This is a genomic window from Streptomyces sp. SP18CS02 (assembly GCF_036322365.1).
Classification (GTDB): domain Bacteria; phylum Actinomycetota; class Actinomycetes; order Streptomycetales; family Streptomycetaceae; genus Streptomyces.
Genome location: NZ_JAQYXC010000295.1, coordinates 1 through 54,080 on the forward strand (window position 1 = coordinate 1; position 54,080 = coordinate 54,080).

The 54,080-nt window shown below is 70.1% G+C and carries 65 protein-coding genes (1 of these 65 running past the window's edge); 50 read left to right on the forward strand and 15 right to left on the reverse strand.

What is annotated here, in order from left to right; translation table 11 throughout:
- Positions 1-847, reverse strand: an 847-nt coding sequence (locus PUR26_RS26690) for a hypothetical protein (RefSeq protein ID WP_329875921.1), incomplete at its 3' end; no start/stop codon positions are given.
- Between the two features lie 611 nt (positions 848-1,458).
- Between PUR26_RS26690 and rpsJ the strand changes: the two genes are divergently transcribed.
- The 31 genes from rpsJ (at position 1,459) to truA (ending at position 18,810) form a co-directional block, all read left to right on the forward strand.
- A complete protein-coding gene (rpsJ, locus tag PUR26_RS26695) occupies positions 1,459-1,767 on the forward strand; it encodes a 30S ribosomal protein S10 (RefSeq protein ID WP_003948644.1) in 309 nt (102 codons plus the stop codon).
- A gap of 13 nt (positions 1,768-1,780) precedes the next feature.
- On the forward strand, positions 1,781-2,425 hold the full coding sequence (gene rplC / locus PUR26_RS26700; RefSeq protein WP_329875924.1) for a 50S ribosomal protein L3: 645 nt from the start codon (positions 1,781-1,783) through the stop codon (positions 2,423-2,425).
- An 8-nt stretch (positions 2,426-2,433) separates the two neighbouring features.
- Positions 2,434-3,084, forward strand: a complete 651-nt coding sequence (rplD, locus tag PUR26_RS26705; protein ID WP_329875926.1) for a 50S ribosomal protein L4 — start codon at positions 2,434-2,436, stop codon at positions 3,082-3,084.
- Positions 3,084-3,407, forward strand: coding sequence for a 50S ribosomal protein L23 (gene rplW, locus PUR26_RS26710; protein ID WP_329875928.1), 324 nt, complete (start codon positions 3,084-3,086; stop codon positions 3,405-3,407). Before rplD ends, rplW begins: the two co-directional genes overlap by 1 nt.
- 39 nt (positions 3,408-3,446) lie before the next feature.
- Positions 3,447-4,283 (forward strand): 50S ribosomal protein L2, encoded by an 837-nt coding sequence (gene rplB / locus PUR26_RS26715; protein WP_329875930.1) that lies wholly within the window; start codon positions 3,447-3,449, stop codon positions 4,281-4,283.
- Between the two features lie 12 nt (positions 4,284-4,295).
- Positions 4,296-4,577, forward strand: coding sequence for a 30S ribosomal protein S19 (gene rpsS, locus PUR26_RS26720; RefSeq protein WP_019888752.1), 282 nt, complete (start codon positions 4,296-4,298; stop codon positions 4,575-4,577).
- A gap of 41 nt (positions 4,578-4,618) precedes the next feature.
- Positions 4,619-4,966 (forward strand): 50S ribosomal protein L22, encoded by a 348-nt coding sequence (gene rplV, locus PUR26_RS26725; protein WP_004571827.1) that lies wholly within the window; start codon positions 4,619-4,621, stop codon positions 4,964-4,966.
- Positions 4,966-5,808 carry a 30S ribosomal protein S3 gene (rpsC, locus tag PUR26_RS26730; RefSeq protein ID WP_329875932.1) on the forward strand — a complete coding sequence of 281 codons (843 nt, stop codon included), beginning with the start codon at positions 4,966-4,968 and terminating at the stop codon, positions 5,806-5,808. Before rplV ends, rpsC begins: the two co-directional genes overlap by 1 nt.
- 5 nt (positions 5,809-5,813) lie before the next feature.
- Positions 5,814-6,233, forward strand: a complete 420-nt coding sequence (gene rplP / locus PUR26_RS26735) for a 50S ribosomal protein L16 (RefSeq protein ID WP_329875934.1) — start codon at positions 5,814-5,816, stop codon at positions 6,231-6,233.
- Complete coding sequence (gene rpmC, locus PUR26_RS26740) at positions 6,233-6,457, forward strand: 50S ribosomal protein L29 (protein WP_329875936.1); 225 nt, start codon at positions 6,233-6,235, stop codon at positions 6,455-6,457. Before rplP ends, rpmC begins: the two co-directional genes overlap by 1 nt.
- Positions 6,457-6,741 carry a 30S ribosomal protein S17 gene (rpsQ, locus tag PUR26_RS26745; protein WP_329875938.1) on the forward strand — a complete coding sequence of 95 codons (285 nt, stop codon included), beginning with the start codon at positions 6,457-6,459 and terminating at the stop codon, positions 6,739-6,741. Before rpmC ends, rpsQ begins: the two co-directional genes overlap by 1 nt.
- A gap of 135 nt (positions 6,742-6,876) precedes the next feature.
- Positions 6,877-7,245 carry a 50S ribosomal protein L14 gene (gene rplN, locus PUR26_RS26750; RefSeq protein ID WP_003956455.1) on the forward strand — a complete coding sequence of 123 codons (369 nt, stop codon included), beginning with the start codon at positions 6,877-6,879 and terminating at the stop codon, positions 7,243-7,245.
- Between the two features lie 2 nt (positions 7,246-7,247).
- Positions 7,248-7,571, forward strand: a complete 324-nt coding sequence (gene rplX / locus PUR26_RS26755) for a 50S ribosomal protein L24 (RefSeq protein ID WP_329875940.1) — start codon at positions 7,248-7,250, stop codon at positions 7,569-7,571.
- Positions 7,571-8,128, forward strand: a complete 558-nt coding sequence (rplE, locus tag PUR26_RS26760) for a 50S ribosomal protein L5 (RefSeq protein ID WP_019888759.1) — start codon at positions 7,571-7,573, stop codon at positions 8,126-8,128. The genes rplX and rplE overlap by 1 nt, the downstream gene beginning before the upstream one ends.
- Before the next feature lie 3 nt (positions 8,129-8,131).
- On the forward strand, positions 8,132-8,317 hold the full coding sequence (locus tag PUR26_RS26765) for a type Z 30S ribosomal protein S14 (RefSeq protein WP_003956452.1): 186 nt from the start codon (positions 8,132-8,134) through the stop codon (positions 8,315-8,317).
- Between the two features lie 209 nt (positions 8,318-8,526).
- Positions 8,527-8,925: a 30S ribosomal protein S8 gene (gene rpsH / locus PUR26_RS26770; RefSeq protein ID WP_329875973.1), complete on the forward strand. Its 399-nt coding sequence runs from the start codon at positions 8,527-8,529 to the stop codon at positions 8,923-8,925.
- 21 nt (positions 8,926-8,946) lie between these two features.
- Positions 8,947-9,486 carry a 50S ribosomal protein L6 gene (gene rplF, locus PUR26_RS26775; RefSeq protein WP_329875975.1) on the forward strand — a complete coding sequence of 180 codons (540 nt, stop codon included), beginning with the start codon at positions 8,947-8,949 and terminating at the stop codon, positions 9,484-9,486.
- 3 nt (positions 9,487-9,489) lie between these two features.
- The gene (rplR, locus tag PUR26_RS26780) at positions 9,490-9,873 is read left to right on the forward strand and encodes a 50S ribosomal protein L18 (RefSeq protein WP_329875977.1); all 384 of its coding nucleotides are present in this window, start codon (positions 9,490-9,492) and stop codon (positions 9,871-9,873) included.
- A gap of 43 nt (positions 9,874-9,916) precedes the next feature.
- Positions 9,917-10,522 (forward strand): 30S ribosomal protein S5, encoded by a 606-nt coding sequence (gene rpsE / locus PUR26_RS26785; RefSeq protein ID WP_005313527.1) that lies wholly within the window; start codon positions 9,917-9,919, stop codon positions 10,520-10,522.
- The gene (gene rpmD / locus PUR26_RS26790) at positions 10,522-10,704 is read left to right on the forward strand and encodes a 50S ribosomal protein L30 (protein ID WP_005481207.1); all 183 of its coding nucleotides are present in this window, start codon (positions 10,522-10,524) and stop codon (positions 10,702-10,704) included. The genes rpsE and rpmD overlap by 1 nt, the downstream gene beginning before the upstream one ends.
- A 1-nt stretch (position 10,705) precedes the next feature.
- The gene (rplO, locus tag PUR26_RS26795; RefSeq protein ID WP_329875980.1) at positions 10,706-11,161 is read left to right on the forward strand and encodes a 50S ribosomal protein L15; all 456 of its coding nucleotides are present in this window, start codon (positions 10,706-10,708) and stop codon (positions 11,159-11,161) included.
- A 234-nt stretch (positions 11,162-11,395) separates the two neighbouring features.
- On the forward strand, positions 11,396-12,715 hold the full coding sequence (gene secY / locus PUR26_RS26800) for a preprotein translocase subunit SecY (RefSeq protein WP_329875982.1): 1,320 nt from the start codon (positions 11,396-11,398) through the stop codon (positions 12,713-12,715).
- On the forward strand, positions 12,715-13,365 hold the full coding sequence (locus tag PUR26_RS26805; RefSeq protein WP_329875984.1) for an adenylate kinase: 651 nt from the start codon (positions 12,715-12,717) through the stop codon (positions 13,363-13,365). The genes secY and PUR26_RS26805 overlap by 1 nt, the downstream gene beginning before the upstream one ends.
- Positions 13,366-13,515: 150 nt before the next feature.
- On the forward strand, positions 13,516-14,352 hold the full coding sequence (map, locus tag PUR26_RS26810; protein ID WP_329875986.1) for a type I methionyl aminopeptidase: 837 nt from the start codon (positions 13,516-13,518) through the stop codon (positions 14,350-14,352).
- A 164-nt stretch (positions 14,353-14,516) separates the two neighbouring features.
- Positions 14,517-14,738, forward strand: coding sequence for a translation initiation factor IF-1 (gene infA, locus PUR26_RS26815; RefSeq protein ID WP_003956442.1), 222 nt, complete (start codon positions 14,517-14,519; stop codon positions 14,736-14,738).
- 61 nt (positions 14,739-14,799) lie between these two features.
- Entirely contained in the window at positions 14,800-14,913 is a 114-nt protein-coding gene (gene rpmJ / locus PUR26_RS26820; protein ID WP_003956441.1) for a 50S ribosomal protein L36, read from the forward strand.
- Between the two features lie 193 nt (positions 14,914-15,106).
- The gene (gene rpsM / locus PUR26_RS26825; protein WP_004946638.1) at positions 15,107-15,487 is read left to right on the forward strand and encodes a 30S ribosomal protein S13; all 381 of its coding nucleotides are present in this window, start codon (positions 15,107-15,109) and stop codon (positions 15,485-15,487) included.
- 98 nt (positions 15,488-15,585) lie between these two features.
- Complete coding sequence (gene rpsK, locus PUR26_RS26830; RefSeq protein ID WP_003956432.1) at positions 15,586-15,990, forward strand: 30S ribosomal protein S11; 405 nt, start codon at positions 15,586-15,588, stop codon at positions 15,988-15,990.
- 190 nt (positions 15,991-16,180) lie between these two features.
- On the forward strand, positions 16,181-17,203 hold the full coding sequence (locus PUR26_RS26835; protein WP_003956430.1) for a DNA-directed RNA polymerase subunit alpha: 1,023 nt from the start codon (positions 16,181-16,183) through the stop codon (positions 17,201-17,203).
- 161 nt (positions 17,204-17,364) lie between these two features.
- Entirely contained in the window at positions 17,365-17,865 is a 501-nt protein-coding gene (gene rplQ / locus PUR26_RS26840; protein ID WP_329875990.1) for a 50S ribosomal protein L17, read from the forward strand.
- Positions 17,866-17,946: 81 nt separating this feature from the next.
- Positions 17,947-18,810 carry a tRNA pseudouridine(38-40) synthase TruA gene (gene truA / locus PUR26_RS26845; RefSeq protein ID WP_329875992.1) on the forward strand — a complete coding sequence of 288 codons (864 nt, stop codon included), beginning with the start codon at positions 17,947-17,949 and terminating at the stop codon, positions 18,808-18,810.
- Here the strand turns inward: truA and PUR26_RS26850 are convergent.
- Entirely contained in the window at positions 18,775-19,680 is a 906-nt protein-coding gene (locus PUR26_RS26850; RefSeq protein WP_329875994.1) for a hypothetical protein, read from the reverse strand. The genes truA and PUR26_RS26850 overlap by 36 nt on opposite strands.
- Before the next feature lie 56 nt (positions 19,681-19,736).
- On the opposite strand from PUR26_RS26850, the gene PUR26_RS26855 reads away from it, so the two are divergent.
- Positions 19,737-21,359 carry an ABC-F family ATP-binding cassette domain-containing protein gene (locus PUR26_RS26855; RefSeq protein WP_329875995.1) on the forward strand — a complete coding sequence of 541 codons (1,623 nt, stop codon included), beginning with the start codon at positions 19,737-19,739 and terminating at the stop codon, positions 21,357-21,359.
- 45 nt (positions 21,360-21,404) lie between these two features.
- Here PUR26_RS26855 and PUR26_RS26860 read toward each other — a convergent pair whose 3' ends face one another.
- From PUR26_RS26860 to PUR26_RS26905, 10 genes are all read right to left on the reverse strand, one after another.
- Positions 21,405-22,259: a fumarylacetoacetate hydrolase family protein gene (locus PUR26_RS26860; RefSeq protein ID WP_329875997.1), complete on the reverse strand. Its 855-nt coding sequence runs from the start codon at positions 22,257-22,259 to the stop codon at positions 21,405-21,407.
- Positions 22,256-23,500 carry a mandelate racemase/muconate lactonizing enzyme family protein gene (locus PUR26_RS26865; protein ID WP_329876000.1) on the reverse strand — a complete coding sequence of 415 codons (1,245 nt, stop codon included), beginning with the start codon at positions 23,498-23,500 and terminating at the stop codon, positions 22,256-22,258. Before PUR26_RS26865 ends, PUR26_RS26860 begins: the two co-directional genes overlap by 4 nt.
- Positions 23,493-24,389 (reverse strand): alpha/beta fold hydrolase, encoded by an 897-nt coding sequence (locus PUR26_RS26870; RefSeq protein WP_329876002.1) that lies wholly within the window; start codon positions 24,387-24,389, stop codon positions 23,493-23,495. The genes PUR26_RS26865 and PUR26_RS26870 overlap by 8 nt, the downstream gene beginning before the upstream one ends.
- Entirely contained in the window at positions 24,386-26,074 is a 1,689-nt protein-coding gene (locus tag PUR26_RS26875) for a GH3 family domain-containing protein (protein WP_329876004.1), read from the reverse strand. Before PUR26_RS26875 ends, PUR26_RS26870 begins: the two co-directional genes overlap by 4 nt.
- Positions 26,075-26,156: 82 nt before the next feature.
- Complete coding sequence (locus tag PUR26_RS26880) at positions 26,157-26,660, reverse strand: flavin reductase family protein (protein ID WP_329876005.1); 504 nt, start codon at positions 26,658-26,660, stop codon at positions 26,157-26,159.
- A 194-nt stretch (positions 26,661-26,854) separates the two neighbouring features.
- A complete protein-coding gene (locus PUR26_RS26885; RefSeq protein ID WP_329876007.1) occupies positions 26,855-27,967 on the reverse strand; it encodes an LLM class flavin-dependent oxidoreductase in 1,113 nt (370 codons plus the stop codon).
- Positions 27,968-28,016: 49 nt separating this feature from the next.
- On the reverse strand, positions 28,017-29,309 hold the full coding sequence (locus PUR26_RS26890) for an ATP-grasp domain-containing protein (protein WP_329876009.1): 1,293 nt from the start codon (positions 29,307-29,309) through the stop codon (positions 28,017-28,019).
- Positions 29,306-30,616, reverse strand: coding sequence for an aminotransferase-like domain-containing protein (locus PUR26_RS26895; protein WP_329876011.1), 1,311 nt, complete (start codon positions 30,614-30,616; stop codon positions 29,306-29,308). Before PUR26_RS26895 ends, PUR26_RS26890 begins: the two co-directional genes overlap by 4 nt.
- Before the next feature lies 1 nt (position 30,617).
- Positions 30,618-30,944 carry a YciI family protein gene (locus PUR26_RS26900; RefSeq protein ID WP_329876013.1) on the reverse strand — a complete coding sequence of 109 codons (327 nt, stop codon included), beginning with the start codon at positions 30,942-30,944 and terminating at the stop codon, positions 30,618-30,620.
- Between the two features lie 46 nt (positions 30,945-30,990).
- On the reverse strand, positions 30,991-31,737 hold the full coding sequence (locus PUR26_RS26905) for an SDR family NAD(P)-dependent oxidoreductase (RefSeq protein ID WP_329876015.1): 747 nt from the start codon (positions 31,735-31,737) through the stop codon (positions 30,991-30,993).
- Positions 31,738-32,286: 549 nt separating this feature from the next.
- On the opposite strand from PUR26_RS26905, the gene PUR26_RS26910 reads away from it, so the two are divergent.
- The 9 genes from PUR26_RS26910 to glmM all read left to right on the forward strand — a co-directional run bounded on the left by PUR26_RS26910 (position 32,287) and on the right by glmM (position 42,137).
- Entirely contained in the window at positions 32,287-33,552 is a 1,266-nt protein-coding gene (locus PUR26_RS26910; protein ID WP_329876017.1) for an MFS transporter, read from the forward strand.
- Positions 33,553-33,816: 264 nt separating this feature from the next.
- Positions 33,817-34,965 carry a fatty acid desaturase gene (locus PUR26_RS26915; RefSeq protein ID WP_329876019.1) on the forward strand — a complete coding sequence of 383 codons (1,149 nt, stop codon included), beginning with the start codon at positions 33,817-33,819 and terminating at the stop codon, positions 34,963-34,965.
- Positions 34,966-35,024: 59 nt separating this feature from the next.
- Positions 35,025-35,462, forward strand: coding sequence for a cobalamin-dependent protein (locus PUR26_RS26920; protein ID WP_329876021.1), 438 nt, complete (start codon positions 35,025-35,027; stop codon positions 35,460-35,462).
- Positions 35,459-36,835 (forward strand): methylaspartate mutase, encoded by a 1,377-nt coding sequence (locus tag PUR26_RS26925; RefSeq protein WP_329876023.1) that lies wholly within the window; start codon positions 35,459-35,461, stop codon positions 36,833-36,835. The genes PUR26_RS26920 and PUR26_RS26925 overlap by 4 nt, the downstream gene beginning before the upstream one ends.
- Before the next feature lie 53 nt (positions 36,836-36,888).
- Positions 36,889-37,851 (forward strand): quinone oxidoreductase family protein, encoded by a 963-nt coding sequence (locus PUR26_RS26930; protein WP_329876025.1) that lies wholly within the window; start codon positions 36,889-36,891, stop codon positions 37,849-37,851.
- A gap of 22 nt (positions 37,852-37,873) precedes the next feature.
- Positions 37,874-39,169: an ATP-grasp domain-containing protein gene (locus tag PUR26_RS26935; RefSeq protein ID WP_329876028.1), complete on the forward strand. Its 1,296-nt coding sequence runs from the start codon at positions 37,874-37,876 to the stop codon at positions 39,167-39,169.
- A gap of 459 nt (positions 39,170-39,628) precedes the next feature.
- Positions 39,629-40,072: a 50S ribosomal protein L13 gene (rplM, locus tag PUR26_RS26940; protein ID WP_329876030.1), complete on the forward strand. Its 444-nt coding sequence runs from the start codon at positions 39,629-39,631 to the stop codon at positions 40,070-40,072.
- Positions 40,073-40,114: 42 nt separating this feature from the next.
- Positions 40,115-40,633, forward strand: a complete 519-nt coding sequence (rpsI, locus tag PUR26_RS26945) for a 30S ribosomal protein S9 (RefSeq protein WP_329876032.1) — start codon at positions 40,115-40,117, stop codon at positions 40,631-40,633.
- 145 nt (positions 40,634-40,778) lie between these two features.
- Positions 40,779-42,137, forward strand: coding sequence for a phosphoglucosamine mutase (gene glmM / locus PUR26_RS26950; protein WP_329876034.1), 1,359 nt, complete (start codon positions 40,779-40,781; stop codon positions 42,135-42,137).
- A 143-nt stretch (positions 42,138-42,280) separates the two neighbouring features.
- Here the strand turns inward: glmM and PUR26_RS26955 are convergent, their stop codons facing one another.
- Together PUR26_RS26955 and coaA are read right to left on the reverse strand one after the other, a co-directional pair.
- Positions 42,281-43,213, reverse strand: coding sequence for a DUF389 domain-containing protein (locus PUR26_RS26955; protein WP_329876036.1), 933 nt, complete (start codon positions 43,211-43,213; stop codon positions 42,281-42,283).
- Between the two features lie 10 nt (positions 43,214-43,223).
- Entirely contained in the window at positions 43,224-44,207 is a 984-nt protein-coding gene (coaA, locus tag PUR26_RS26960; RefSeq protein WP_329876038.1) for a type I pantothenate kinase, read from the reverse strand.
- A gap of 305 nt (positions 44,208-44,512) precedes the next feature.
- Here coaA and PUR26_RS26965 point away from each other — a divergent pair, with 305 nt between their 5' ends.
- From PUR26_RS26965 to PUR26_RS27005, 9 genes are all read left to right on the forward strand, one after another.
- On the forward strand, positions 44,513-45,523 hold the full coding sequence (locus tag PUR26_RS26965; RefSeq protein WP_329876040.1) for an ATP-binding cassette domain-containing protein: 1,011 nt from the start codon (positions 44,513-44,515) through the stop codon (positions 45,521-45,523).
- Entirely contained in the window at positions 45,520-46,332 is an 813-nt protein-coding gene (locus PUR26_RS26970) for an ABC transporter permease (RefSeq protein ID WP_329876042.1), read from the forward strand. The genes PUR26_RS26965 and PUR26_RS26970 overlap by 4 nt, the downstream gene beginning before the upstream one ends.
- A gap of 205 nt (positions 46,333-46,537) precedes the next feature.
- Positions 46,538-48,385, forward strand: a complete 1,848-nt coding sequence (gene glmS, locus PUR26_RS26975; protein WP_329876044.1) for a glutamine--fructose-6-phosphate transaminase (isomerizing) — start codon at positions 46,538-46,540, stop codon at positions 48,383-48,385.
- Between the two features lie 4 nt (positions 48,386-48,389).
- On the forward strand, positions 48,390-48,758 hold the full coding sequence (locus PUR26_RS26980; protein WP_329876046.1) for a holo-ACP synthase: 369 nt from the start codon (positions 48,390-48,392) through the stop codon (positions 48,756-48,758).
- A gap of 4 nt (positions 48,759-48,762) precedes the next feature.
- Positions 48,763-50,190 (forward strand): NAD(P)H-hydrate dehydratase, encoded by a 1,428-nt coding sequence (locus PUR26_RS26985; protein ID WP_329876048.1) that lies wholly within the window; start codon positions 48,763-48,765, stop codon positions 50,188-50,190.
- A 160-nt stretch (positions 50,191-50,350) separates the two neighbouring features.
- Positions 50,351-51,598: an alanine racemase gene (gene alr, locus PUR26_RS26990; RefSeq protein ID WP_329876049.1), complete on the forward strand. Its 1,248-nt coding sequence runs from the start codon at positions 50,351-50,353 to the stop codon at positions 51,596-51,598.
- Positions 51,599-51,696: 98 nt separating this feature from the next.
- Positions 51,697-52,935, forward strand: a complete 1,239-nt coding sequence (locus PUR26_RS26995) for an alpha/beta fold hydrolase (RefSeq protein ID WP_329876051.1) — start codon at positions 51,697-51,699, stop codon at positions 52,933-52,935.
- Positions 52,895-53,458 (forward strand): tRNA (adenosine(37)-N6)-threonylcarbamoyltransferase complex ATPase subunit type 1 TsaE, encoded by a 564-nt coding sequence (gene tsaE / locus PUR26_RS27000; protein ID WP_329876053.1) that lies wholly within the window; start codon positions 52,895-52,897, stop codon positions 53,456-53,458. Before PUR26_RS26995 ends, tsaE begins: the two co-directional genes overlap by 41 nt.
- A gap of 145 nt (positions 53,459-53,603) precedes the next feature.
- Entirely contained in the window at positions 53,604-53,810 is a 207-nt protein-coding gene (locus PUR26_RS27005) for a hypothetical protein (RefSeq protein WP_329876055.1), read from the forward strand.
- 133 nt (positions 53,811-53,943) lie between these two features.
- On the opposite strand, the gene PUR26_RS27010 is transcribed toward PUR26_RS27005, so the two are convergent.
- Positions 53,944-54,080, reverse strand: the end of a protein-coding gene (locus PUR26_RS27010) for a hypothetical protein (RefSeq protein WP_329876057.1). Its footprint extends 427 nt past the window's final position; the window shows 137 of its 564 coding nt (coding positions 428-564); the start codon falls outside the window, past its right edge; its stop codon occupies positions 53,944-53,946.

Genomic DNA, 54,080 nt, shown 5'->3' on the forward strand with positions numbered 1-54,080 from the left:
CGGCGGACGTGGCGCTGACCGCGCGGGTGAGCCAGCGGAGCAGGAGCTCGGGTTCTGTGCTGCCGACGATCCGCTCACGGACCTCGTCACTGACGTAGATGCCGCGCTGCTCCAGGATGATCAGGATGTCCTCGGCCCGGCCCTTGGCCCGGACCTCCTCCGTGTAGTCCCGCATGATCGGCGACTTGAAGAACGACATGTCCACGGCCATCAGGGTCCTCCACTGTTCTGCGGCCGGGCGCTTGCCCAGGCCCTGTGCGGTGAGTTCGGTGAGAACGATCGAGAGGTCTTCGGGGGCCTCACGCAGTGCGCTGGAGAGCGTTTTGAGTATGGCACCGACGTCCGGGTCGGCAGCGTGAGTGATCGCCGCCAGTGTCGCGAAGGCCAGGTCCTTGCCGGCCTCGGCCACGTCCTTGATCACTGGCATGTTGTGCGGGCCTGCCACCAGGGGTTTCAGGGTGAGCGAGGCCCACTGCCGGGGGCCGATGCGGACGGGTCGTGCCGCCCATTCGGCGGTGGCCCGGTCCTGGCAGACCACCAGCAGGACGGGCGGCTGCCGGTACTTCGTGTACAGGTACGAGAGGTAGTAGGCCCAGCTGGCCGGCTTGGAGGGGTCCTTCTTGCCCTGGGCCTCGACGGCGAGGAGGAAGGGCCCCTCCCGCGTGTCGAAGCGCAGGAGCGTGTCGACACGCCGTTCGACGGGCTGGGCCTCGGTGAGGTCCGTCGGCAGGACGGTCACCGCCAGGGGCGGGTCGAACGGGACGCCCAGCAGCTCGGAGACCCGGGAGAAGAGCTCCGGGCACTCCTGGAAGATGCGGTGCATCGCCTCGTGGGGCGAGCTGACCATGGAGGTTCCTGAGGGGTTGCGGCAGTACCGGAACATGCCCACGGCACATGCCTGAGGGTCATTGCGGCGCGACCCTATGCACACGGGAAAGCGTGAAAGTAGGATTCCCGGACGCATTCACCCGCAAGGGTGGAGGAGTGGCGAATACCGGACACTGGGCATCGCGCGCGAGGGGCGGCGCGGGCGCGGCTCGCGGCCGGAGCGGTTTGACCGTGATCCAACGAGGGGTAAGCTCATCGGCTCGATTGGCGCCGGCTGGGTCCCGTGTGGCAGACTGTCCGGGTTGCTCGGTTGAGTGCCGATGCTGCGCGCCTCCCGCCGGGAGGACCGGAAGCGAGTCCCACAGTACTCGTCGCCTCTGATCAGGGGCGGACGTACGGGAATCTTCCGGGAAGTGTCAGCGGGGCGCCTACCAGGCACCCGGTGGGTGTTCCGCCCCCGGCCGGCGGTCCCAGGGCCCGCAACCCCTTGGTTGGGAAATCCTTCGGGAGATCTTCGTAGAGGGAATGCGACACGCCCGACCGCGTGGGTCGGAGACGGAGCGGTACTTCGCAAGAGGTGCAGCCCATCAGGTTCCAGAGCGTTACGAGAGACAGGACTACTGAGTAGCCATGGCGGGACAGAAGATCCGCATCCGGCTCAAGGCCTACGACCACGAGGTCATCGACTCCTCGGCGAAGAAGATCGTCGAGACGGTGACGCGCACTGGTGCGTCGGTCGCGGGCCCGGTGCCGCTGCCCACTGAGAAGAACGTGTACTGCGTCATCAAGTCGCCGCACAAGTACAAGGACTCGCGCGAGCACTTCGAGATGCGCACGCACAAGCGCCTCATCGACATCCTCGACCCCACGCCGAAGACGGTTGACTCGCTCATGCGCCTCGACCTGCCGGCCGGCGTCGACATCGAGATCAAGCTCTGAGGTGACGCGCGAGATGGCTAAGAACATTAAGGGCGTCCTGGGCGAGAAGCTCGGCATGACCCAGGTCTGGGACGAGAACAACCGGGTTGTCCCGGTGACCGTCGTCAAGGCCGGGCCCTGCGTCGTCACCCAGGTCCGCACCAACGACAACGACGGCTACGAGTCGGTCCAGATCGCCTTCGGCGAGATCGACCCGCGCAAGGTGAACAAGCCCCTCAAGGGTCACTTCGCCAAGGCCGACGTCACCCCGCGCCGCCACCTGGTGGAGCTGCGTACCGCTGACGCCAGCGAGTACACGCTCGGCCAGGAGATCACCGCTGCCGTGTTCGAGTCGGGCGTCAAGGTCGACGTCACCGGCAAGAGCAAGGGCAAGGGCTTCGCCGGTGTCATGAAGCGTCACAACTTCAAGGGCCTCGGCGCCGGTCACGGCACGCAGCGCAAGCACCGCTCGCCCGGTTCCATCGGTGGCTGCGCCACCCCGGGCCGTGTGTTCAAGGGCCTCCGCATGGCGGGCCGTATGGGCAACGAGCGGGTCACCACCCAGAACCTGACCGTCCACGCCGTTGACGCGGAGAAGGGTCTGCTGCTCATCAAGGGCGCGGTTCCTGGTCCGAACGGCGGCCTCGTCCTGGTCCGTACCGCGGCCAAGGGGGCCTGAGGTAACCGATGAGCACCATTGACATCCTTTCGCCGGCAGGCGACAAGGCCGGGACCGTCGAGCTCCCCGCGGAGATCTTCGACGCGAAGACCAGCGTTCCGCTGATCCACCAGGTCGTCGTCGCACAGCTGGCCGCTGCCCGTCAGGGCACGCACAAGACCAAGACCCGTGGCGAAGTCCGCGGCGGTGGCAAGAAGCCGTACCGCCAGAAGGGCACCGGCCGCGCCCGTCAGGGTTCGACCCGTGCTCCGCAGTTCGCCGGCGGTGGCGTCGTCCACGGCCCCGTGCCGCGTGACTACTCGCAGCGCACCCCGAAGAAGATGAAGGCCGCCGCCCTGCGCGGTGCCCTCTCGGACCGGGCGCGCCACTCCCGCATCCACGTCGTCACCGGCGTGGTCGAGGGTGAGGTCTCCACCAAGGCCGCGAAGACGCTGTTCGGCAAGATCTCGGAGCGCAAGAACCTGCTCCTGGTCGTCGAGCGCGCCGACGAGGCCGCGTGGCTGTCCGCCCGCAACCTGCCCCAGGTTCACATCCTGGAGCCGGGCCAGCTGAACACGTACGACGTGATCGTCTCTGACGACGTGGTCTTCACCAAGGCCGCCCTCGAGTCCTTCGTGTCTGGCCCCCAGACCGCTGAGACCGAAGGGAGCGACGCCTGATGACTGAGGCCGTCGTCACCAGCAAGACCTTCTCGGACCCGCGCGACATTCTCGTCAAGCCGGTTGTCTCGGAGAAGAGCTACGCCCTGCTGGACGAGAACAAGTACACGTTCATCGTCGCGCCTGGCTCCAACAAGACCCAGATCAAGCAGGCCGTCGAGGCGGTCTTCTCGGTCAAGGTCACCGGGGTGAACACGATCAACCGCCAGGGCAAGCGCAAGCGCACCCGCACCGGTTTCGGCAAGCGCGCCAACACCAAGCGCGCCATCGTGACCCTTGCCGAGGGCGACCGTATCGACATCTTCGGCGGCCCGACCTCCTGACGGAGGTCGTGTCGTCCGGAATCGGACGAGGACTGAGAAATGGGTATCCGCAAGTACAAGCCGACGACCCCGGGCCGTCGTGGCTCCAGCGTCGCCGACTTTGTCGAGATCACGCGGTCCACGCCGGAGAAGTCGCTGGTCCGCCCCCTGCACAGCAAGGGCGGCCGTAACAACACCGGTCGTGTGACCGTCCGTCACCAGGGCGGTGGCCACAAGCGCGCCTACCGTGTGATCGACTTCCGTCGTCACGACAAGGACGGCGTGCCGGCCAAGGTCGCTCACATCGAGTACGACCCGAACCGCACCGCGCGCATCGCGCTGCTCCACTACGTGGACGGCGAGAAGCGCTACATCATCGCCCCGCGCGGCCTCTCGCAGGGCGACCGGGTCGAGAACGGCCCCGGCGCCGACATCAAGCCCGGCAACAACCTGGCCCTCCGCAACATCCCGGTCGGTACCACGATCCACGCGATCGAGCTCCGTCCCGGTGGCGGCGCCAAGTTCGCGCGCTCCGCTGGTGCCTCCGTGCAGCTGCTGGCGAAGGAGGGCACGATGGCCCACCTTCGTATGCCGTCCGGTGAGATCCGTCTCGTCGACGCCCGTTGCCGCGCCACCATCGGCGAGGTCGGCAACGCCGAGCAGTCGAACATCAACTGGGGCAAGGCCGGCCGTAAGCGCTGGCTGGGTGTCCGCCCGACCGTCCGCGGTGTGGCGATGAACCCGGTTGACCACCCGCACGGTGGTGGTGAGGGCAAGACCTCCGGTGGTCGCCACCCGGTCTCCCCGTGGGGTCAGAAGGAGGGTCGTACTCGTTCTCCCAAGAAGGCGAGCAACAAGTACATCGTCCGCCGCCGCAAGACGAACAAGAAGCGCTAGGAGCGGGTTTAGATGCCGCGCAGTCTCAAGAAGGGGCCCTTCGTCGACGACCACCTCGTAAAGAAGGTGGACGCCCAGAACGAAGCCGGCACCAAGAACGTCATCAAGACCTGGTCCCGTCGCTCGATGATCATCCCGGCCATGCTCGGCCACACGATCGCGGTGCACAACGGCAAGACCCACATCCCGGTGTTCGTCACCGAGTCGATGGTCGGCCACAAGCTCGGCGAGTTCTCGCCGACTCGCACCTTCCGCGGCCACGTCAAGGACGACCGGAAGTCGAAGCGCCGCTAACGCGGGGTGGAACGACTATGACTTACACCGAAGGGACAACCATGGAAGCCAGGGCCCAGGCGCGGTACATCCGCGTCACGCCCATGAAGGCCCGCCGCGTGGTGGACCTCATCCGTGGCATGGATGCCACGGAGGCTCAGGCGGTCCTGCGTTTCGCCCCGCAGGCCGCGAGCGTGCCGGTTGGCAAGGTGCTGGACAGCGCCATCGCCAACGCTGCACACAACTACGACCACACCGACGCCTCTTCGCTGGTCATCAGCGAGGCGTACGTGGATGAGGGCCCGACCCTGAAGCGGTTCCGTCCGCGTGCCCAGGGCCGTGCCTACCGGATCCGTAAGCGGACCAGCCACATCACCGTGGTCGTCAGCAGCAAGGAAGGAACCCGGTAATGGGCCAGAAGGTAAACCCGCACGGGTTCCGGCTCGGTATCACCACCGACTTCAAGTCGCGCTGGTACGCCGACAAGCTGTACAAGGACTACGTCAAGGAAGACGTCGCCATCCGTCGGATGATGACGTCCGGCATGGAGCGCGCCGGCATCTCGAAGGTTGAGATCGAGCGCACCCGTGACCGTGTGCGTGTGGACATCCACACCGCGCGTCCCGGCATCGTCATCGGCCGCCGTGGCGCCGAGGCCGACCGCATCCGCGGCGACCTCGAGAAGCTCACGGGCAAGCAGGTCCAGCTGAACATCCTCGAGGTCAAGAACCCCGAGGTCGACGCTCAGCTCGTGGCCCAGGCCGTCGCGGAGCAGCTGTCCTCCCGCGTCTCCTTCCGTCGCGCCATGCGTAAGAGCATGCAGTCGGCGATGAAGGCGGGCGCCAAGGGCATCAAGATCCAGTGTGGTGGCCGTCTCGGCGGCGCCGAGATGTCCCGCTCGGAGTTCTACCGCGAGGGTCGTGTGCCGCTGCACACGCTGCGCGCGAACGTCGAGTACGGCTTCTTCGAGGCCAAGACGACCTTCGGCCGCATCGGCGTGAAGGTCTGGATCTACAAGGGCGACGTCAAGAACATCGCCGAGGTCCGCGCCGAGAACGCCGCCGCCCGCGCCGGCAACCGTCCGGCTCGTGGCGGCGCTGACCGCCCGGCCGGCCGCGGTGGCCGTGGTGGCGAGCGCGGTGGTCGCGGTCGCAAGCCGCAGCAGCAGTCCGCGCCGGCTGCCGAGGCCCCCAAGGCCGACGCTCCCGCCGCCGCTGCCGCTCCGGCTGAGAGCACTGGAACGGAGGCCTGACCGAAATGCTGATCCCCCGTAGGGTCAAGCACCGCAAGCAGCACCACCCCAAGCGCCGCGGTATGGCCAAGGGTGGTACGACGGTTGCGTTCGGCGAGTACGGCATCCAGGCCATGACTCCGGCGTACGTGACCAACCGCCAGATCGAGGCGGCTCGTATCGCGATGACCCGCCACATCAAGCGTGGCGGCAAGGTCTGGATCAACATCTACCCGGACCGCCCGCTCACCAAGAAGCCTGCCGAGACCCGCATGGGTTCCGGTAAGGGTTCCCCGGAGTGGTGGGTCGCGAACGTTCACCCGGGCCGGGTGATGTTCGAGCTGTCCTACCCGAACGAGAAGATTGCTCGTGAGGCGCTCACCCGCGCTGCTCACAAGCTTCCGATGAAGTGCCGCATCGTCCGGCGCGAGGCAGGTGAGGCGTGATGTCGGCCGGAACCAAGGCGTCCGATCTGCGCGAGCTGGGCAACGAGGAGCTTGTTGCCAAGCTCCGCGAGGCCAAGGAAGAGCTGTTCAACCTCCGCTTCCAGGCGGCGACGGGTCAGCTCGAGAACCACGGTCGGCTCAAGTCCGTCCGTAAGGACATCGCCCGGATCTACACCCTGATGCGCGAGCGCGAGCTGGGCATCGAGACGGTGGAGAGCGCCTGATGAGCGAGAGCAACGTGACTGAGAACAAGACCGAGCGCGGTTTCCGCAAGACCCGTGAGGGTCTGGTCGTCAGCGACAAGATGGACAAGACCGTCGTCGTCGCTGTCGAGGACCGTGTGAAGCACGCGCTGTACGGCAAGGTCATCCGCCGTACGAACAAGCTCAAGGCCCACGACGAGCAGAACGCCGCGGGTGTCGGCGACCGTGTCCTCCTCATGGAGACCCGGCCGCTGTCCTCCACGAAGCGCTGGCGCATCGTCGAGATCCTCGAGAAGGCCAAGTAGGTAATTCCCGCGAGGGAATTCCAAAAGACACACTCGAGGGGTTTCCCTCGGGTCAGTTCCGCCAGGCTCGGCGGGGGCTTCACCTCCTAGGAGCGAAGCCCCCGCCGGGAACCGGCAGACAAACAGGAGATAGACGTGATCCAGCAGGAGTCGCGACTGCGTGTCGCCGACAACACTGGTGCCAAGGAGATCCTTTGCATCCGTGTTCTCGGTGGTTCCGGTCGCCGCTACGCGGGCATCGGTGACGTCATCGTCGCCACCGTCAAGGACGCGATCCCCGGTGGCAACGTGAAGAAGGGTGACGTCGTCAAGGCGGTCATCGTTCGCACCGTCAAGGAGCGCCGCCGCCAGGACGGCTCGTACATCCGCTTCGACGAGAACGCCGCTGTCATTCTGAAGAACGACGGCGACCCTCGCGGCACCCGTATCTTCGGCCCGGTCGGCCGTGAGCTGCGCGAGAAGAAGTTCATGAAGATCATCTCGCTCGCGCCGGAGGTGCTGTAAGCATGAAGATCAAGAAGGGCGACCTGGTTCAGGTCATCACCGGTAAGGACAAGGGCAAGCAGGGCAAGGTCATCGCGGCCTTCCCCCGTGAGGACCGCGTCCTGGTCGAGGGTGTCAACCGGGTCAAGAAGCACACCAAGGCCGGCCAGACCGCCCGCGGTTCGCAGACCGGCGGCATCATCACGACCGAGGCCCCGATCCACGTGAGCAACGTTCAGCTCGTCGTGGAGAAGGACGGCAACAAGGTCGTGACCCGCGTCGGTTACCGCTTCGACGACGAGGGCAACAAGATCCGCGTTGCCAAGCGGACGGGTGAGGACATCTGATGGCTACCACCACCACTCCGCGTCTGAAGACGAAGTACCGCGAGGAGATCGCGGGCAAGCTGCGTGAGGAGTTCTCCTACGAGAACGTCATGCAGGTTCCCGGCCTCGTCAAGATCGTGGTCAACATGGGTGTGGGCGACGCCGCCCGCGACTCCAAGCTGATCGAGGGCGCCATCCGCGACCTCACCACGATCACCGGTCAGAAGCCGGCCGTCACCAAGGCCCGCAAGTCCATCGCGCAGTTCAAGCTGCGTGAGGGCCAGCCGATCGGTGCCCACGTCACGCTCCGTGGCGACCGCATGTGGGAGTTCCTGGACCGCACCCTGTCGCTCGCGCTTCCGCGCATCCGCGACTTCCGTGGTCTGTCCCCGAAGCAGTTCGACGGCCGTGGCAACTACACCTTCGGTCTCACGGAGCAGGTCATGTTCCACGAGATCGACCAGGACAAGATCGACCGCGTCCGGGGTATGGACATCACCGTGGTGACCACGGCGACCAACGACGACGAGGGCCGCGCCCTCCTTCGTCACCTCGGCTTCCCGTTCAAGGAGGCGTGAGCCGTGGCGAAGAAGGCTCTCATTGCCAAGGCCGCCCGCAAGCCCAAGTTCGGCGTGCGTGCGTACACGCGCTGCCAGCGTTGCGGTCGTCCCCACTCCGTGTACCGCAAGTTCGGCCTGTGCCGCGTGTGCCTTCGTGAGATGGCTCACCGTGGCGAGCTGCCGGGCGTGACCAAGAGCTCCTGGTAATTCCCTACTTGGGATAACCGGAGTCTCTCGGTAAGCAAAGGGTCGGCGGTGGCCCGCCCCTCCATGGCTTAGGCTAGGAGGGTTGGGCGTCCGCCGCCCTGACCGACTTACTACGCCGTAGGTCCCCGCACCGCACCCGTCCCGCCACTGAGTGGGGAGAGGGATGGCGCATACAGGAAACCCCGGCGAGAGAGGCCGAAGGCCAATTCATGACCATGACTGATCCCATCGCAGACATGCTCACGCGTCTGCGTAACGCGAACTCGGCGTACCACGACTCCGTGACGATGCCGCACAGCAAGATCAAGTCTCACATCGCGGAAATCCTCCAGCAGGAGGGCTTCATCACGGGCTGGAAGGTCGAGGACGCCGAGGTTGGCAAGAACCTCGTCCTCGAGCTGAAGTTCGGTCCGAACCGTGAGCGCTCCATCGCGGGCATCAAGCGGATCTCGAAGCCCGGTCTGCGGGTTTACGCGAAGTCCACCAACCTGCCGAAGGTCCTCGGCGGCCTGGGCGTGGCGATCATCTCCACGTCCCACGGTCTCCTGACCGGCCAGCAGGCCAGCAAGAAGGGCGTGGGTGGGGAAGTCCTCGCCTACGTCTGGTAGTCGGGAACGGAGGAATAGCTAATGTCGCGTATTGGCAAGCTCCCCATCACGGTTCCCGCCGGCGTGGACGTCACCATCGATGGCCGTACGGTCCAGGTGAAGGGCCCCAAGGGCTCCCTCTCCCACACCGTTGCCGCGCCGATCGAGATCGTTAAGGGCGAGGACGGCGTTCTCAACGTCACCCGTCCGAACGACGAGCGTCAGAACAAGGCCCTCCACGGCCTGTCCCGCACGCTGGTGGCCAACATGATCACCGGTGTGACCGCGGGGTACGTGAAGGCGCTCGAGATCAGCGGTGTCGGTTACCGCGTTGCCGCGAAGGGCTCCGGTCTGGAGTTCCAGCTCGGTTACAGCCACCCGATCCTGGTGGAGGCCCCCGAGGGCATCTCCTTCAAGGTCGAGTCGCCGACCAAGTTCTCGGTCGAGGGCATCGACAAGCAGAAGGTCGGCGAGGTCGCCGCGAACATCCGCAAGCTTCGCAAGCCCGACCCCTACAAGGCCAAGGGCGTGAAGTACGCGGGTGAGGTCATCCGCCGCAAGGTCGGAAAGGCTGGTAAGTAAGCCATGGCATACGGCGTGAAGATTGCCAAGGGCAAGGCCTACAAGGGCGCTGCTCTGAAGCGTCGCCACATCCGCATCCGCAAGAAGATCGCGGGCACGACCGAGCGTCCGCGCCTGGTCGTCACGCGGTCCAACCGCGGGATCACGGCTCAGGTCATCGACGACATCGCGGGCCACACGCTCGCGTCGGCGTCCACCCTGGACTCGTCCATCCGCGGCGGCGAAGGCGACAAGTCGGCGAAGGCGAAGCAGGTCGGCCAGCTCGTGGCCGAGCGTGCCAAGGCCGCCGGCGTCGAGGCTGTCGTGTTCGACCGTGGCGGCAACCAGTACGCCGGGCGCATCGCCGCCCTGGCGGACGCCGCCCGCGAAGCCGGCCTGAAGTTCTGAGCCGGTTCCGTAGCTCAGCGGAAAACGAAGAGAGGTAATTCCAATGGCTGGACCCCAGCGCCGCGGAAGCGGTGCCGGTGGCGGCGAGCGGCGGGACCGGAAGGGCCGTGACGGCGGCGCAGCTGCCGCCGAGAAGACCGCTTACGTTGAGCGCGTTGTCGCGATCAACCGTGTCGCCAAGGTTGTGAAGGGTGGTCGTCGCTTCAGCTTCACCGCGCTGGTCGTGGTGGGCGACGGTGACGGCACCGTGGGTGTCGGTTACGGCAAGGCCAAGGAGGTGCCGGCCGCCATCGCCAAGGGTGTTGAGGAGGCCAAGAAGCACTTCTTCAAGGTCCCCCGTATCCAGGGCACCATCCCGCACCCGATCCAGGGTGAGAAGGCCGCGGGCGTCGTCCTGCTCAAGCCGGCTTCCCCCGGTACCGGTGTTATCGCCGGTGGCCCGGTGCGCGCCGTGCTCGAGTGCGCCGGCGTTCACGACATCCTGTCGAAGTCCCTGGGCTCCGACAACGCGATCAACATCGTGCACGCGACCGTGGCGGCCCTCAAGGGTCTGCAGCGTCCCGAGGAGATCGCGGCTCGCCGTGGTCTGCCCCTCGAGGACGTCGCCCCCGCGGCTCTGCTTCGTGCGCGTGCCGGGGCTGGTGCGTAATGGCGCAGCTCAAGATCACGCAGACGAAGTCGTACATCGGCAGCAAGCAGAACCACCGCGACACCCTGCGCTCCCTTGGTCTCAAGGGCATCAACACGCAGGTCGTCAAGGAGGACCGCCCCGAGTTCCGCGGCATGGTGCACACCGTCCGCCACCTCGTGACGGTTGAGGAGGTTGACTGACATGGCGGAGAACAACCCGCTGAAGGCCCACAACCTCCGGCCCGCCCCGGGCGCCAAGACCGCCAAGACCCGTGTGGGTCGTGGTGAGGCGTCCAAGGGTAAGACCGCTGGTCGTGGTACCAAGGGCACCAAGGCCCGCTACCAGGTTCCGGAGCGCTTCGAGGGTGGGCAGATGCCCCTCCACATGCGTCTCCCGAAGCTCAAGGGCTTCAAGAACCCGTTCCGCACCGAGTACCAGGTCGTGAACCTGGACAAGCTCGCCTCGCTCTACCCCGAGGGTGGAGAGGTCACGGTGACCGACCTGGTCGCCAAGGGCGCGGTCCGCAAGAACAGCCTCGTCAAGGTCCTGGGCCAGGGCGAGATCTCCGTGGCGCTGCAGGTTTCGGTTGACGCCGTCTCCGGCTCCGCCAAGGAGAAGATCGCCGCCGCCGGCGGCACCGTCACCGAGCTCGTCTGAGACGACTCGATGGCTTGAACATCCGACCGGGGATGCCTCTCAAAAGGGGCATCCCCGGTTGGTCGTTCCTAGGGGGGCATGGTCGCCGGTAAGGTGGCGTGCACTGTGTTAACTTCCGCGCGGTCTGCCCGCTGGGCTGCCCACGCGGTTTTTGCCTGACCCTGACTGATCCGTATTCGTCGATCCTCAAGACCGTCACCTCTGACGCTTAGCGCGGGGGTCGCAGGAGGCACCGTGCTCACCGCGTTCGCCCGGGCGTTCAAGACGCCCGACCTGCGCAAGAAGCTGCTCTTCACGCTCAGCATCATCGTGCTGTACCGGCTCGGGGCGCACATCCCCGTGCCCGGCGTCAGCTACGAGGCCGTGCAGATGTGTGTGGACCAGGCTCAGCAGGGCAACAACAGCCTGTTCGGCCTCGTGAACATGTTCAGCGGCGGGGCGCTGCTGCAGATCACGATCTTCGCGCTCGGCATCATGCCGTACATCACGGCGAGCATCATCCTTCAGCTGCTGACCGTGGTCATTCCACGGCTGGAAGCCCTGAAGAAGGAGGGGCAGTCCGGCCAGGCGAAGATCACGCAGTACACGCGCTACCTCACGGTCGCCCTGGCGATCCTCCAGGGAACCGGTCTCGTCGCCACCGCTCGCACCGGCGCGCTCTTCAGCGGCTGCTCGGTCGCCAACGACGTGGTGCCGGACCAGTCGATCTTCATCACCGCCACCATGGTCATCACGATGACCGCCGGTACGGCCGTCGTCATGTGGCTCGGTGAGCTCATCACGGACCGCGGCATCGGCAACGGCATGTCGATCCTGATGTTCATCTCGATCGCGGCCGGCTTCCCGGGCGCCCTGTGGGCCATCAAGGAGAGCGGCAAGCTCGCCAAGGGCTGGATCGAGTTCGGCACCGTCATCCTCATCGGCTTCGTGATGGTGGCCCTCGTCGTCTTCGTCGAGCAGGCCCAGCGCCGTATCCCGGTGCAGTACGCGAAGCGCATGATCGGCCGCAGGTCCTACGGCGGTACGTCCACGTACATCCCGCTCAAGGTGAACCAGGCGGGTGTGATTCCCGTCATCTTCGCCTCGTCGCTGCTCTACATCCCGGCGCTGATCGCCCAGTTCTCCAGCTCCACCGCAGGGTGGAAGACCTGGATCGAAGCCCACTTCGTCAAGGGTGACCACCCCTACTACATCGCCACGTACTTCCTTCTGATCGTGTTCTTCGCCTTCTTCTATGTGGCGATCTCGTTCAACCCCGAGGAAGTCGCGGACAACATGAAGAAGTATGGTGGCTTCATCCCGGGTATCCGGGCTGGTCGACCTACTGCCGAGTATCTGAGCTACGTGCTCAACCGAATCACTTGGCCGGGCTCGCTGTATCTGGGTCTGATCGCTCTCGTGCCGACGATGGCGTTGGCGGGCTTCGGCGGGGCCAATGCCAACTTCCCGTTCGGCGGGACGAGCATCCTCATCATCGTGGGTGTGGGGCTGGAGACCGTGAAGCAGATCGAGAGCCAGCTCCAGCAGCGCAATTACGAAGGGTTCCTCCGCTGATGCGAATCGTCCTCGTCGGACCGCCCGGTGCGGGCAAGGGTACGCAGGCCGCGTTCCTTGCCAAGAACCTGTCGATTCCGCACATCTCCACGGGTGATCTGTTCCGTGCCAACATCAGTCAGGGCACGGAGCTGGGCAAGCAGGCCAAGGCGTTCATGGACGCCGGCAACCTGGTGCCCGACGAGGTGACCATCGGGATGGCCAAGGACCGCATGGAACAGCCGGACGCCGAGAACGGCTTCCTGCTGGACGGCTTCCCGCGCAACGTCGCCCAGGCGGAGGCGCTCGACGCCATGCTGGAGCGCGAGGGCATGAAGCTGGACGCGGTCCTGGACCTGGAGGTCCCGGAGGACGAGGTCGTGAAGCGGATCGCCGGCCGGCGTACCTGCCGCAACGACAGCGCGCACACCTTCCACGTCGAGTACAAGAAGCCGAAGGCCGAGGGCGTCTGCGACTCCTGCGGCGGCGAGCTGTACCAGCGCGACGACGACTCCGAGGAGACCGTCCGCAAGCGGCTGGAGGTCTACCACACGCAGACCGAGCCGATCATCGACTACTACAAGTCGCAGGGGCTCGTCGTCACCATTCCCGCGCTCGGCAAGGTCGAGGACGTGACCGAGCGCGCGATGGGGGCTCTGCGCGGCAAGTAGTCCGCCCGGCGTCTCCCGCACGTCTTCCACTCAGGCCGCGGCACCCCATGGGGGTGCCGCGGCCTGAGTCTTCGCCCGGGGCGTGACCGGCCGGTGACGGCCGTATCGTGGTGGGGTCACCCCGTACTTTTCCGAAAGGCGTCAGCCGTCATGGTGCAGATCAAGACTCCCGAGCAGATCGCGAAGATGCGCGAGGCGGGCCTGGTCGTCGCCGCCATCCACGCGGCGACCCGCGAGGCGGCGGTCCCGGGCGCCACCACGAAGGACCTGGACGAGGTCGCCCGCAAGGTGATCGCCGATCACGGGGCGAAGTCGAACTTCCTGGGCTACGGCGGGTTCCCCGCGACGATCTGCACCTCCGTGAACGAGGTCGTCGTCCACGGCATCCCGAGCGAGGACGTCGTCCTGAAGGACGGCGACATCATCTCCATCGACTGCGGTGCGATCGTGGACGGGTGGCACGGCGACGCGGCGTACACCGCCTTCGTGGGAACCGGTCACGCACCGGAGCTGCTGGAGCTCTCCCGGGTGACCGAGGAGTCGATGTGGGCCGGCATCGCCGCGATGCGCAACGGCAACCGTCTGGTGGACATCTCCCGGGCGATCGAGACGTACATCCGCCGCCAGCCGCGTCCCTCCACCGGCAAGTACGGGATCATCGAGGAGTACGGCGGCCACGGCATCGGCACCGAGATGCACATGGACCCGCACCTGCTGAACTACGTCACGCGCAAGCGGGGCAAGGGCCCCAAGCTGGTGCCCGGCTTCTGCCTGGCGATCGAGCCCATGGTGTCCCTCGGCACGGCCCGCACGGAGGTCCTGGCGGACGAGTGGACCGTCATCACCACGGACGGCACCTGGTCCTCCCACTGGGAGCACTCGGTCGCGCTGACCGAGGAGGGCCCGCTGGTGCTGACCGCCCCCGACGGCGGGCGCGCCAAGCTCGCCGAGCTGGGTGTCACGGCGGCGCCGGACCCGCTGGGCTGAGCCCGCGGGGCCAGGGCCGAGTAAAGATCTCCCCGGGTGGGCACACTTCCCCGATTCGTCTTTTCGAATGGCCTGACGTAGACTGATGCGTCGGCTCTCGTGTACCCGTGTGTCCGCATACGGAGGCGAGAGTCGATCAAGGTAGCCGATTCGAAAGGCGAAGCGTGGCCAAGAAGCAAGGTGCCATCGAAATCGAGGGCACCGTGATCGAGTCCCTGCCGAACGCCATGTTCAAGGTAGAGCTCCAGAACGGTCACAAGGTCCTCGCGCACATCAGCGGCAAGATGCGGATGCACTACATCCGTATTCTTCCGGATGACCGGGTCGTGGTGGAGCTCTCTCCGTACGACCTGACGCGTGGCCGGATCGTCTACCGGTACAAGTAGATCTTGCCCGCACCCCGCTCGCGCGTGGGTGGTGGCACTGACCCGGAGAACCTCACATCCCATGAAGGTCAAGCCGAGCGTCAAGAAGATCTGCGACAAGTGCAAGGTGATCCGCCGTCACGGCCGGGTCATGGTCATCTGCGACAACCTGCGCCACAAGCAGCGCCAGGGCTGACGCACGCCGACCTGCACCTCGCAGTTCTTCGCGCGACGTAAGTAATTCGTACATACGCAGGGCCCGTCCAAGCCACGGCTGACGACACCTCCGGCGGGGGCCGGGGACCCGGACGTACCACCTCTCCGAGCAGGCGAGGTCGGCGGCCGGGAGTGGCACTGCGGAAGACCCCCGAACACACAGGAGCCATTGAATGGCACGCGTTTCCGGTGTTGACATCCCGCGCGACAAGCGTGTGGAGGTCGCACTCACCTACGTCTTCGGTATCGGCCGTACCCAGTCGAAGGCGACTCTCGCCGCGACTGGTGTGAACCCGAACACCCGCGTTCGTGACCTGGCCGAAGAGGACCTGGTCAAGATCCGCGAGTACGTGGACGCCAACCTCAAGACCGAGGGTGACCTCCGCCGCGAGATCCAGGCCGACATCCGCCGCAAGGTCGAGATCGGCTGCTACCAGGGTCTGCGTCACCGCCGCGGTCTGCCGGTCCACGGCCAGCGCACCAGCACGAACGCTCGTACCCGCAAGGGCCCGCGTCGCGCGATCGCCGGTAAGAAGAAGCCGGGCAAGAAGTAGTCCTCAGCGGACACTGCGGAGGCCCGGGGGGGATCCCCGGGCGCCGCGTACAAGCGGTCTTCGCTGTAGGACCGACCACCTCCCGTAGGAGTTAAGACATGCCCCCCAAGGGACGTCAGGGCGCTGCCAAGAAGGTGCGCCGCAAGGAAAAGAAGAACGTCGCTCACGGCCACGCGCACATCAAGAGCACGTTCAACAACACGATCGTCTCGATCACGGACCCGTCCGGCAACGTGATCTCCTGGGCCTCCGCCGGCCACGTCGGCTTCAAGGGCTCGCGCAAGTCCACCCCCTTCGCCGCGCAGATGGCCGCCGAGTCGGCCGCCCGCCGCGCGCAGGAGCACGGCATGCGCAAGGTCGACGTCTTCGTCAAGGGTCCCGGCTCCGGCCGTGAGACCGCGATCCGCTCCCTCCAGGCCACCGGCCTCGAGGTCGGCTCGATCCAGGACGTCACCCCCACGCCGCACAACGGCTGCCGTCCCCCCAAGCGTCGCCGCGTCTGATCCGGGGCGGCGCCCATTCCCGCCTTCGCGGGGATGATCCGCGTCGCCGCGTCTGACGCACAAGCTGCTTGATCGCTTGTACGGGACCGGGCGGTACGGCCCTTCGGGGGCGTGCCGCCCGTACCCTTGCAGTACCAGCAGTACCTCAGGACATCAAATAGTGGGTGTCCATGACTGAAGGATTCACACCATGCTGATCGCTCAGCGTCCCTCGCTGACCGAAGAGGTCGTCGACGAGTACCGCTCGCGGTTCGTCATCGAGCCGCTGGAGCCGGGCTTCGGCTACACGCTCGGCAACTCCCTGCGCCGTACGCTCCTCTCCTCGATCCCGGGTGCGGCGGTCACGTCCATCCGCATCGACGGTGTCCTGCACGAGTTCACCACCGTGCCGGGCGTCAAGGAGGACGTCACCGACCTCATCCTCAACATCAAGCAGCTGGTCGTCTCCTCGGAGCACGACGAGCCGGTCGTGATGTACCTGCGCAAGCAGGGTCCCGGCCTGGTCACCGCTGCGGACATCGCCCCGCCGGCCGGTGTCGAGGTGCACAACCCCGACCTGGTGCTCGCCACGCTCAACGGCAAGGGCAAGCTGGAGATGGAGCTGACCGTCGAGCGCGGTCGCGGCTACGTCTCCGCCGTGCAGAACAAGCAGGTGGGCCAGGAGATCGGCCGTATCCCGGTCGACTCCATCTACTCGCCGGTGCTCAAGGTCACGTACAAGGTCGAGGCGACCCGTGTCGAGCAGCGCACCGACTTCGACAAGCTGATCGTCGACGTCGAGACCAAGCAGGCCATGCGCCCGCGTGACGCCATGGCGTCCGCCGGCAAGACCCTGGTCGAGCTGTTCGGTCTGGCGCGCGAGCTCAACATCGACGCCGAGGGCATCGACATGGGCCCGTCCCCGACGGACGCCGCCCTCGCCGCGGACCTGGCGCTGCCGATCGAGGAGCTCGAGCTCACCGTTCGTTCCTACAACTGCCTCAAGCGTGAGGGCATCCACTCCGTGGGTGAGCTCGTGGCGCGCTCCGAGGCCGACCTGCTCGACATCCGCAACTTCGGTGCGAAGTCGATCGACGAGGTCAAGGCGAAGCTGGCCGGCATGGGCCTGGCCCTGAAGGACAGCCCGCCCGGATTCGACCCGACCGCTGCCGCCGACGCCTTCGGCGCCGACGACGACGCGGACGCGGGCTTCGTGGAGACCGAGCAGTACTGAGCAGTAACCGGGTCCTCCCGACGGGGCGCGCAGGCGCCCCCGCCGGGAGGACCCGTGACCGATACCTCCCGGCACCGCCGGGGCGCGCGAGGGGCGACGTCTCTCGCACAGGCTGACACCGGTACCTGACACGGCCGGTGCAGATCACAAGGAGAAACACCATGCCGAAGCCCGCCAAGGGTGCCCGTCTGGGCGGCAGCGCCGCGCACGAGAAGCTGCTTCTCGCGAACCTCGCGAAGTCGCTGTTCGAGCACGGCCGCATCACCACCACCGAGGCCAAGGCCCGCCGCCTGCGTCCGGTCGCCGAGCGCCTGATCACCAAGGCGAAGAAGGGCGACATCCACAACCGTCGCCTGGTGCTGCAGACGATCACCGACAAGGGCATCGTCCACACCCTCTTCACCGAGATCGCTCCGCGTTACTCCGAGCGCCCGGGTGGCTACACCCGCATCACGAAGATCGGCAACCGTCGTGGCGACAACGCCCCGATGGCGGTCATCGAGCTGGTCGAGGGTGAGATCGCCAAGAAGGCGACCGTCGCCGAGGCCGAGGCCGCTGCCAAGCGCGCGGTGAAGGAAGCGGACGCCAAGGACGCTGCCAAGGCCGACGAGGCCGAGGTCGCCGAGGACGCCAAGCCGGCCGACGAGGCCAAGGACGCCTGAGCGTTCTGAACGGCTTACGGGCCCGCCCCCTCACGGGGGTGGGCCCGTTCCGCGTTGTACTGCATCGAGAGGATCTGTCGCGTGAGCGATGAGGTGGAGCCCGGCCGGGTCCGGGTACGGCTGGATCTGTCGTACGACGGGAAGGACTTCTCCGGCTGGGCCAAGCAGGCCGGCGGACGGCGGACCGTGCAGGGTGACATCGAGGACGCCCTGCGGACGGTGACGCGGTCCTCCGAGACCTATGAGCTGACCGTGGCCGGCCGCACCGACGCCGGTGTGCACGCGCGCGGCCAGGTGGCCCATGTCGACCTGCCCGAGGCCGTGTGGGCCGAGCACCGGGACAAGCTGCTGCGGCGGCTGGCCGGGCGCCTCGCGCACGACGTGCGGGTGTGGAGGGTCGAGGAGGCCCCGAGCGGGTTCAACGCGCGGTTCTCGGCGATCTGGCGGCGGTACGCCTACCGGGTCACCGACAACCCGGGCGGTGTCGACCCGCTGCTGCGCGGCCACGTCCTGTGGCACGACTGGCCGTTGGACGTGGACGCCATGAACGAGGCGGCCCGGCGGCTGGTGGGTGAGCACGACTTCGCGGCGTACTGCAAGCGCCGTGAGGGCGCCACCACCATCCGTACCCTCCAGGAGCTGTCCTGGGTCCGGCTGCCCGGCGGGGTGCTGGAGGCGACCGTGCGGGCCGACGCCTTCTGCCACAACATGGTGCGCTCGCTGGTGGGCGCGCTGCTGTTCGTCGGCGACGGGCACCGCCCCGCCGACTGGCCCGGCAAGGTCCTGGCGGCGGGCGTGCGCGACTCGGCGGTGCACGTCGTACGGCCGCACGGACTCACGCTGGAGGAAGTCGGCTACCCCGCCGACGAGTTGCTCGCCGCCCGCAACCGGGAGGCGCGCAACAAGCGGTCACTGGCCGCCGGCGGGAGCGGTGGCTGCTGCTGAGGCCTGCGCCCGGCCGCGGGCGTAGACCTGGTTGAAGGTGAAGGTGCCCAGGTCGTCGCTGGTCTTGAAGACGAGCTCGTCACCGGTGGTCACCTTCTTGCCGCTGGACCAGCCGGCCTGGGTGAAGTAGGCGTACCGGCCCAGGGAGTTGGCGCGGCGCAGACAGACCGTGGCGCGGCAGAAGTCGCCGACGCCCGCCCCGGCGAGCGGCGCGATGCCGCCCGCGGCCTGCTCCTTCGCCTTCACGGCCGAGGCCTCGGTGTCGAAGAGCGCCACACCGACGGTGATGGCGACGCCGTCCTTCTGGTACGTGGCGCGGATGACCCGCTCGCAGCCGTGCTTGCTCAGGACCCCGCCGAGGCCGCCCTGGGTGACCGAGGCGCAGTCGGTGGTGGAGGAGATCGCGCCCTTGAGGTAGACGCGGTCGCCCATGGTGAGCTTCTTGCCCGGGAACAGCGACTCGGGGCTGAGCGGTGCCTTGTCCTTCTGGGCGCTGGAGATGAAGTCCTTCGGGTTGGGCGGGGGCGGCGGGGCCACCGAGGAGAAGGACGGCTGCGGCCGGCTGCTGTCGCTGGGGAGCACGGGCGCGGCGCCGTTCTTGGCCGAGGCGTTGGTGCTGCCGCTGTTCGTGGAGACGACGGCCACCGCCACGATGGAGGCCACCGCGGCGGTGGCGAGCACCCCGCCGCCGATGAGCAGCCAGCGCTTACGGCGCGTCCGGGCGGCCGAGGCCTCGGCCAGGGCGCTCCAGTCCGGGGTGTCGGGACCGCCGAACCCCGGCCGCGGGTCGTACCGCTGTCCGTAGGGCTCGTCGTACCGGTCGTTCTGCTGGTGCGGCTCCTGCGGCCACTGGGGTCCCCCAAAGCTCATGCCGCGCATCCTAATCCGGTTGGGGGATCGCCGGGTCCACGGGGACAATGCGCACCATGGGACATGTAGAGGCCGCACATCTCGAGTACTACCTTCCGGACGGGCGGGTGCTGCTCGGTGACGCGTCCTTCCGGGTCGGCGAGGGCGCCGTGGTGGCGCTCGTCGGCGCCAACGGGGCCGGCAAGACGACGCTGCTGCGGCTGATCTCCGGCGAACTGCAACCGCACGGCGGGACGGTGAAGGTCTCGGGCGGACTGGGCGTGATGCCGCAGTTCGTGGGGTCGGTACGGGACGAGCGGACCGTGCGCGACCTGCTGGTGTCGGTCTCGCCCGTGCGGATCAGGGAGGCGGCGGCCGAGGTGGACCGGGCCGAGCACCTGATCATGACCGTCGACGACGAGTCCGCGCAGATGGCGTACGCGCAGGCCCTCAGCGACTGGGCGGAGGCGCGCGGGTACGAGGCGGAGACCCTCTGGGACATCTGCACGACGGCCGCGCTGGGCGTTCCGTACGACAAGGCGCAGTTCCGCGAGGTGCGCACGCTGAGCGGCGGCGAGCAGAAGCGGCTCGTGCTGGAGGCGCTGCTGCGCGGCCCCGAGGAGGTGCTGCTGCTGGACGAGCCGGACAACTACCTGGACGTGCCGGGCAAGCGGTGGCTGGAGGAGCGGCTGGGCGAGACCCGCAAGACCGTGCTGTTCGTCTCCCACGACCGGGAGCTGCTCTCCCGGGCGGCGCAGAAGATCGTCGCCGTGGAGCCGGGCCCGGCCGGGTCCGACGTATGGGTGCACGGCGGGGGTTTCGGGACGTTCCACGAGGCGCGCCGGGAGCGGTTCGCGCGATTCGAGGAGCTGAAGCGGCGCTGGGAGGAGAAGCACGCCCAGTTGAAGAAGCTGGTCGTGAACCTGCGGCAGGCGGCGTCGGTCAGCCATGAGATGGCCTCGCGCTACGCGGCCGCCCAGACCCGGCTGCGGAAGTTCGAGGAGGCCGGGCCCCCGCCGGAGCCGCCGCGTGAGCAGGACATCCGGATGCGGCTGCGGGGCGGGCGCACCGGCGTGCGGGCGGTCACCTGCTCCGGGCTGGAGCTCACGGGGCTGATGAAGCCCTTCTCCCTGGAGGTCTTCTACGGGGAGCGGGTCGCCGTCCTCGGGTCGAACGGCTCCGGGAAATCGCACTTCCTGCGCCTGCTGGCGGGGGACCCCTCGGTGGCGCACACGGGCGAGTGGAAGCTGGGCGCGCGGGTCGTGCCCGGCCACTTCGCCCAGACGCACGCCCACCCCGAGCTGCTGGGGCGCACGCTCGTGGACATCCTGTGGACCGAGCACGCCAAGGACCGCGGCGGCGCGATGTCGGTCCTGCGGCGCTATGAGCTGGAGGCACAGGGGGACCAGCCCTTCGAGCGTCTGTCGGGCGGCCAGCAGGCGCGGTTCCAGATCCTGCTGCTGGAGCTGGGGGGCACCACCGCGCTGCTCCTGGACGAGCCGACGGACAACCTGGACCTGGAGTCGGCGGAGGCGCTGCAGCTGGGGCTGGAGTCGTACGAGGGGACGGTGCTGGCGGTCACCCACGACCGGTGGTTCGCCCGCTCCTTCGACCGCTACCTGGTGTTCGGGTCGGACGGGGTGGTCAGGGAGACACCCGAGCCGGTCTGGGACGAGCGCCGGGTGGACCGGGCGCGGTAGGGACGCGACCCGCCGTGCGGGGCGTGAGCCCCGCCGGCGGCCGGGTCAGGGGGCCGACACCGGGTTGGACAGCCGTACCCCGTGGGTCTCGAACCGCATCTCGACGCGGTCGCCGTCGGCCATGGCGAAGCCGCTGTGGAAGCTGCTGCGGTCCGCGCCGAGGTAGACGTAGTGCACCCGGCCGGGGTGGAGCAGGGCCTCGTGGGCGAAGAGGCCCGAGATCATGTCCCGCAGGCCGTAGTGGAGCGCCTTGATGCCCGTGGTGAAGGTGCCCTCCCACGCCGGGGAGCCGTCGCGTTCGATGGTGACGTGGCCGGTGACGTGGCGGGGCGGGGTGCCCAGGAACAGCCAGGGGGCCACGCCCGCGTCACAGAGCTTGGCGTACGACAGGTGACCGTTGTGGCGCTTGAAACGGCCGATGTCGGTGAGGTCGTTGCCGAAGGTGTATCCGGCGTACTGCGGGGTGCGGTGCTCGTCCGTGACGTAGACGAGGACGACCTCCGCCTCCTCGGTCAGCGCGACGGACCCGGCCGGCGCGCGCAGCGCTTCGCCGGGAGCCTTCAGCACGTCGCCGAGGCCCTTGAAGAACCAGTTGGGCTGCGTCTGCGTGGTGTCGTCGACCTTGACGTTGTGGGTGGCCATGAACCCGCTCACCATGGCGTCGCCGACCGATTCCGGCAGCAGCGGGGGGCGGAAGGTGACGTCTCCGGCCGGGACCCGGACCGGGGTGCGGCCCTCGGTCACGGCGGCGATGAACGCCTCGGTGTCGCCGCCCGCCGCGAGCAGGGCGCCCCGCAGGTCGGTGCCGCCCAGCGGGTACAGCCCGAGGACGGAGTCCTCGGGCGAGCCGAGGCCGAAATGCCGTTCGCCCTGGTGGACGCACTCGTACAGGACCGTCATGGTCGGTTCTCCTCGGGGGTGGTGGGATTCCAGTGGCCATCGGCCCAGGTCAGGACCGCCCAGCGGTCGGCCGCGGGGGTCAGGTTCATGCCGAAGCCCGGGCCGGGGGGCGGAGCGAGCGTGTTGGCCCGGCGGTCGACCAGGGGACGCGGCGAGACGATCATCTCGGGGCCGGGGAAGAAGCGGTCGCTCTGACCGGCCTCGACGGTCAGGGCGCCGGGGCTGCGGAAGGCCAGCGCGCGGCCGGCGTTGATCAGCGGGCCCGTCTCCGCGACCTGCACGCCGATCTGGAAGCCGAGGGCCGCGTCACGGGCGTACGCGACCAGGCGGGCGGCGTTCAGCAGGCCGCCGACCTTCGCGACGCGTACGTTGACGGCGTCGCACGCCTCCGCGGCCACGGCCGTCCGGGCGTCCGCGAGCGTGCACACCGACTCGTCCAGCATCACGCGGATGCCGGACTCGCGGCGCAGTGTGCGCAGGTCGTCCCAGGAGCGCCGGGGCAGCGGCTCCTCCACCAGGCCGGCACCGGCGTTGCGCAGTCGCAGCGCGTACGGCACGGCGGTGGCGGGGGTCCAGCTCATGTTGGCGTCGACCATGACGGGAACCTCCGGGCCGAGCCGGTCCCGGATGGCGGTGACCGTACGGACGTCCCGGTCGATGTCCTGCGACGCCTTCACCTTGACGAAGTGGAAGGGGCCCCGGGTGTCCAGGAACTCCTCGACGCCGATGCTGAGGTCGAGGACCTGCGACACCGGCAGGGTGGGCCCGGCGTCCCCCGTGACCGGGAGCAGGTCCGCGGCCGGGACGCAGAGCCGCCGCGCGAGAAGGTCCAGGACCGCCGTCTCCAGCAGGCAGACCAGGTTGTTGCGCGCGCCGGGCCGCTCGCCGTCCGCCGCGCCGGGAGCGCCCTCCGGGCGGGCGGGCCCGGCGCCCGTCAGGTCCAGGCCGGCGGCCGCCTCGAAACCGTCCTCGCGCAGACGCGCCAGGAGTTCCTCGGGCGGCACCTCCCGCAACCGTGCGAACAGCGGGCCCAGCGGGACCCGGCGCAGCGCCTCGGTGACGCTCGCGGTCGTCTCGCCCGTGACGTACGAGCGCGGCGCGCACTCCCCGAGGCCCGTCACCCCGTCGACGGTCAGGCTCAGGACGAGGCTGTCGCTGGTGGAGCGGCGGGCCGCCGGGTGGTCGAAGCCGACGCTCATCGGCAGCGCCACCCGGTACAGCCGGCCTGCGGCCTCAGACATCGCGGTCCACGGCCGGGAGCAGGGTGTAGGCCGATGCCCAGTCGACCAGGTCGTCACGGACATCGGTGTAGAAGAGGTAGTGCCGGTCGGTCGGGAACTTGATGATCATTCCCCGGTCGGACACCATCTGGTTGAACACCCGGTGGGTGTCGTCGAGATCGATGATGGGGTCGGTCAGCCCGGACACGAACGCCGTCGGCACCTCCGGAAGTTCACGCCGGTCCGGGTGGTGCGGGTCCAGGTAGAGGCGCTCCAGGCCCAGCAGGGTGGCCCGGGACCGGCGGGTGATCTCCCGCAGGGCCAGGTCGTCGTGGTCGATGAAGTGCCGGTAGCGCGGGTCGGCGGTGAAGTCCTCCGACTTCAGGCCGGCGTCCCACAGGTCCGTGCCGCGCTCGGCGGCCAGCGCCGCGCGCTCCTCGCCGCCGAGCAGCGAGTGCAGCCGTCCCAGCCACGTCGAGCAGTAGACGGCGGCGTCGTAGCGGACGGTGAAGGCCGAGTGGTGCAGCAGGGCGGCCAGGAACGAGCCGCCGAGGCAGTGCCCGAACAGGGTCAGCGGTACCTCGTCGCCGATCAGCTCCCGTACGTGTGCCAGCGCGCCGGTGTAGTCGGCGATCACGGTGTCCACGTCGGGTATCTCGTGGCGCGTTCCGCCGCTGATGCCGCTGCCGCGCCGGTCGAGGGTGAAGAAGGCGACGTCGTTGTCGGCGAATCTCGGTCCCACCTCCCACAGCCATCCGGCGTGACTCTGCAGTCCGTGGAAGTAGAAGACCGCGCCCTTGGTCCGCCCCCGGGGGCGCCACAGGTGGAGCGCCAGTTCGGTGCCGTCGGCGGCCGTCAGCGTGATGATCTCCCGCCGGAGGTTCTGCGGCGGCCTCTTCGTCTCGATCACCGGTGCGCTCCCGTCGCTGCCGTGGCGCCGAGGAGGTCGGCGGCGAAGTCGGTGTCCTTCTGGAAGGGCTTGTACTTGTACTGGGTGGCGTTGCCCTGCTGGCGGCGCGATTCGGCGTAGGCCGCGATGGCGCCGTGCGGGACCGTGCCGAAGACCAGCGGGCCGAGCCGGCCGCTGCTCCGCTTGGACGCGTACTCGATGTTGATGGTCCGCAGCGCGCGGTCCACCGCCTCCGACAGCGTCACGTCCAGTTCGGGGCCCGGCTCCGTGGCCTCGCCGACGACCACGTAGTAGGGCGGTTCCGCCCACTGCGGCCCGCACATGTACAGCCCGCCGGTCAGCCCCTGGTCCGCCAGGGCCTGCTCGATGGCCTGGGTGACCTGCACTTCGGTGATCTTCTCGCCGGTGAAGGAGTGGAAGATGTCGTGGCGGTGGACGAAGTGGATCCACGGGGTGCCGTCCGTGATCCGGTCGACGCGGTAGATGTCCCCGCTCCACAGCCGGTGCAGGCCGTTGGCCTGCGTCATGATCAGGTGGTAGTCGCGGCCCTCCACCACCTCGTCGAAGAGCAGGGTGTCGATCCGCTCGCCCGCGTCCAGCAGCGCGCCCAGCTCCACCTCGGCCGGTACGAACTCGAAATAGGCCTGGTTGACCGCCAGGGGCTGGCTGTCGAGGGAGTCGTCGACCGGGATGGTGGTCACGCCCTCGGTGCCGCAGCTCATGAACGGCATGCTCGCGACGCCCGGCATCACGGCGTCCAGCCGGGACTGGTAGAGCCCGGCGGAGGACGACAGCCAGCAGCTGTAGAGCCGCAGCGAGGGCCAGACGTCCGTGAGGGTGAAACCGTCCCGCTCCAGGACGGCCTGGAGGTGGCGGGCCGCCTCGGGGTCCGGGTCGGTGTGCGGTCTGCCCTCCAGCGTGCCCTCGGCGAGGTCGCGGACCAGCTCGGCACCGTGCTCGGCGATCAGGTCCCGGAGCGATATCAGGGTGCTCGGGTTGATCGCCGATATGAAGTGCAGGTCCTTGCCCACGAGGTGGCGGATCCGGTGGTACATCCGCCCGGAGTGCGAGGACGGCGCCTCGGTGCCGAACCACGGGGCCGCGGACCACGGCGGGTTCCAGTCGCGGCTGTTGATGCGCGGGTGGCGGTTGCTGATCGCCTGGTACTGCACGCCGTTCAGGAAGTCGTCGACGTTCTCGTACACGGTCTGGGTGTCGAGGGTCGCGTGCGGGTGATCGAGGATTTCGAGGTGGTGCTCCATGTACGTGCCCCACATGGCCTGCATCGCCGGGATGCGGTAGGTGAGCAGCCAGTGCAGGGTGTACGGGATCCGCTTGGGGACGTCGGTCGTTCCGCTCGTCTTCAGCCAGCGCAGCACGGGGCTGCACGTCAGGACACCGCCCTTGGTGCGGGTCTCGCGTTCGATGTCCGCGGTGAAGTCGCCGTACCGCATCACCGGGACCACGTCCCGGAAGCTCGCCGGGTCGGCGGCGACGGCGTCGTAGCCGCGCTCCTTCCAGCGCAGCGAGTCGGCGCACAGGGCGATGATGTCGTTCAGGACCCGCTCCTGCGCCGCGTAGGGGTCCTTGAGGTCCGCCAGCAGGGCCGTACGGGCCTGCCGGCACTCCTCGATGAAGGGGCTGCGACGCGCGTTCCAGTGCTCGTGCCAGTGCGAACTGCCCACGGCTTCGGTCTCTCCCTCAACTCGTTCTGACAGTGGTGCCGGTGTGTCGTGGCTCCTGTGGCTCCCGGGCCGCTGGTACGGCTCAGGCGAGCAGCCCGCGGAACCGGCCCGCGTGGAACACGAGTGGCTCCGCGGGGCCGGCCAGGGCGCCCTCAGCTGCCGACGCGACGACCAGTTCGTGGTCCCCGGTCGGGTGGATCGCGGTGATCTCGCAGTCCAGCCAGCCCAGTCCGTCGGCCGGAATGGGATGTCCGGCCCGGGTGTACGCCCAGTCGCGGCCGGCGAAGCGGTCGGCACCGCGCCGGCTGAACAGACGGCACAGTTCGGCGTGGCGTTCACCGAGGATGGTGACTGCGAAGCTCCCCGCCGCCCGGATGTCCGGCCAGGTGGTCGAGGTGTGGGCCGCGCACAGCGCGACGAGCGGCGGGTCGAGCGAGACGGAGGTGAACGAGTTGACGGCCATCCCCACGGGGCCGTGCGCCGCCTGGGCGGTCACGAGCACGACTCCAGTGGTGAAGCGGCCCAGAATGTCACGGAACGAGCGCTGATCCAGAGGGTGTTGTACCGGCTCGGTCTGCTGCAGCATGCGATGCGTTTCCACTCGGTCCGGCGGACGGTCTTGGTCGGCGGTGAGGGCCTCGGGTCGTCGGGGGCGCGGGCGTGCCGGGATTGCCGGGACGCCCGCGCCGCCGCGAGACGACGGGGATCGGCGGAAGGGGGTCGCCCCGTCGGGGTCCCGTCCGGCCGTCGCCGGGCGGAGAGGACCCCGACGGGCACTCCCTACTTCGCCGCGCGGCTGGCGATCGCCCAGTCGACGGCTTCCTGGGGACGGGCCGCGGCACCGGTGATCTGCGGTGCCACATGGCGGGCGAGCAGCTCAAGGCTGCGGTTGACGTTCTCGTACGAGGTCCAGTCCGCCGCGTACACCAGGAGGGTGCCGAAACCACCGGTGGCCTCCTGCATGCGGCGGATGCCGGCGGCCACGTCGTCGACGGAGCCGACCAGGGCGCCGCCCGCCTCCACGCGGGCCTCCAGCAGCTTCTCCCGCGGGGTGCCGGGGGGCTGGACCTCACGGCCGGCGGCCTTGCTGAAGTACTCGAAGAGCCAGCGGTCGTAGCCCTCGCGGACCTCGGCGAACGCCTGCTCGCGGGTCTCGGCGACATGCACCGGAAGGGCGATGCGCCAGTCCTCGCGGCGGATGGTCTGCCCGAACTCGTCGGCGGCCTCCTCGGCGTGCTTCCACTGCTGCGCCAGCCCGATGTGGTCCGGCGCGCCCGGCGTCATCAGGGCGAACGGCAGCGCGAAGGAGGTCATGCTCAGCCCGTACCGGCCGACGAGGCGGGGGCTGGTCACCGAGGTGCCGGAGGTGGCCATGGCCACCTCGATCGGACCGGGGCCGAACCGGGGCAGCTGGAGCTTGGCGTCGTTCAGCTCGTACCAGTCGGTCTTCTGGGTGACGCGCTCCTCGCCGTTGACCAGTTCGAGCACGGTCGGCAGGGCCTCGTCGAGGCGCTTGCGCTGCACCTTCGGGTCGAGGCCGAACATCCCGGCGTCGAAGGGCACACCGGGGCCGACGCCCAGGATGTAGCGGCCCCGGGCGAGGTGGTGCAGGTGCACCGCGCGGCTGGCGACATGGAAGGGGTGGTGCCCGGAGAGGGGGACCACGCCGTGCGCGAGCTTGATCTGCCGGGTGCGCTGGCTCGCCGCGGCGATCATGGTCTCCGGGGCGCCGACGAGTCCCCAGCCCAGGGTGTGGTGCTCACCGAACCACGCCTCGTCGAAGTTCAGGCGGTCGGCGTGCTCCACGAGGTCGAGATTGCGGTGGATCGCCAGGTGCGGGTCCTGTCCCGTCTCGTGAACGGGCGACAGGAAGAGACCGATACGGCTGTGCACTGCTGTCCTCCAGCATGGTGGTGTGGTGAGGAAGGCGAGGGGCGCGGGGTCACGCGAGGCGGTAGACCGAGTCCTTCAGCTCGCGCACCGTCTTGTAGTCGGCGGTGAGCCGCTGGTCGTCGTCCGAGGTCAGATAGATCCGCATGGTGGCCGTCAGCAGATCGGTGGTGGGACGGATACGGGCCCCGGGCGCGTACTTGACGCTGGTGGAGAACGTGCTGGGCAGCGCGTTGATCCGGGCCACGACCTCCTGGTCGACCTCCGCCACCTGACCGTCGAGGGTGGTGTCCGCGTTGTAGATGCAGGCGGGCCGCAGCTTGCTGTAGACCCGGTCGGCGTACTCCCGCTGGAACTCCTCCGGGCGGGTGTAGGCCAGCACGGTGAGCCCGGCCTGGTCGGCGCCCAGGCACAGCTCCTGGAAGCCGGGATTGACCTGGCCGTTGAGGCGCGTGGCGACCTCGACCAGGACCGGACCCTGCTCGGTGACGATGACCTCGGCGTGGGCGGGGCCCCAGCGGACGTCCAGCGCCGTGAGCACCTCGTGGATGTAGGCGATCAGCGCGGGGACGGGGTCCTCGTCCGGCGACAGAAGGACGTCGCGGTTGTAGATGTTCTGCCCGGAGGGCAGCAGGATCTTCTCGTACTCCCAGACCCCGGAGACGTAACGCCGGCCGTCGCAGCTGACCGTGTCGACGACGTACTCCGTGCCCTTGAGGTACGACTGGACGAGTGCCTCGGCGTTGGCGAAGCCGAAGATGTCGCGGGTCTCCAGGACGCGCAGGGCGGCGGCGCGCACCTCCTCGGCGCTGTCGCAGACGAACACGCCGTCGGAGGCGGCGGAGCTGATGGGCTTGACCACCACGGGCCAGCTGCCGTGGTCCTGCGCCCACTTGACGATCAGTTCCGCGTCATCGCTCTTGAACTGGTCGGCGCAGCGCACCCCGGCCCTGCGCAGCGCCTCGATCATCTCGTGCTTGTCCCGGCGGGCCGGGGAGAGCGCGGTGCCGTTGGACTTCACCCCGAGCGCCTCGGAGAGCCGGTCCGCCAGCTGCACCGCGGACTCCTGCCCGGGCACCACGGCGACGGGGGCGTACGGGCGGAGCAGCTCGACGAGCCGCTCCTCGTCGGAGCAGACGATGTTCTCGTCGTACGCGGTGAGGTCCGGCGCGAGCATCGTCGGGATGAGCTCCGGCGTGCTCTGCACGTGGATCACCCGGGCACCGGCGGCGGCGAAGGCCGCCGGGTAGAAGTTGCCGGCCGAGTAGCCGTCGACGACGACGGCGGTCGGCCGCGCGGTGCCGGCCGGCGGGGCGGCGGGTGACGGGGAGGGGGAGGTGCTCATGCCTGTGCCTCCGAGGACTCGCGCGGGGTCTCCTTGATGAAGCGGGCCAGACGCGAGATGCCCTCGCGGATCGCCTCCGGGGCCAGGTTGCTGAAGCCGAGCCGCATCTCCCGGTGGCCGCCGCCCTCGAGGTAGAACATGCTCATCGGCGCCCAGCTCACCCGGTAGTCCCTGGCGGACCGCTCCATCGCCGCGAGGTCCGCGGTGAAGGGGACGCGCAGGGTGAGGAAGAAGCCGCCGCGCGGGGTGTTCCAGGTGACGCCGTGGTCCTCGCCGGCCGGGAAGTGCTCGGCCAGCGCCTCCAGGGTGGCGTCCAGCCGCTCCAGGTAGACCGCGGCGAGCTCGCGCATGGCGGAGCGCAGGTCGTAGCCGTTCTCGACGAGGATGCCGCCGATCACCGCCTGGGAAAGGGTGGAGGACCCGACCGTGAACATCGCCTTGGCCTTGGAGAGGCTCTGGGCGAGGGTGCGGGTGGCCCCGGTGGAGTCGGTGACCTCCTGGTCGGCGACCAGGTAGCCGAGCCGGGCGCCCGGGAAGGCGGACTTGGCGAACGAGCCGAGGTAGGCGACCCGGCGCTCGGTGTCCAGGGACTTCAGGGTGGGCATCGCCTCGCCGTCACGGGCGAAGAGGCCGTACGGGTTGTCCTCCAGGATCACGAGGTCCTCTTCGGCGGCCACCTCCAGGAGCCGCTTGCGGGCCTCCAGGGGAAGCACCGTCCCGGACGGGTTGGAGAAGTCGGGCACCAGGTACAGGGCGACCGGGCGTCTGCCCTCGGCCCGCACCGCGCGGGCGGCCTCGGCCACGGCCTCGGGGTCGAGCCCGTCCGGCCCCTCCAGGATGCCGCGGACCGGGATGTCGAGCATGCGCGCGGCGCCCCGGATGCCGACGTAGGCGGGGGAGACCGACAGCAGCACGTCGTCGGGGGAGGTGAACAGGCCGCGCAGGGCGACCAGCGCCGCCTCCTGGAAGCCGTGCGTGATCATGACGGCTTCGGCCGGGACGTCGATGTTCTCGTCCTGCTTCAGCATGCGGGCGACCTCGTCCTGGATCAGGCCGTTCACCGGCCCGTACTGGAAGAGGAGCCGGGTGATCCGCTGCTCCGGCACACCCTTGTCACGCAGGTGCTTGATATAGCGGTCCACGTAATAGGTGAGATTGCCCAGATCGTGGTTCCCGTCGTACGGCGCGCCCGACGAGAACGACAGGGCATCCGGGAACTTCAGTGCCGTCTCGCTCAGGATCCGCATGGAATCCATCTCGGGGTCGGCTATCCCACCGTGCAGTGAGTCCTGCTGGAACGAAAGCATGTCAGCGGTTTCCTTCCGTGCTGGAGACGTCTTCCGACCGGTTCAGCACGGATATCCAGCTGCCCTTCCCCGGTCCCCATTCCCGAATACGGGTCCTTGCCACGACCCCGCCTTTGACGTAGGGCTCGTCGTCCAGAATCCGCTGGAGTTCGTCGCGGTCCGCCACCTCGTAGAGCAGGAGTCCGGCGTTTTCGCCCACGAGCGGGCCGCCGAGCAGCAGGACTCCGCTGTCGGCCAGCCGGTAGAGGTTCTCGGCGTGCGCCGGGTGCAGGCCCTGGCGGCCGGCCCGGTCGACGTTGTACTCGAATTCGACGACAAACTTCGCCACACCAGCTCCTTGTGCGCTTCTTCTTGCCGAGGGGTGGGGATTCCCCTCACATGTAAAGGCCGCCGTTGATGTCGATGACGGAGCCCGTGGAGTAGCCGGCGCTCTCGGAGCACAGGTGCAGCACGCTGCCCACGGCTTCGGTCACCTTGCCGTAGCGGCCCATCGGCAGCCGGGACAGCACGGCCTTCTGCGCCTCCTCGTCGCGGAGCTCGAAGGCACGGGCCACGCGCTCGGTGGCGATGGGGCCGTGGGCCACCACGTTCACCACCACGCCGGTTCCGGCCAGTTCGTACCCCATCTGCTTGGTCATGCCGATGACGGCGGCCTTCGCCCCGACGTAGGCGGCGTTGTTGAAGTGGCTGTACGTACGCCCGCCCGCCGAAGCGAAGTTGACGATGCGGCCGTAGCCGTCCGCCACCATCCGGGGCGCGCACACCTTGATCGCGATCCAGGTGCTGACCACGTTCTCCAGGTACGTCTGCTCGAAGTGGCCGCGCTCCAGGTCGGCGTAGCCGATGACGCGGGTGTCCCCGCCGACGCCGTTGACGAGGATGGAGGGGGCGTGCCGCTCGACGATCGAGGTCAGCTGCTGTTCGGCGGCGGGGATGTCGGTGATGTCCCCGACGACCACCTCGACCTTGGTCCGCGGGGAGAGCTCGTCCGCGAGGCGTGTGACGGCCTCCTCGTTCCTGTCGAAGAGGACGAGTGAGTGCCCTTCCTTCGCCAGTCCTCGGGCGGTCTCCGAGAGAATTCCACCGGCGGCACCGATCAGGAGCGCGGTACGTGTGGTCACTCTTGTTCTCACCTGGCTTGTCTGGGTTCCGTGACCCTGAACGGGCAGTGCAGGGCCCTTTGCGGGGGTTGAACAGCGCCTCATGCCGGTTCGGCCGTTTTGCCGTTGAGATCACATTGGCGGAATGCAGGCTTCCCTATTTCCGCGCACGGCAGCAGGCCAGGGGAGGGTAAGCCGCCCCCCGGTCGACACGTTCCAGACCATCACACCAACCCTCAGCGCATGTCAACGCGTTAAGGCCACTCGTTGACCCAATGTTCGTAAAGGAGTCAACTACGCGGGGTCCGTGGAGCGGATCCCTTGCGCAAGGACGAGATATCGTCAATCCTTGCCGACTGACGTGTCCGAGTAAGGCCGGGACTGGGCGAGGGGGTGGGCGTGGCCGAATCCTTATGGCGTAAATTCAGCCATCCAGCCACTGTTTCCGGCCGCTTCTCTTTCTGGCCATCCGCTGTACCTGTAAAGCCTGGCGAACCGGGGCCACCCTCCCCGCTCCGATGGAATCTCCGCACAACGGCGGTTCCGGACCAACCACCGGATGAACGGACCATGCGACCCAACTCTCCGTGGCGAATACGTGACTTCCGTACCCTTTTCACCGCCTCCGCGCTCAGCCAGCTCGGCACGAACATCGGTTATGTGGCCGTGCCGCTCGTCGCCGTGGCCGCCCTGGACGCGAGCCCCGGTCAGGTGGGTGCGCTGGCCACCCTGAGCACGGTCGCCTTCCTGGTCATCGGCCTGCCGGCCGGGGCCTGGGTGGACCGGCTCAGCCATCGGCGCGTCCTGATCACGGCCGATCTGTGCCGGGCGATCCTCTTCGCCACCGTGCCACTGGCCTGGTGGCTGGATATGCTCACTCTCGGCCAGCTCTACGCCGTGGTCCTGCTGAACGGCTGTGCCACCGTCTTCTTCGACGTGGGTTCGCAGAGCGTCCTGCCCCAACTCGTCGGCCGTGACAGTCTGGTTCAGGCCAACGCCGACATCAACACGCTGATCGCGGCGGGCAACGTGGCCGGACGCGGCGCCGGCGGAGGGCTGGTCGCGCTGCTCACGGCTCCCGTGGCCGTCGTCGTCACCGCCGGGGCCCACCTGGCCTCGGCGCTGCGGCTCACCGCCGTCCGGCGGACCCCGCCCGCGGCCCCGGCCGGCGCGGCGGGAGCGAAATCGGCCACCGGGCTGCGGACGCAGATCGCGGAGGGTGTGCGGCACGTCTTCGGCAACGCGGAACTGCGGGCGCTCGCGCTCACCGCGGCGCTGGGCAACCTGGGCTCCTCGGTGGTGAACACCATGCTCCCGGTCTGGTTCGTGCGCGAACTGGACCTCTCGCCCGGCGCGCTCGGACTCTTCTGGGCGGCCGGCGGGGCGGGGCTGCTGGTCGGCGCCCGCAGCGCCCGGCCGGTCGCGACCCGCCTGGGCTTCGGACGCACCCTCGGCCTCGCCGGGCTGTGTCTGGCGCCCGCCGGACTGCTGGTCCCGCTGGTCGACCGGGGGCCCTGGCTGTTCCTCGCCGGGGCCGGGTGGTTCCTGGCCATGTTCAAGGTCGGCATGGACAACGTGATCGGTGTCAGCCTGCGCCAGCGGATGACCGCCGATGTGCTGCTCGGCCGGATGAACGCCACCTTCCGGTTCCTGCTGACCGGAGCGCTCGCCGTCGGCGCCGCGCTCTCCGGAGTGCTCGGCGAGCTGGCCGGCGTGCAGGCCACCCTGTGGGTCGGGGGAGCCTTCATGGCGACCGCCTTCCTGCCGGTCTTCCTTTCCCCGGTGCGATCCCGGCGCGAGCTCCCCGAGCAGCAGACCCATAACACCTCGGCATGAATTCACGTCGAGTTCGAGTCGCCTATAGCGACCTGGTGGGGAGGTAAACGAACCTCTCAATAATAGTTGACCTTTGTGGCAACCGCCTGCAAAGATCAACGACGCACCCAGTCACAGACTTTATGTGGCGCCTCATCCGATGCGCTGGACAGCGCCTCTCCCTCCGGCGCCAATTTGATCCTGACCTTGAGGAGTGCGATGGCGGCCATCGAAAGTGGCTTCCGAGCCGAAGGCCTTGCGGATTATTCAGATCCTCGCGAAACCATGCGCGCCCTGCCTCGGTTCTTCCAGTATCCGATCACGATATTCACCGGAAAGCCGATAGCCGGGCAAAGACCCCTGTCCTGGTGGACACCAGGATTCCACCTCACCACCGCCGGCCTGTCCATGCTGCTCGGTCTCGCGATCAGCTGCGTCGGCATGGCCCTGGGCGGACCCTGGCTGCTGCTGGTCCTGCCGGGCTGGGCCGTCACCCTGCACGGCATGCGCAACCTGCGCATGATGATCTACCACCAGTGCTCGCACCGGAACATGTACCGCAAGCGCCGTCTGGACGCCGTGATCGGCCGGGCCACCTCCAGCCTGCTGATCATCCAGAACTTCGCCCGCTACAGCCGTGAGCACGTCAGCGACCACCACGCCGCCCACCACATGACGCTGCGCGACCCCACGGTCCAGGCGTTCCTGGTCAGCCTGAACCTCCACCCGGGCATGACCCGCCGGCAGATGTGGCGGCGCGTCCTCGGCAAGATCTTCTCGCCCTGGTTCCACCTCAACTTCGCCGTGGCGCGCGCCCGTTCCTTCTGGCACGGCTCGGACACCAGCGAGAAGGCGACCAGCGTCGGCGTCTACGGCGTCGCCGCGGCCGCCACCATCGCCACCGGCACCTGGCCGATGCTGCTCGTCGCCTGGCTCGTCCCGCTCTTCCCGCTGTTCCAGGTGAGCAACACGCTGCGGCTGTGCGTGAAGCACACCTTCCCGGCCCCGGACGTCACCGAGCGCCGCGGCAAGGAGTACTTCGGCAGCCTGACCAACGCCATCTTCATCGGCGAGGCGGCACCCTCCCCGGCCCTGCCGCCCCTGCGGCGCATGGCCGCCTGGTGCCGGTGGACGGCGCGGATGGTGTTCGTGCACGCGCCGTCCCGGTACCTCGTGCTGACCGGCGACACCGTCGTCCACGACTTCCACCACCGCTACCCTTCGACGCCGAAATGGGCGAATTACATCTTCGAGCGCCAGGCCGACGCCGACAAGGGCAGCCCGGGATGGCCGGAATACCATCATGCGTGGGGGTTGGTGTCCGCGATCAACCTGGTCTTCGACTCGCTGTCCGTCGCCGACCCCGAGGAATACAGCGTCACACGGCTGCGCGAGGTCAGTAAGCGTGAACTCTTCGCCGCGTTCGACGACTGATACCCAAGCTCGCCGTTCTGAGAAGTAATTTCCGTCCACAAGGCTTCCGGGGGTTCTCCATGCGGCACGAAAACGCTACCCGCACCGTCATTCTCGGTGTGGCGGCCAGCGACGCCCATGTCGTGGCCAACCAGCTCATCGCCCACGCCCTGCGCGCCCAGGGGTTCCATGTCGTCAATGTCGGTACGTGCTCCTCGATCGACGAGTTCGCCGACGCGTACGCCGAGCACCCCGAGGCCGAGGCGGTGATCATCGGCAGCCTCAACGGACACGCCTACGAGGACCTCCAGGACCTGCCATCGGCCCGTGCCCGGGGCCTCCTGGACTGCCCGGTGATCCTCGGCGGCAACCTCTCCGTGGGCAGCTACAAGGACCCCGCCGACCTCGACCGGTTCCACAAGCTCGGCGTCGACGTCGTCCTGTCCGACCCGGAGCTCCTGCCGGCCACCCTGGACGAGCTCCGCGCCCGGACCGCCCAGCCGTCCACGGCCTCATGAGCGACGCCGTACCACCGCCGGAGCCCCCGGAGCTCCCCACACTCGCCGAGTCCGTCGCCTATGTGCGGCAGCTCGGCAAGCCGACCGCCGCCGAGGTGCTGCACGCGGCGCGCTCCGCCGGGCGCGTCGCGCTGCAGCCGCGCTGCGGCGTCGGCTCGCACGCCCAGATGATGACCCTGCTGAAGGATCTCGAACGGCACGCCAAGCCGGACGTCCTGACGCTCACCATCGACTCGCACACCCGGCTGAAACGGTTCGACAACGCCCGGGCCGCGCTGCTGCGCAACTCGGCCGAACTCAACGGCTACCCCCTTGTCACCCACGGGTGGCAAAGGGGCCGGGAACTGAACGAAGCCGTGACCGCACCCCTGGAGGTGCGGCACGGCTCCCCCGACGCGCGCCGGCTCTTCGAAACCTCGGTGGCCTCCGGGATCACCTCCTTCGAGGGCGGCGGGATCTCGTACAACCTGCCGTACTCGAAGGCCGTTCCGCTGAGCGAGTCGCTGGCCGCCTGGCGGGACGTGGACGCGCTCTGCGGTGACCTCGCCGGGCGCGGACTCGTCATCGACCGGGAGCTGTTCGGCACGCTCACCGCGGTGCTCGTGCCCCCGTCGATCTCGCTCGCCATCAGCGTCCTGGAGGCCGTGGCCGCCGCGCGCGAAGGCGTGCGGTGCATCTCGGTGGCGTACCCCCAGGGCGGCCATGTCGAGCAGGACGTCGCCGCCCTGCGGGCGATCCCCGTCCTGGCGGCCCGCTACCTCCCCGAGGGCGTCGAGGTGCACGCCGTCCTGCACGAGTTCATGGGCGTCTTCCCCAAGGAGCGCCCCCACGCCGAGGACCTCATCTTCTACGGGGCGCTGGTGGCCCGGCTCGGCGGCGCCAGCAAGCTGATCACCAAGACGTACCTGGAGGCCTTCGGCATCCCCGACACCCGCGCCAACATCGACGGACTGCTGCTGGCCTCCCGGGCCAACTCCCCGCTGCTCGACTTCATCGCGCTCGACGAGGAGCGGGTGGGTCACGAACTGGAGTGGATCCTCCAGGAGGTGGCGGAGATCGTGGAGCCGATCCTGGCAACGGCCTGTCTGTACAAGGAGATCGGCGCCGCCTTCGAGGAGGGACGGCTCGACATCCCCTTCAGCGCCAGCCGTTACGCCCGTTCCGGGGTCATTCCGCGCCGTGCCGCCGACGGTGCCATACGCTACCTGGACCCGGGGTCACTCCCCTTCTCCGACCGCACGCGCCGGCGCAACGAGGCCGGCCTCGGCGCCACCGGGGGCGGCGCGCGCATCGGCGACATGGTGAAGGGGCTGACGTCGGACATCAACTACTTCCTGAACGTCTTCGGCGAGAGTTCCGCAGCACAGTCCTGAACCCGGCGCGGCCGGCACCCGGCAGCCACAGCACGACCTGGAGTGGGAAGAGCATGCAGTCCATCAGCGTCACCAGCCCCGGCGGGCCCTCCGCGCTCGTCCTCGCGGACACCGAGGTGCCCGTACCGGGCAGCGGCGAGGTCCTGGTCCGCAACACCGCGGCCGGCGTCAACTTCATCGACGTCTACTACCGCAACGGCAGCTACCCCGCCGCGACCCCCTTCACTCCGGGGCAGGAGGGCGCCGGTGTGGTCACGGCCCTCGGCGAGGGCGTCACGGAGTTCGCGGAGGGTGCCCGGGTCGCCTACGCCTCCCAGCTCGGCGCCTACGCCGAGTACACCGTCGTCCCCCAGGACAAGCTGATCCCCGTACCGGAGGACGTCGACCTGGCCGCCGCGGCCGCCGTCACGCTCCAGGGCCTGGCGGCGTACTACCTCACCCACCAGACCCACGCGGTGGCCGAGGGCGACACCGTGGTGGTGCTGGCGGCGGCCGGAGGGCTCGGGCGCTTCCTCGTCCAGCTGGCGGCGGCGCGCGGGGCGACGGTGATCGCGGTCACCTCCACGCCCGAGAAGGAGAAGGCCGCGCGTGAGGCCGGCGCGCACCACGCCATCGGGTACGACGGTTTCGACACCGCCGTACGGGAGCTGACCGACGGCCGGGGCGCCCGGGTGGTCTACGACTCGGTCGGGGCGTCGACGTACCTCACCAGCCTGCGGTCCCTGGGCCGGCGCGGACTGCTCGCGCTGTGCGGGCTGTCCAGCGGTCCCGTGCCGCCGTTCGACATCGAGCAGCTGCGCGGCGGCGGCTCCCTGTTCGTCACCCGTCCCACGATGAGGGACTACGTGTACGACGCCGAGACGCTGCGCGCCGCGGGCGGCGCCGTCTTCGGCCACCTGGCGGACGGCGTCCTCACCCCGCACCTCCACGCGACGCTGCCCCTGCGGGAGGCCGCCGAGGCGCACCGGCTCCTGGAGAGCCGGGCGACGACCGGGAAACTCCTGCTCACGATCTGACCGACCTCCGACCGACCGAACCGTGTCCGCACACCTGACCATCCCGGGAGCACAGATGGCCGAGCCGGCCACCCCCCAGCTTCTCTTCGTCGGCGGCGCCGGCAACGCCACCCTCGCCGTCGACGTCGTCGAGGCGGCGATCCGCCAGGCCCGCAAGCGCGGTCTGCGGATACACGTGACCAACCAGGAGGCCACCCTCGCCGCCACCCCGGCGATCACCGCCCTCGTCGACGAGACGTCGGCCGTCGATTTCGAGGTGCCCGGCACCACCGCGGCCTGGGCGCGCGAGCGGGCGGCGGCGGGCGACCGCTTCGACGTCGTCTTCGGCGTACGGGAGATGGCCCAGGAGGCGGTCGCCGAGGCCGCTGACGCGCTCGGCCGGCCGGGCAACCCGCCGCACGCCGTCCACCGGGTCCGCACCAAGGACGAGGCGCGGGCGGCCCTGTCCGCCGCGGGCTTCCTCCAGCCGCGGTTCCTGGTCTGCGCGGACGAGGCCGAGGCCCGTGACTTCCTCGCCGGGTCCACCGGGCCGTGGGTGGTCAAGCCGCGTGACGCCATGGGCAGCGAGGGGGTCACCCGGATCGACGGTCCCGAGGACCTCGCGGCGGCCCTGGAGTTCCTGCCGGAAGAGGGCCGTGGCTCCTTCATCGTCGAGGAATTCGTGGAAGGGCCCGAGTACAGCGCGGAGGGCGTCTTCGTGGACGGCGTGCCGCACGTCCTCGCCCTCACCTCGAAGGAGCTGCTCCCGCCGCCGAACTTCTTCGAGGTCGAGTACGTCATCCCGGCGATCCTCCCGGAGGACACCGCCCGGGAGATCGAGCGCCAGGTCGTCGCCGCCCTCACCGCGCTGGAGCTGCGCTACGGACAGTTCCACGTCGAGCTGTGGTGGACCGAGCGCGGCGTCGTCCTCGGCGAGGTCCACGTACGCAACGCGGGCGGCTGGATCCACCGCATGCTGGCGCACGTCATCCCCGGTCTGGAGTGGTTCGGACTGGTGTTCGACAGCGTCCTCGGGAACCCCGTCGACAAGGCGGCCCTGAAGCCGGTGCGCGGCTCGGCGATCCGCTTCCTCACCCCGCCCAAGGGCCGGCTGGTGGCGGTCGAGGGATGGGACGAGGTGCTGGCCCACCCGAACCTGATCCACGCGGAGCTGGCCATCGCCCCGGGCGACGTGATCGAGGAGCACCGCTCGGTCGGCAACCGTGTCGCCCACATCGCGGTCGGGGCGGACACCTCCGAGGAGGCCCAGGCCCTGGCCCGCAAGCTGGAGGTGTCCGTCCGTTTCGTCATGGAGCCGGTTCAGGCCCCGGTCTCGTGACGGCCCGGCGCCCGGGTCCGGTGGCGGCTCGCGCCTGGTGACCGGCCGCGGCCCGGTGACCCGCCCGGGTCCGGTGGCGGCCACGGCCCCGGCTCGTAGGCTGGAGGCGTCCGTCCGTTTCGTCGTGGAGCCGGTGCGGACGCCGGCTCCGCGGCCGCCCCGGGTGGGGGCCGCGAGCCGGAGTGACGCGGTCCGCGCCGCCGCCGGGGGGCGGTTTTGACCCGGGTGGGGGAGCCCGCGTATCCTTCTGGTTCGTTATGCGTATTGGCTTGGTCGTTCTCACGCGAGGGGCCCTTACGCCGGTCCACCGGGCCGATGATCCAGCGGCAGGCACTCGGGTTGCGTCCCCGTAGGGCCGCCAAGGCTGTCGTGATCGTCCGGGTGGCCCTGTCAGGACCCTTCCCCTAAGCCCGAGGGGCTTGGGGATACCCCAACACTGAAGAAGCGAAGGCTACGACCGTGCGTACGTACAGCCCCAAGCCCGGCGATGTGACGCGCCAGTGGTACATCATCGACGCGCAGGACATCGTCCTGGGCCGTCTGGCGACTACGGCAGCGAACCTCCTCCGGGGTAAGCACAAGCCGATCTACGCCCCCCACATGGACATGGGCGACTTCGTCATCATCATCAACGCCGACAAGGTTCACCTGTCCGGCAACAAGAAGACCCAGAAGATGGCGTACCGCCACTCCGGCTACCCGGGTGGTCTCCGCTCCGTGCGCTACGACGAGCTGCTTGCGAAGAGCCCGGAGAAGGCCGTGGAGAAGGCCATCAAGGGCATGATCCCCAAGAACACCCTGGGCCGTCAGATGCTCTCGAAGCTGAAGGTCTACGCGGGCGACCAGCACCCGCACGCTGCTCAGCAGCCGGTCCCGTTCGAGATCACCCAGGTCGCGCAGTAGTTCCGGCCACCCCCTAAGAAGAAAAGAAATCTGAGGAGAATCGTGGCCGAGACCACTGTTGAGACCCCCGTCGAGGGCGAAGAGACCTACGCGGAGGTCACCACCTTCGAGTCCGAGGTCCCCGTCGAGGGTGAGTACACCTCCGAGTCGCTGGCGTCCCGCTTCGGCGACCCGCAGCCGGCGGCCGGCCTGGGCCGTCGCAAGAACGCCATCGCCCGCGTCCGGATCGTTCCGGGCACCGGCAAGTGGAAGATCAACGGTCGCACCCTTGAGGACTACTTCCCCAACAAGGTGCACCAGCAGGAAGTCAACGAGCCCTTCAAGGTGCTCGAGCTCGACAACCGCTACGACGTCATCGCCCGTATCTCGGGTGGCGGTGTCTCCGGTCAGGCCGGCGCCCTGCGCCTCGGCGTGGCCCGCGCGCTGAACGAGGCCGACGTGGACAACAACCGCGGCGCCCTCAAGAAGGCCGGCTTCCTGAGCCGCGACGACCGTGCGGTCGAGCGCAAGAAGGCCGGTCTGAAGAAGGCCCGTAAGGCCCCGCAGTACAGCAAGCGCTAAATCGCCTGCTCGGCCTGGTTTGCGCGTACGCCCCGGCGGCACACCTCTGTGCTGCCGGGGCGTACGTCTATCCACACCTCTAGCGTGACAACGGGCAGACAACGCTCAGAGGCTTGCATTTTCGGAGCATTTTCGGAGGACAGTTGTGGGACGACTCTTCGGCACGGACGGCGTGCGCGGTGTCGCCAACGCGGACCTGACGGCCGAGCTCGCGCTCGGCCTCTCGGTCGCGGCGGCGCATGTGCTCGCCGAGGCGGGGACCTTTGAAGGACATCGGCCGACCGCCGTGGTCGGGCGGGACCCGCGTGCGTCGGGAGAGTTCCTGGAGGCCGCCGTCGTGGCGGGCCTCGCGAGCGCGGGCGTCGACGTCCTGCGCGTGGGCGTGCTGCCCACCCCCGCCGTGGCCTTCCTCACCGGTGCGCTCGGTGCCGACCTGGGCGTGATGCTCTCCGCGAGCCACAACGCCATGCCGGACAACGGGATCAAGTTCTTCGCGCGCGGCGGCCACAAGCTCGCCGACGAGCTGGAGGACCGGATCGAGACGGTGTACGAGCAGCACCGCACCGGTGAGCCGTGGGAGCGGCCGACCGGCGCGGGCGTCGGCCGGGTGGCCGATTACCACGAGGGCTTCGACCAGTACGTCGCCCATCTGCTCTCCGTCCTGCCCAACCCGCTCGGCGGCCTCAAGGTCGTGCTGGACGAGGCGCACGGCGCCGCGTCCGGTGTCTCGCCCGAGGCGTTCAGGCAGGCGGGCGCCGAGGTCATCACCATCGGCGCCACCCCTGACGGGCTCAACATCAACGACGGCTGCGGCTCCACCCACCTGGGCCTGCTGAAGGCCGCCGTCGTGGAGCACGGCGCCGCCCTCGGCATCGCCCACGACGGTGACGCCGACCGCTGCCTGGCCGTGGACCACACCGGCGCCGAGGTCGACGGGGACCAGATCCTCGCCGTGCTCGCGCTGGCCATGCGCGAGGCCGGGACGCTGCGCGGCGACACCGTCGTCGCCACCGTCATGTCGAACCTGGGCTTCAAGCTGGCCATGGAGCGCGAGGGCCTGCAGCTGGTGCAGACGGCCGTCGGTGACCGGTACGTCCTGGAGTCGATGAAGGAGCACGGCTACGCGCTGGGCGGCGAGCAGTCCGGGCACGTCATCGTGCTCGACCACGCCACCACGGGCGACGGCACCCTCACCGGCCTGCTGCTCGCGGCCCGCGTCGCGGCCACCGGTCGCTCGCTCGCCGAGCTGGCCGGGGTCATGGAGCGCCTGCCGCAGGTGCTGATCAACGTCAAGGACGTCGACAAGTCGCGGGTGAAGACCTCCGCGGAGCTGGGCACCGCCGTCGCGGAGGCCGAGCGCGCGCTGGGCTCCACCGGGCGCGTACTGCTGCGCCCCTCGGGCACCGAGCCGCTGGTACGGGTCATGGTCGAGGCCGCCGACATCGAGCAGGCCCGGTCGGTCGCCGGCCGGCTGGCCGACGCGGTGAAGTCGGCCCTGGGCTGACGTACCGCCCGCCCCCGGACGACCGGGTGGGCGCGGGCCTCGCGGGCGAACGGGCGTGAGCCCGTGACCGCGGGGCCCGCGGGCCCACGGAGAAGGGCGCCCCCGCCGTCACGGCAGGGGCGCCCTTCCGCCGTCCGTACCCGTCAGCCGGCCCGGCGGCGCTGCACCGCCCACAACCCCTTCTGGGCCAGCAGCGTCAGCGTGCCCGCGAGCACGATGCCGGCCAGGTTCGCCATCAGCTGGGCGGCCGATCCCCACGTCTGGCCGAAGTCCGCGTAGCTGAACGCCACCGCCGCGTTCGCCGCTGCGGGGACCGTCGTCACCGAGATCGCCACGCCGATCAGCGCGCCCGACTTGGCGGAGGTCAGCGAGAGCGTGCCCGCGACGCCCGCCAGGAACGCGACCACGAAGGACATCCAGTCGGGCTTCCAGATGAACGAGGTGTTGGGCCGGGCCGCCTCGACCATGTCGAGCGTGAACAGGCCGAGGGCGTTCATCAGCCACGAGAAGCCCGCCGTCAGCACCATCGCCGCGGCGAACCCTCCCACCAGCGCCACCAGCGAACGCCACACCAGCCGGGGTGCGCGCCGCACCAGCGCGGTCGAGATCCCGGCGAGCGGGCCGAACTCCGGGCCCACCGCCATCGCGCCCACGATCAGGATCGCGTTGTCGAGCATCACACCGCACGCGGCGAGCATCGTCGCGACGGCGAGGAACGCGACATAGGTGACGGTGAGCGTCGACTCCTCGTGCGTCGCCTCCGTCAGCTTCTCCCACAGCACCGCGTCCGCGCCCTCGCCCGGCGCCTCCTCCTCCGCACGGTCGGCGTGGCGCGAGAGCGACAGCCCGATGTCGTCGACGGTGATCGAACCGGACGTGTCGATGCCCAGTCCGCGCAGTTCGGCGATGAGCTGGTCACCCGCCTCGCGGGCCACGTCGCACAGCACGAGGTCGCCGGGCGGATCGAGGGCGGCGCCGGGGACCACGGCCAGGTGGGTGGTGCCGACCGTCCGGCGGATCGCCCGCACGGCCTCGTCGGTGCGTTCGGCGGGGACGATCAGGCGTAGATGCAGCACACGAGGACCTTCACAGTTTGCGCAGGGACAGACGCTGGACCTTGTGATCGGGCCCCTTGCGTACGACGAGGTTGGCACGGCCGCGCGTCGGCGCCACGTTCTCCAGCAGATTCACCTTGTTGATGGTCCGCCAGGTGGTGCGGGCGTAGGCGAGCGCCTCGTCCTCGGTGACCTGGGTGTACTTCTGGAAGTACGAGGACGGGTTCTGGAACGCCGTCGCGCGCAGCTTGCGGAAGCGGTTGAGGTACCAGCCCTCGATGTCCTCGGCGCGCGCGTCCACGTACACCGAGAAGTCGAAGTAGTCGGCGAGGCCGACCCGGGTGCGGCCGTCCTTGCCGGGCAGCGCCGGCTGGAGGACGTTGAGGCCCTCGACGATCAGGATGTCGGGCCGGCGGACCGTCAGGAGCTGTCCGGGCACGATGTCGTAGATCAGATGGGAGTAGACCGGGGCGGTGACCTCGTCCTTGCCGGCCTTGATGTCGGCGACGAAACGCGTCAGGGCGCGCCGGTCGTACGACTCGGGGAACCCCTTCCTGGAGACCAGGCCGCGCTCCTTGAGCACCTTCATGGGGAGCAGGAACCCGTCGGTGGTGACCAGTTCGACGCGCGGGTGCTCGGGCCAGCGGGCGAGCAGCGCCTGGAGGAGACGGGCGACCGTGGACTTGCCGACGGCCACGGAGCCGGCGACCCCTATCACGAAGGGTGTGCCGCGCTGGGCGCCCTTCTCACCGAGGAAGGTGTTGAGGGCGCCGCGGAGGTTGGCGGACGCGCCGACGTAGAGGTTCAGCAGGCGCGAGAGCGGGAGGTAGATGTCGCGGACCTCGTCGAGGTCGATGACGTCGCCCAGACCCCTCAGCCGTTCGACCTCGTCGGCGGTGAGGGGCAGCGGCGTCTTGTCGCGCAGCGCGCTCCACTCGGCGCGGGTGAGATCGACGTACGGGGTGGCCTCGGCCCGGCGGTGGGCCCCGGCGCTTCGTGGCGGCGAAGTGATCACCAAGCCATTGTCGGGGCTGCGGGCGGGTTCCGGGCCGTGTGCTCGGTCACGGTACGGCCGCGCGGAGGTGTGGTCCGGGCCGGGGAGGCGGGCGGTGGACGGCGGCCCGCGGCGGTTCCGGGCCGGTCGGCGAGCCGGGGCGGCCGGCCGGCGGCCGGGCGGACGGGGGCGGTCCGGGCTTCGGCGGCGGAATGTCAGTGGTGTACGTCACAGTTGTGGGAAGGGTGGGCGTCGGGGTGTGCGGGCGGCGGCCCGTCCCGGCCCGACGTGTGCCGACGCGCGGCCGAGTCGAAGGGACACTCCCCATGACGTACGCGATCCAGGCGGAAGGTCTGGCCAAGCGGTTCAAGGAGACGCGGGCGCTGGCGGGGGTGGACCTGGCGGCACCCGCCGGGACGGTGCTCGGCCTGCTCGGGCCCAACGGCGCGGGGAAGACGACCGCGGTACGGATCTTCGCCACCCTGCTGCGGCCGGACGCCGGCCGTGCCCTGGTCGCCGGTCACGACGTGGTGCGGGAGGCGGGCCTGGTGCGCTCCCTCATCGGCCTCACCGGGCAGTACGCCGCGGTCGACGAGAACCTGACCGGCGCCGAGAACCTGCTGCTCATAGGGCGCCTGCTGGGCATGTCACGGCCGGACGCCAGGGCGCGGGCCGGCGAGCTGCTGGACCGCTTCCGACTGGACGAGGCCGCCGGGCGGGCCGTGAAGACGTACTCGGGCGGCATGCGGCGGCGGCTGGACCTGGCGGCCAGCCTGGTCGGCGGCCCGAGCGTCCTCTTCCTCGACGAGCCGACCACGGGACTGGACCCGCGCAGCCGCGGTGAGCTGTGGGACATGCTGCGGGGGCTGGTCGCCGACGGGGTCACGGCCCTGCTCACCACGCAGTACCTGAACGAGGCCGATCTCCTCGCCGACCGGATCGTGGTGGTCGACAAGGGCCGGGTGATCGCCGAGGGCACGCCCGACGGGCTGAAGGCCGAGGTGGGCGGTCAGGTGCTCCAGCTGCGGCCGCTGCGCCCGGCCGACCTCGCGGTCGCGCACGCCCTGGTCGCCGAGGCGGCGGGACCACAGGCCCGGATCGAGGGCGGGACCGTCACCGCCCCGGTCAAGGACCCCGAGCTGATGCCCGCCGTCGTGCGGCGGCTGGACCGCGAAGGGATCGCGCTGGGGGAGCTGGCCCTGCGCCGCTCCTCCCTCGACGAGGTCTTCCTCGCCCTGACCGGGCACCGGGCCGAGCCCGCGCGGGACGGCGGCCCCGGGGGCCGGGGGGCCGGGCCCGACGACAGCGAGAGCGAGAAGGTGGTGAGTCCGGCATGAGCGCCACCACCCTCACCGCGCCGCCGGTGACCTCGCGCGGCCACGTCCGCCCCGGCGCGGCGCTGCGGCAGACGGCCACCATGGCGTGGCGCAGCCTGGTGGCGGTCAAGCACAATCCGCTGGAGCTGGTCGACTGCAGCATCACTCCGATCATGTTCGTGTTCCTCTTCACCTACGTCCTCGGCGGGCAGATGGCCGGGACGCCCCAGGAGTACCTGAAGTACGCCCTGCCGGGGATCATCGTGCAGAACACGCTGTTCATGACCATCTACACCGCGATGGCGCTCAACACCGACCTCACCAAGGGCGTCTTCGACCGGCTGCGGAGCCTGCCGATAGCCCGGTCCGCGCCGCTCTTCGGCCGGATCACCGCCGATCTGGCCAAGCACGTGTGGGCGATGCTGCTGATGATCGCCCTCGGCCTCGCGCTCGGCTTCCGGATCACCGGAGGGTTCGGCGGACTGCTCGCGGGCCTGGTGCTGCTCGTCCTCTTCGCGGCGGCCGTGTCGTGGTGCGCGGTGCTCATCGGGATGCTCGCGGGCGACGCGGAGAAGGTGCAGGCGTTCGGGTTCACCCTGATCTTCCCGATCACCTTCACCAGCAGCGCGTTCGCCCAGGTCGACACCATGCCCGGCTGGCTCCAGGCATGGGTGGAGGTCAACCCGGTCACCCATCTGTCCGACGCGTTCCGGGGGCTGCTGCTCGGCGGTGAGGTGGCCGGGCCGGTGCTGTGGTCCCTGGCCTGGGCGGCCGGGATCGCCCTGGTGTTCGCCCCGTTGGCGATGCGGGCCTATCGGGCGAAGGCCTGAGCCGTGCCGCGCGGGGCACCTCCGGACGGCCCCGCCGCGCGACCCAGCCTTGCGAGGCGTCCCCTCGGCCCCGGGAGGGAGGCGACCCGGCGGGGGCCCCCGGCGACGAACGCCGCTCGCCGGGCCGGCCCGATCGGCGGGACACCCCGGAGGGGGCGCCTCGCCGGTCCGGCCCGATCGGCGGGACACCCCCTAGGCTGCCGCCATGTGCGGAATCGTGGGTTACGTCGGCGGGCAGTCGGCGCTTGATGTGGTGATCGCGGGCCTCAAGCGACTGGAGTACCGGGGCTACGACTCGGCCGGTGTCGCGGTGCTCGCCGACGGCGGGCTGGCCGCGGCGAAGAAGGCGGGCAAGCTCGTCAACCTGGAGAAGGAACTCGTCACCAGACCGCTGCCGAGCGGTTCCACGGGCATCGGGCACACCCGCTGGGCGACCCACGGCGGCCCGACCGACGTCAACGCGCACCCGCACCTGGACAACGCGGGGCGCGTCGCCGTCGTGCACAACGGGATCATCGAGAACTTCGCCGAGCTCCGCTCCGAGCTGGCCGGACGCGGACACGGGCTGGACTCCGAGACCGACACCGAGGTCGTCGCCCATCTGCTGGCCGAGGCCCACTCGTCGGCGGCCGACCTGGCCGAGGCGATGCGTCAGGTGTGCCGGCGGCTGCAGGGCGCCTTCACCCTGGTCGCCGTGCACGCCGACGAACCGGACGTGGTGGTCGGGGCGCGCCGCAACTCCCCCCTGGTGGTGGGCGTCGGCGAGGGCGAGGCGTTCCTCGCCTCGGACGTGGCCGCCTTCATCGACCACACCCGCTCCGCGATCGAACTGGGCCAGGACCAGGTGGTGGAGCTGCGCCGGGACGGCGTTACCGTCACCGGCTTCGACGGGGCCCCCGCCGAGGTGCGGTCGTACCACGTCGACTGGGACGCCTCGGCGGCCGAGAAGGGCGGCTACGACTACTTCATGCTCAAGGAGATCGCCGAGCAGCCGAAGGCGGTCGCCGACACCCTGCTGGGCCGGATCGACGCCGCCGGGTCCCTGACGCTCGACGAGATCCGGATCCCGGCCGCCGTGCTGCGCGAGGCCGACAAGGTCGTCGTGGTGGCCTGCGGGACCGCCTTCCACGCCGGCCTGATCGCCAAGTACGCCATCGAGCACTGGACCCGCATCCCGTGCGAGGTGGAGCTGGCGAGCGAGTTCCGCTACCGCGACCCGATCCTGGACGACCGGACGCTGGTGATCGCGATCTCCCAGTCCGGCGAGACCATGGACACCCTGATGGCGCTGCGGCACGCCCGGGAGCAGGGCGCCCGGGTGCTCGCGGTCTGCAACACCAACGGTTCGACGATCCCGCGCGAGTCGGACGCGGTGCTCTACACGCACGCGGGCCCCGAGGTCGCCGTCGCCTCCACCAAGGCGTTCCTCACCCAGCTCGTCGCCGTCTACCTGCTCGCCCTCTACCTGGGGCAGGTGCGGGGCACCAAGTGGGGCGACGAGATCCGGGCGGTCGTCCGGGACCTCGCCAGGATCGCCGAGGACGTCGAGCGGGTCCTGGAGACCATGGAGCCCGTGCGGGAGCTGGCGCGCTCGCTCGCCGGCAAGGACACGGTGCTGTTCCTGGGCCGGCACGTGGGCTACCCGGTCGCCCTGGAGGGCGCGTTGAAGCTCAAGGAGCTCGCCTACATGCACGCCGAGGGGTTCGCGGCGGGCGAGCTCAAGCACGGGCCCATCGCGCTGATCGAGCAGGACCTGCCGGTGGTCGTCGTGGTGCCCTCGCCGCGGGGGAGGTCGGTGCTGCACGACAAGATCGTGTCGAACATCCAGGAGATCCGGGCGCGGGGAGCGCGGACCATCGTGATCGCGGAGGAGGGGGACGAGGAGGTCGTGCCGTACGCGGACCATCTGATCCGCGTCCCGGCGACCCCCACGCTGCTCCAGCCGCTGGTGTCCACAGTGCCGTTGCAGGTCTTCGCGTGCGAGCTGGCGACGGCCCGCGGCAACGAGGTGGACCAGCCGAGGAACCTGGCCAAATCGGTGACAGTGGAGTGAAAGCATGATCATTGGGGTGGGGATCGACGTCGCGGAGATCGACCGGTTCGCGGCGGCGCTGGAGCGTACGCCCTCGATGGCGCAGCGGCTGTTCCTGGAGAGGGAACTGCTGCTGCCCAGCGGGGAGCGGCGCGGCATCGCCTCGCTGGCGGCGCGGTTCGCGGCGAAGGAGGCGATCGCCAAGGCGCTGGGGGCCCCGGCGGGGCTGCACTGGACGGACGCCGAGGTGTACGTCGAGGACAGCGGCCGGCCGCGGCTGCGGGTACGGGGAACGGTGGCCGCGCGCGCGGCCGAACTGGGCGTACGGCACTGGCACGTCTCCCTCAGCCATGACGCGGGGGTGGCGTCGGCGGTGGTGATCGCGGAGGGTTGACCGTATGCGAACCGCTTACCGCGTGGAGACCGTACGGGCCGCCGAGGCCGAACTGATGGCGAGGCTGCCGGAGGGCGCGCTGATGCAGCGGGCCGCCGCGGGGCTGGCCGCCGTGTGCGCCGGGCTGCTGGGCCGCGTGTACGGCGCCCGGGTGGTCCTGCTCGTCGGCAGCGGGGACAACGGCGGTGACGCGCTGTACGCGGGGGCCCGGCTGGCCCGGCGCGGGGCCGGCGTGTCGGTGGTGCCGCTCGGCCCACGGGCCCATGAGGCCGGGCTGGCGGCGCTGCGCGGGGCCGGCGGATCGGTCGCGGAGGACCCGTACGAGGTGCTGGCCGGGGCGGACCTCGTCCTGGACGGCATCACCGGCATCGGCGGACGCGGTGGGCTCCGGCCGGACGCGGTGCCGGTGGTCCGGGCGGCCCGCGGATCGGACGCGGTGGTGGTGGCGGTCGACCTGCCGAGCGGGGTGGACGCGGACACGGGCGAGGTGGCGGGCGAGGCGGTCCGCGCCGACGCGACGGTGACCTTCGGGGCGTACAAGCCGGGCCTGCTGATCGATCCCGCGCGCGAGTACGCCGGGGCCGTGCGGCTCGTCGACATCGGGCTGGCCGGCCGCCTGCCGTCCGTCCCGGAGCTGGAGGCGCTGCAGCACGAGGACGTGGCACGGCTGTTGCCGGTGCCCGTGGCCGAGAGCGACAAGTACCGGCGGGGCGTCGTCGGCCTGGTGGCCGGATCCGCCCGCTACCCGGGCGCGGCGGTACTCGCCGTGGCGGGTGCGCTGCGGGGCGGCGCCGGGGCCGTGCGGTACGTGGGGCCGGCGGGCGAATCGGTGCTGGCGCGCTTCCCCGAGACGCTGGTCCACACGGGACCGCCGGGCAAGGCGGGGCGGGTGCAGGCCTGGGTGATCGGACCGGGGCTCGGCGACACCCCCGGCATCGACGACGTGCTGGAGTCGGACGTACCGGTCCTGGTCGACGCGGACGGGCTGCGGCACCTGGACCCGGCCGTCCTGCGGGCCCGGCCCGCCCCGACGGTCCTCACCCCGCACGCGGGCGAGGCGGCGGCGCTGCTGGGCGTGGCGCGCGAGGAGGTCGAGGCGGGCCGGCTGGACGCGGTGCGGGAGCTGGCGGCCCGCTTCGGGGCGACCGTGCTGCTCAAGGGCTCGACGACGCTGGTCGCCGGGCCGGCGCGCGGCACGCCGGTACGGGTGAACCCGACCGGCACGTCCTGGCTGGCCACCGCGGGGAGCGGGGACGTCCTGTCGGGGCTGACCGGCTCCCTGCTGGCGGCGGGCCTCGCGCCCCGCGACGCCGCTTCGGCCGGCGCCTATCTGCACGGCCTGGCCGCCCGCCGCGCGTCCCGTGACGCCCCCATCGCCGCGCACGACGTGGCGGCGGCGCTCCCGGACGCGTGGCGGGACGTGCGGGACTGAGGCGGGGCCGGGGGGCCGGGGTCCGGGCCGGCGGTCGGGGCCGGCCGCCTGCCGTCCGCCGGTCGCCGCCCCCCGGCGGGGCTGGGCGGCCGGTTGCCGTACGGGCGGACGCGAACCCGCCTGGCGGAGGGGGAGGGGGGTACCTGAGACACTGGGCGGGATGAGTGAGACACCGCAGACCCTCCGCGCCCGCGCCGAGATCGACCTCGGCGCGCTGCGCGCCAACGTGCGCGCGCTGCGCGCCCGTGTCGCTCCGCACGCCCAGGTGATGGGCGTGGTGAAGGCCGACGCGTACGGCCACGGGGCCGTGCCCTGCGCCCGCGCCGCGCTCGCGGCCGGGGCCACCTGGCTCGGGACCGCCACGCCGCACGAGGCGCTCGCGCTGCGCGCCGCCGGCGTCGAGGGCCGGATCCTGTGCTGGCTGTGGACGCCGGGAGACCCGTGGCGCGAGGGCGTCGAAGCCGGGCTGGACATGTCCGTCAGCGGCATGTGGGCCCTGCGCGAGGTCGTCGCGGCGGCCCGAGGGGCCGGGCGGACCGCCCGCGTACAGCTCAAGGCCGACACCGGACTCGGCCGCAACGGCTGCCAGCCCGCCGACTGGCCCGAGCTCGTCGGCGAGGCCCTCAAGGCCCAGGCCGACGGAGCGGTCCGGGTGACCGGCCTCTGGTCGCACTTCGCCTGCGCCGACGAGCCCGGCCACCCCTCCATCGCCGCCCAGCTGGAGTCGTTCCGCGAGATGCTGGCCTACGCCGAGGAGGCGGGCGTCGAGCCCGAGGTACGGCACATCGCCAACTCGCCCGCGACCCTGACCCTCCCGGACGCGCACTTCGACCTCGTACGGCCCGGCATCGCGATGTACGGCGTGTCGCCCAGCCCCGGGATCGGCACGCCCGCCGACTTCGGCCTGCGGCCCGTCATGCGGCTCTCCGGCAGTCTCGCCCTGGTGAAACAGGCCCCGGCGGGACACGGCGTGAGCTACGGTCACCACTACATCACCCCGCGCCCGACGACCCTGGGCCTCGTGCCGCTCGGCTACGCCGACGGCGTCCCGCGCCACGCGTCCGGGCGCGGCCCCGTGCTGGTGGGGGACAAGGTGCGCACGGTGGCGGGACGGGTCGCGATGGACCAGTTCGTCGTCGACCTCGACGGCGACACCGTTCCTCCGGGGGCCGAGGCCGTGCTGTTCGGGCCGGGGGACGACGGCGAGCCGACCGCCGAGGACTGGGCGCGGGCGGCGGACACGATCGCGTACGAGATCGTGACACGGATCGGATCCCGGGTACCACGCGTCTACAGGAACGTGGATTCGGAGGCGGATTCGGAGGCGGAGTGGCGGACGGGCCTCGGAAGCCGTCCGGCGGGTACCCCGGGGACCGTGGGAACGGACGGCGACCGGGAGAACCGGTAGAACGGACAACGACCGGGTAGGACCCTTACCGGCCAGTAGTAGGACAGGCACCGACCGGTCGGACCGTCAGAGCCGATCACCAGCCAGGGGAGCGCCCAGTGAGTGACACCAGTGCGGGGGAGGCGGCGGTGGGGGCCGTGACGGAGGCCGCGGCCGGCAACTGGCGTCTCGCCGGCCTCGCCGGCGCCGCGGTCGGTGTGATCGCGGCCGGTGCGGCGGCCGGCGTCGCCGTCGAGCGGCTCACCGTGGGCCGCGGCATGCGCAGGAAGGCCCGGCTCGCGCTGGACGCCGCCGGCCCGTACGGATCCCTGCGCGGCACCCCGGGCAAGGCGCTCGCCGACGACGGCACGGAGCTCTACTACGAGGTCGACGAGGTCGAGGCGGACAGCAGCGCGCCCCGGCGGCGCCGGCTCTTCGGGCACCGGACCCCGGCCCCCGTCACCGTCGTCTTCAGCCACGGCTACTGCCTCAACCAGGACGCCTGGCACTTCCAGCGTGCCGCCCTGCGCGGACTGGTGCGCACCGTGCACTGGGACCAGCGCAGCCACGGCCGCTCCGCGCGCGGCATCGCCCAGGCCGGACCGGACGCCGTCGCGGTCTCCATCGACCAGCTGGGCCGCGACCTCAAGGCGGTCGTCGACGCGGCCGCCCCGGACGGCCCCCTGGTGCTGGTGGGGCACTCGATGGGCGGCATGACGGTGATGGCCCTGGCGGACCAGTATCCCGAGCTGATCCGCGAGCGGGTGGTGGGCGTCGCCTTCGTCGGCACCTCCTGCGGCAAGCTCGGCGAGGTCAACTACGGCCTCCCCGTGGCCGGGGTCAACGCGGTACGGCGTGTCCTGCCCGGCGTGCTGCGGGCCCTCGGCTCCCAGGCCGAACTGGTGGAGCGCGGCCGGCGGGCCACGGCGGACCTCTTCGCGGGGCTCATCAAGCGCTACTCGTTCAGCTCGAAGGACGTGGACCCCGCGATCGCCCGGTTCGCGGAGCGGATGATCGAGGGGACGCCCATCGACGTGGTCGCGGAGTTCTACCCGGCGTTCACCGAGCACGACAAGGCGGAGGCGCTGAACATCTTCGCCGAGGTGCCGGTGCTGGCGCTCGCCGGCGACCAGGACCTCGTCACGCCCAGCTCGCACACCGAGGCGATCGCCGACATGCTCCCGGACGCCGAGCTCGTCATCGTCCCGGACAGCGGCCACCTGGTGATGCTGGAGCACCCGGAGGCGGTCACCGACCGGCTGGCGGACCTGCTGGTGAAGGTCGGGGCGGTCCCGCCAGCCGCTAACGTTGGCACGTATGGAAGCACCGCTCGATCCGCCGCACAGCCCGGCCACTGAGACCGCCGTCCCCACGCCCGTCCCCGCCGACGGCCCGGCCGCCGAGGCCACGGCCCGCCTGACCCTCCACTCGCCCGACGAGATGCGGGACCTGGGCCGCGCGCTCGCCGCTCTGCTGCGCCCCGGCGACCTGGTGATGCTCACCGGTGAGCTCGGCGCCGGCAAGACCACCCTCACGCGCGGGCTCGGCGAGGGCCTGGGCGTCCGCGGGGCGGTGACCTCGCCCACCTTCGTCATCGCGCGCGTCCACCCCTCCCTGACCGGCGGACCCGCGCTCGTCCACGTGGACGCCTACCGGCTGGGCGGCGGCCTCGACGAGATGGAGGACCTCGACCTCGACGTCTCGCTGCCCGAGTCGGTCGTCGTCGTGGAGTGGGGCGACGGCAAGGTGGAGGACCTGTCGGACGACCGGCTGCACGTGGTGATCGACCGGGTCGTCGGCTCGACGGACGACGACCGCCGGGTGGTGACCCTGACGGGGCTCGGGAAGCGCTGGGCGGGTGTGGAACTGGCGTTGCGCTGAGCCGGCGGCAGCCCCGGCGGCGGTAGATTCCGACAAGACGTCGGCAACGATGTTGCGTCGTACCTCCACGGCGTGGTCACATGGAGACCAGCACTTGGTTAGGTCTACCTAACCACGCATGCCCCCGGAGCCACAGGAGGCAACCATGCCGACGCCGAAGCGCGAGGCGCCCCTGCCGCGTTCGCAGCCCCGTCAGCCGTCGGACGTACCGATGCGGGACCTGCTCGCCGCGTGCGCCGCCGCCACCGCCGTGTCGACCCCGCCGAGGCTGCCCGCGGCCCAGGCCCCGGCCGAGGACATCACCGACGAGCCGGCCGCGGAGGAACGGGACGCCCGGCCCGAGGCCGCGTAGAGCGCCTTCCGCCGCCCCGGAGGCCGGGGGGCTCACGGGCAGGCGGGGGGCGGCGCCACCGCCGTCCACGGCGGGCGGGACGGCCCGGGCCGTCGGAGTCCCCGGCCGGGCGCCGCCCGCCGGGAGCCGCGCGTCACGGGACGACGACGACCTTCGAGTTGATCGTCGCGACCGTCCACATCATGTCGCCGTCCTCGGGCTTCATACGGATGCCGCCCGTCCTGCGCGCCGGGTCGGGGGTGGCCATCGAGCCGTCCACGGCGGCGCTGA

Excerpts from the sequence above, each read along its gene's own strand:
- PUR26_RS26895 (WP_329876011.1), bottom strand. The coding sequence starts at position 30,616 with ATGCTTTCGTTCCAGCAGGACTCACTGCACGGTGGGATAGCCGACCCC.
- PUR26_RS26860 (WP_329875997.1), bottom strand. The coding sequence starts at position 22,259 with ATGACGGTCCTGTACGAGTGCGTCCACCAGGGCGAACGGCATTTCGGC.
- PUR26_RS26925 (WP_329876023.1), top strand. The coding sequence starts at position 35,459 with ATGAGCGACGCCGTACCACCGCCGGAGCCCCCGGAGCTCCCCACACTC.
- PUR26_RS26850 (WP_329875994.1), bottom strand. The coding sequence starts at position 19,680 with ATGAGCTTTGGGGGACCCCAGTGGCCGCAGGAGCCGCACCAGCAGAAC.
- PUR26_RS26890 (WP_329876009.1), bottom strand. The coding sequence starts at position 29,309 with ATGAGCACCTCCCCCTCCCCGTCACCCGCCGCCCCGCCGGCCGGCACC.
- rplD (WP_329875926.1), top strand. The coding sequence starts at position 2,434 with ATGAGCACCATTGACATCCTTTCGCCGGCAGGCGACAAGGCCGGGACC.
- map (WP_329875986.1), top strand. The coding sequence starts at position 13,516 with ATGGTGCAGATCAAGACTCCCGAGCAGATCGCGAAGATGCGCGAGGCG.
- rplX (WP_329875940.1), top strand. The coding sequence starts at position 7,248 with ATGAAGATCAAGAAGGGCGACCTGGTTCAGGTCATCACCGGTAAGGAC.
- PUR26_RS26855 (WP_329875995.1), top strand. The coding sequence starts at position 19,737 with ATGGGACATGTAGAGGCCGCACATCTCGAGTACTACCTTCCGGACGGG.
- PUR26_RS26915 (WP_329876019.1), top strand. The coding sequence starts at position 33,817 with ATGCGCGCCCTGCCTCGGTTCTTCCAGTATCCGATCACGATATTCACC.
- PUR26_RS26880 (WP_329876005.1), bottom strand. The coding sequence starts at position 26,660 with ATGCTGCAGCAGACCGAGCCGGTACAACACCCTCTGGATCAGCGCTCG.
- rpsJ (WP_003948644.1), top strand. The coding sequence starts at position 1,459 with ATGGCGGGACAGAAGATCCGCATCCGGCTCAAGGCCTACGACCACGAG.
- PUR26_RS26965 (WP_329876040.1), top strand. The coding sequence starts at position 44,513 with ATGACGTACGCGATCCAGGCGGAAGGTCTGGCCAAGCGGTTCAAGGAG.
- rpsK (WP_003956432.1), top strand. The coding sequence starts at position 15,586 with ATGCCCCCCAAGGGACGTCAGGGCGCTGCCAAGAAGGTGCGCCGCAAG.
- PUR26_RS26985 (WP_329876048.1), top strand. The coding sequence starts at position 48,763 with ATGCGAACCGCTTACCGCGTGGAGACCGTACGGGCCGCCGAGGCCGAA.
- rplE (WP_019888759.1), top strand. The coding sequence starts at position 7,571 with ATGGCTACCACCACCACTCCGCGTCTGAAGACGAAGTACCGCGAGGAG.
- rpsQ (WP_329875938.1), top strand. The coding sequence starts at position 6,457 with ATGAGCGAGAGCAACGTGACTGAGAACAAGACCGAGCGCGGTTTCCGC.
- rplR (WP_329875977.1), top strand. The coding sequence starts at position 9,490 with ATGGCATACGGCGTGAAGATTGCCAAGGGCAAGGCCTACAAGGGCGCT.
- PUR26_RS26805 (WP_329875984.1), top strand. The coding sequence starts at position 12,715 with ATGCGAATCGTCCTCGTCGGACCGCCCGGTGCGGGCAAGGGTACGCAG.
- PUR26_RS27005 (WP_329876055.1), top strand. The coding sequence starts at position 53,604 with ATGCCGACGCCGAAGCGCGAGGCGCCCCTGCCGCGTTCGCAGCCCCGT.
- PUR26_RS26930 (WP_329876025.1), top strand. The coding sequence starts at position 36,889 with ATGCAGTCCATCAGCGTCACCAGCCCCGGCGGGCCCTCCGCGCTCGTC.
- rplP (WP_329875934.1), top strand. The coding sequence starts at position 5,814 with ATGCTGATCCCCCGTAGGGTCAAGCACCGCAAGCAGCACCACCCCAAG.
- rpsH (WP_329875973.1), top strand. The coding sequence starts at position 8,527 with ATGACCATGACTGATCCCATCGCAGACATGCTCACGCGTCTGCGTAAC.
- rplQ (WP_329875990.1), top strand. The coding sequence starts at position 17,365 with ATGCCGAAGCCCGCCAAGGGTGCCCGTCTGGGCGGCAGCGCCGCGCAC.
- PUR26_RS26970 (WP_329876042.1), top strand. The coding sequence starts at position 45,520 with ATGAGCGCCACCACCCTCACCGCGCCGCCGGTGACCTCGCGCGGCCAC.
- glmS (WP_329876044.1), top strand. The coding sequence starts at position 46,538 with ATGTGCGGAATCGTGGGTTACGTCGGCGGGCAGTCGGCGCTTGATGTG.
- rpmJ (WP_003956441.1), top strand. The coding sequence starts at position 14,800 with ATGAAGGTCAAGCCGAGCGTCAAGAAGATCTGCGACAAGTGCAAGGTG.
- rplB (WP_329875930.1), top strand. The coding sequence starts at position 3,447 with ATGGGTATCCGCAAGTACAAGCCGACGACCCCGGGCCGTCGTGGCTCC.
- rplF (WP_329875975.1), top strand. The coding sequence starts at position 8,947 with ATGTCGCGTATTGGCAAGCTCCCCATCACGGTTCCCGCCGGCGTGGAC.
- rpsS (WP_019888752.1), top strand. The coding sequence starts at position 4,296 with ATGCCGCGCAGTCTCAAGAAGGGGCCCTTCGTCGACGACCACCTCGTA.
- rpsE (WP_005313527.1), top strand. The coding sequence starts at position 9,917 with ATGGCTGGACCCCAGCGCCGCGGAAGCGGTGCCGGTGGCGGCGAGCGG.
- PUR26_RS26920 (WP_329876021.1), top strand. The coding sequence starts at position 35,025 with ATGCGGCACGAAAACGCTACCCGCACCGTCATTCTCGGTGTGGCGGCC.
- rpsM (WP_004946638.1), top strand. The coding sequence starts at position 15,107 with ATGGCACGCGTTTCCGGTGTTGACATCCCGCGCGACAAGCGTGTGGAG.
- rplW (WP_329875928.1), top strand. The coding sequence starts at position 3,084 with ATGACTGAGGCCGTCGTCACCAGCAAGACCTTCTCGGACCCGCGCGAC.
- PUR26_RS26835 (WP_003956430.1), top strand. The coding sequence starts at position 16,181 with ATGCTGATCGCTCAGCGTCCCTCGCTGACCGAAGAGGTCGTCGACGAG.
- PUR26_RS26865 (WP_329876000.1), bottom strand. The coding sequence starts at position 23,500 with ATGTCTGAGGCCGCAGGCCGGCTGTACCGGGTGGCGCTGCCGATGAGC.
- rplC (WP_329875924.1), top strand. The coding sequence starts at position 1,781 with ATGGCTAAGAACATTAAGGGCGTCCTGGGCGAGAAGCTCGGCATGACC.
- rplV (WP_004571827.1), top strand. The coding sequence starts at position 4,619 with ATGGAAGCCAGGGCCCAGGCGCGGTACATCCGCGTCACGCCCATGAAG.
- alr (WP_329876049.1), top strand. The coding sequence starts at position 50,351 with ATGAGTGAGACACCGCAGACCCTCCGCGCCCGCGCCGAGATCGACCTC.
- tsaE (WP_329876053.1), top strand. The coding sequence starts at position 52,895 with ATGGAAGCACCGCTCGATCCGCCGCACAGCCCGGCCACTGAGACCGCC.
- rpmC (WP_329875936.1), top strand. The coding sequence starts at position 6,233 with ATGTCGGCCGGAACCAAGGCGTCCGATCTGCGCGAGCTGGGCAACGAG.
- rpmD (WP_005481207.1), top strand. The coding sequence starts at position 10,522 with ATGGCGCAGCTCAAGATCACGCAGACGAAGTCGTACATCGGCAGCAAG.
- rplO (WP_329875980.1), top strand. The coding sequence starts at position 10,706 with ATGGCGGAGAACAACCCGCTGAAGGCCCACAACCTCCGGCCCGCCCCG.
- PUR26_RS26910 (WP_329876017.1), top strand. The coding sequence starts at position 32,287 with ATGCGACCCAACTCTCCGTGGCGAATACGTGACTTCCGTACCCTTTTC.
- rpsC (WP_329875932.1), top strand. The coding sequence starts at position 4,966 with ATGGGCCAGAAGGTAAACCCGCACGGGTTCCGGCTCGGTATCACCACC.
- PUR26_RS26980 (WP_329876046.1), top strand. The coding sequence starts at position 48,390 with ATGATCATTGGGGTGGGGATCGACGTCGCGGAGATCGACCGGTTCGCG.